This window comes from Streptomyces sp. NPDC020362, from assembly GCF_040642095.1.
In the GTDB taxonomy this organism is placed as follows: domain Bacteria; phylum Actinomycetota; class Actinomycetes; order Streptomycetales; family Streptomycetaceae; genus Streptomyces.
The window spans coordinates 1-57,671 of record NZ_JBFAET010000040.1; the positions used below are offsets into that span (position 1 = coordinate 1).

Below are 57,671 nucleotides of genomic sequence, written 5' to 3' on the forward strand. Positions count from 1 at the left end.
GTTCCACGGGGCGGGCAGCGCCACACGCTTGTCAGGCCCGCTGACGTTCCCCCTCCCGGTCCGCGTTCCGGCGGGGCCGGGACCGCTGTCCGGTCATTCCACGGTCGGGTGGCCCTGCAGCCGTACCGTGCCGAGGATCTTCTGGATGGTCGCGTCGGACAGTTCGTCCTTGACGCCCTTGGCGCCGTAGAGAGTCCACGAGACGAAGTTGTCGACGGAGTTCTTGAAGGCGAACGTGATGGCCTTGCCGTCGGTGGCGCACTTGTTCTTCTTGGGTGCACCGACGACGTACGACGTCGCGACGCTGCCCTTGAGGCCCGACGCCGTCGTGAAGGGCTGCGCCTTGCCGATCCGGAGATACTTCTTGGCGGCGTCCGACTGGTCGGTGTACCCGCCGAACGCGAAGGTGGCCGCGTCGCCGCGGGCGATGCTGGCCGTGTCCTTGCCGCCGTTCTCGCCCTTCGTGCCACTGCCCGCGAGAGCGTAGGACTCCTTCGAGCCGTTGTCCTCGGCGCTGCAGTAGTCCTGCCTCAGGAACGAGGACCCGGAGAAGCCGATGTATGCCGACCCGTCGCCCTTCTTTTTGTCCTCGAAGAAGCTGAAGACGCCGGGCCGCTCCACCTCCCAGTCGGCCGGTACGTCGAAAGCCGTGCCGAACTTGGGGTTCACCACGACCTTCCAGCCCGCGACGGTCGGTTTCTCCGACTCGTTGCCGCGCGGGTCGCCGTCGTCCGAGGACGAGCTGGCCGTGGGCTCCGACGTCGGCGACTGGCTCTTGTGCCCGCCGCCCTTGCCGCTGTCGGCCTTGTCGTCCTTCGAGCCGCCGAGCACCAGGAAGCCGGTCACACCCGCGGTGACCACGACCGCTGCGGCCGCGATGATCGCGATCAGCTTCGCACGCCCGCCGCCGCCCTGCGGGGGCTGCTGCATGGGTGTGGTGGGCGGCTGCTGCTGCCCCCACTGCGGTTGCTGCCCGTACCCGCCGGCCTGGGGGTACTGCTGGTACCCGGGCTGCTGGTACGGATTCGGCTGCTGGTAACCCGGCTGCTGGTACGGGTTCTGCTGCGGGTTCTGCGCGCCCCCTGGCGGCTGCTGATCTGGCCACATGGCCGACAACCCTAGTGCGGCGGAGACACGGTTCGGTCACCGGCTCTTGTCAGGGGCGTACCAATGCGGAGCGGTGTGACGCGATCGTGCTGGCCAGCCGCTTCTACTCGTGAGTAACATTACGGCCATGAGCGCAGACCAGATGTCGATCGGCGAGATGCTCGCCGCCACCGTGCCGATGGCCCGGACGCTGAACCTGGAGTTCCTGGAGACCTCTCCGGAGAAGGCCGTGGTGTCCCTGCCGGACCAGGGCGAGTTCCACAACCACGTGGGCGGCCCGCACGCCGGTGCGATGTTCACGCTCGGGGAGTCGGCCAGCGGCGCCATCGTCCTGGCCGCGTTCGGGGACCAGCTCTCGCGTGCCGTGCCGCTCGCCGTGCGGGCCGAGATCGGTTACAAGAAGCTGGCGATGGGCGCCGTCACCGCGACCGCGACCCTGGGCCGCCCGGCCGCCGACATCGTGGCCGAACTGGACGCGGGGCAGCGTCCCGAGTTCCCGGTGTCGATCGAGATCCGGCGCGCGGACGGAGCGGTCACGGGCGAGATGCGGGTCCTCTGGACGCTGCGGCCCAACAACAAGGACTGACGCAGCACTTGGGGGAGGGGCCCGGTCGGGCCCCTCCTTGTTTTTGTGCCGGTTCAGGCGACCCGGCGCCCGCCCCGGGCGTCCGCCCCGCCGTCCGCGGCGTCCTCCAGCCCCGCCACGAACTCCTTGAGCCAGCCGGTGAACGCGGGGCCGAGATCCGGCCGGGCGCAGGCCAGGCGGACCACCGTACGCAGGTAGTCGGCCTTGTCGCCGGTGTCGTAGCGCAGGCCGTCGAAGACGACTCCGTGCACCGTGCCGGCCGCGGCCAGGTCCTGGAGGGCGTCGGTCAGCTGGATCTCGCCGCCGCGCCCGGGCGGCGTGCGCTCCAGGACGCCGAAGACGGCGGGGTCGAGGACGTAGCGGCCGATCACCGCGTAGCGGCTCGGCGCCTTCTGCGGCGACGGCTTCTCGACCAGACCGGTGACCCGGACGACCCCCTCCTCGCCGGCGGGTTCCACCGCCGCACAGCCGTAGAGGTGGATCTGCGCCGGATCGACCTCCATCAGCGCGACCACGCTGCCCGCGTACCGGTCGCGGACCTCCAGCATGCGGCTGAGCAGGGTCTCGCGCGGGTCGATCAGATCGTCGCCGAGCAGGACGGCGAAGGGTTCGTTCCCCACGTGGTGGCGGGCGCAGAGCACGGCGTGGCCGAGGCCCAGCGGGTCGCCCTGGCGGATGTGGTGGATGTCGGCCAGTCGTGCCGGATCGCGTACGGCGTCCAGGCGCACGGTGTCACCCTTGGCCGCCAGCGCCTGCTCCAGCTCGACGGCGTGGTCGAAGTGGTCCTCGATGGCCCGCTTGTGGCGGCCGGTCACCATCAGGATGTCGTCGAGGCCGGCCGCGGCGGCCTCCTCCACGACGTACTGGATGGCCGGCTTGTCGACGACCGGGAGCATCTCCTTCGGCGTCGCCTTCGTCGCGGGCAGGAACCGGGTGCCGAGCCCGGCGGCCGGGACGACCGCCTTGCGCACCGGGCGGGTGCGCCGGGCGGCCGCTGGGGAGTGGGCGGTTGCCGGGCGGTGGGCTGTTGCCGGGGGGTGGGGGACGATCATGCGGCCATGCTGCGGCACGCGGATGAGAGCGCGCCGAGAGACGCATGGGAACCGGCTGTGGGCGGCGGTCATTCGGAGAACGCCCGTCGTCCGGCGGCCGCCGGGAAGCCCGAGATCCCGTGTGCCGTCCGGCTTTTGCCGCACCCGCAGTGGCCGTCACGCGGCCCCCGATTCGCAAGCGCGTGTGGATACCGTCGGTAACTCCCGGGAATTTCCCCGATTCTGAAGTCGAGTCAATCGAACTTCTTGTTTCCTGTGAGGCGCGTGTGCGAAGGTGAGCCTCCCCATGGGAGGGCAAAGGCCATGACCGAACGCTAAGGCCGGCCCATTAGGTATGCACCAATCAGGCACTGCTTTCCGACAGGACGCCTTTCGCATGCCGTCCTGCGGCTGGAAAGGAAATGGTTTCGTGCAGTCCCCCCACCCCCCACGTCCACCGTTCCCGCCTCGCCCCGGTTCGCTGCCGGGCGAGTCCGACCGCGATCTCGTCGCTCGGTTGGGCGGCCCGGACGACGGCAGTCACCATGCCGTCGCCCTGCTGCTGGCCCGGCACTGGCGGGCCGCGCGCGACTATGCGGTCGTCTGCCTGGCCGCCTCCGGGCCTTCGGCCCAGATGGTGGCCACCGCCGCCGTGCAGCGTGTGCTCGGCCGACTGGCCGGCGGGGTGGCGGGCGGCGCCCTGCGCCCGCAGCTCCTCGTGGCCGTCCGGGAGACTGTCCGCGCCTGGGCCGCCGACGACGCGGCATGCGTGGTCGTGCCGGAATTGCGTAAACCCACCGGCGGTCGCGGCCTTCGCGCGACAATGCCCGGCACGCCCGAAAGGCGGCACCTCGCAGAACGCGCATTCCAGGCCCTGTCCGGCGCCTCCCAATGCCTTCTGTGGCATACCGAGGTCGAGGCGGAACCCATAAACATACCCGCTGGTCTGCTGGGCGTCGACGAGGTCACCGCCGCGGCCGCCCTGGAGCGGGCCCGCGAGCAATTCCGGGTGGCCTGCGTACGAGCCCACCGGGAACTCGCGCCCTCCAGCGAATGCCGCTTCCACAACCGCCTCCTGGACGTTCCCATTCGCCGCGGCGGCTCTCTGCTCCCCGATGTGCAAGACCATCTGACGGCCTGCCGCCACTGCCGGTATGCCGCCGAACAGCTCGGGTATTTCGAGGGCGGTCTGGGCGTCCTGCTCGCCGAGACCGTGCTCGGCTGGGGCGCCCGCCGCTACCTCGACTCCCGCCCCGGCCGCGGCGCCGCCGAAGAGTGGCCGTCCGAGCCCCGGGCGGCACACCCGGTGGCGGGCGGCCGGCACCGTACGGCGCCCGGGGGGAGATGCCGTACGGCCCTGGCGGTCGGTGTCGGCCTCACCGCGCTCGCTCTGCTCGCCACCGTGCTCGTGACCAAGGGCTGGTCCGATGACAACGGTGTCCCCGGACCCGGTGCCACCTGGGGCGCCCCGGTCGGCCGCACCACCGGCCCCGGCGCCGCGGGCGCCACGGGCGAGCGGTCCGCGGCCGGCTCCCCGTCCGCCGCGTCGGCCGGTGAACCCGTGGAGGTCGCACACGGCCGGTTGCGCAGTCTCGCCTCCGGACGCTGTCTGGACGTATACGGGGGCAGGATCGAGCCGGGCGCAGGTGTCGTGCTGGCCGGGTGTTCGTCCGCCGCCTCGCAGCAGTGGTCGTACCAGGACGACGGGCTGCTGCGCAGCGCCGACGACCCCGCCCTCTGCCTGGCCGCCGACCCTGGCACGCGCGGTGTCGTGGTGTCCGGCTGCGTCGTGCACGCCGGAGAGGTGGTGTACGACCTCACGGTCCGCGGCGAACTCCTGCTCCGCAGGCCCGGGGGCCTCGCCCTCGCCCCGGAATCCGGCAGGTCCTCCGCTCCCGTGGTGGTGGCCGCCCACGACGGGTCCGGCGGGCAGCGCTGGGCCCTGGAGTCGGCCGCCGCGCCCCACGGTTCCGCCGCGCCGGACGTGCCGGATGCGCCGGACGCTGCCCGGCCCGAGCCCTCGCGGCGGTCCGGAGAGCGACCCGGCGGGGACACCCCGCGCGACAAGCCGGGGCCCGAGGTCCGGCGGCCCGGGCGGGAGCGGGTGTACGAGCCCCGGATCGCCCAGGTCGGCACCGGTGGCGCCCCGGCTCCGGTCGAGCCCGCGGCCCCTCTCGGCCTCGTGGGCACGCTCGTCTCCCCGGTCACCCGTACCCTCGCCTCCGCGCCGGCGGCCGTGGGCCCGCTGCTGGGCTGATGGACGCCCGAGGGTCGCCTGGAGGCGGCCCTCGGGCCCTGTCCCCGGACGTCGCCGATTTTCCCGCCTGCCCGGGCCTGGTCCGCCGTTCCCGGCCCTCGTCGGCGACCGGCCGGCGGGTGTGCCGCGATCGAGCCACCGGGGGGACGTCATGGGGAATTTACAGAAGTCGCCTCCGTGTCCCGGTGCGTTGCCGCCCGGTGTGTGCTCGGTGAATCCGCCGGGCGCTTTGTCTCACTTGTGCGGGTGTGGGAAGGGGCGAGGGAACTCCGTGCGGCCGGGGCGCCGACAGGGATTGCTCGGATTTTCAATTGCTTGCGGGGAATTCGCCGGGCTGGCCGGATCAATGCCACCGGCGGCGAAAGCGCCGCATCGTTATTGACCCATGAGTAACAGCTCGCTAGGTTCCGTTGGCCTCGCCGCACAAAACCCCCACCGTGCTGTCCTCCCGTTTCTTCGGAGCAACATGACCTCCCCTGTGCGCGCCTACGACCTGATCCTGTGCCTCACCCCGTTCGGAGAGCCCGACGCCGGACTGGCCGCGGCTGCCTGCGCTGCCGGCGCCCTCGGCATCCTCGACCTGGGCGCGGGCGACCGCGGATCCCGCGAGCAACTGACCCGCCTGCGACGCGCGGCCCCGGGGCCCTTCGGAGTCCGGGTGAACGGACGCTGTGCCCTGCACCCCGCCGATCTGGACGGGGCGCCCGGCACCGTGGTCCTGGCCGCCGACGCCCCCTGGAGCGTGGGCGAAGTCGCCCCGCCGCACCGGGTGCTGGCCGAAGTCACCGATCTGGCCGAGGCGCGGGCGGCGGTACGCGCCGGGGCCCACGGGCTGATCGCCAGGGGCGCCGAGAGCGGTGGCCGCACCGGCGGCCTGAGCACCTTCGTTCTGCTCCAACTGCTACTGAAAGAGCCCGAGTTGGAGGTGCCGGTCTGGGCCTGCGGAGGCATCGGCCCGCGTACGGCGGCGGCTGCCGTGGCGGGTGGGGCGGCCGGTGTGGTGCTGGACAGCCAGCTGGCCCTGCTCACCGAGTCGGGACTTCCCGAGGCGACCCGGGCCGCGCTGTGGTCCCTGGACGGCTCCGAGACCGTGGTCCTGGCCGGGCACCGGGTGCTGCGCAGGCGCGGTCCCGGCACCCCGAACGCGCCCGCCGACGACCCCGCGGCGGTCGCTTCCCTGCTCGGTGCCCGGGACCTGCGCCGCCAGCTCCTCCCGGTGGGCCAGGACGGCTTCCTCGCCGCACGGTTCGCCGAGCGGTGGGGGGACGTACGGCGGACGGTGCGGGAGGTGAGGGCGGCGATCACTGCGGCCGTCGGGCCGGAGGATCCGCGGGGTGCCGTCCCGCAGGACCCGCGCGGCGGCCCGCAGGATCCCCCCGGTGGCGGACCACAGGAGTGGGTCGACGGGCCGGTGATGTCGGTCGTGGACGGGCTGGTGGAGTCGCGGGACCGCGAGCCGGTGCCGTCGGTCGGGGACGGGCTCCCGGAGTCGGTCGGCGGGCCGGTGGCATCCGCGGGCGAGGGGCCTGCGGAGTCGGCGGGTGAGAGGCCTGCGGAGTCGCCGGGGGAGGGGCCGGTGGCGTCGGCGGGCGAGGGGCCCGGCCGGGCGCTGCGGCCGGGATCGGCCATGAGCCGGGCGCTCGGAACCCGGCTCCCGGTCGCCCAGGGGCCCATGACGCGGGTGAGTGACCAGGCCGCCTTCGCCGCCGCCGTCGCCGAGGACGGAGCGCTGCCCTTCCTGGCGCTGGCCCTCGCCGACGGCGCACGGACCCGGTCGATGCTCACCGAGGCGCGCGCCGTGCTGGACGGCCGGCCCTGGGGCGTGGGCGTCCTCGGCTTCGCGCCCGAGGACATCAGGAACGCCCAGCTGGAGGCCGTACGGGAACTGCGGCCCACGCACGCGATCATCGCCGGCGGACGCCCCGCCCAGGCCGAGGCGCTGGAGCGGGCCGGGATCCGCACCTTCCTGCACGTGCCCTCGCCGGGGCTGCTGCGACAGTTCCTGCAGGCCGGTGCGCGCAGGTTCGTGTTCGAGGGCTCCGAGTGCGGCGGGCACGTCGGACCGCGCGCGTCCTTCCCGCTCTGGGAGGCCCAACTCGCCGTCCTGGAGGACTTCCTGGCCGAGACCGACGCCGACGGCGAGACCGCGCGCCGGCTGGAGGTGTTCCTCGCGGGCGGCATCCACGACGAGAGGTCCGCCGCGATGGCCGCCGCCCTCGCAGCCTCCCTCACCGACCGGGGCGCCGCGGTCGGTGTCCTGATGGGCACCGCCTACCTGTTCACCGAGGAAGCCGTGGCCCATGGCGCGATCCGGCCGCTCTTCCAGCGGCAGGTGCTGACCGCGACCACCACCGCCCTGCTGGAGACCGCACCCGGTCACGCCACCCGCTGCGTCCCCAGTCCCTTCACCGCCGACTACCGCGACCGCGAGGCCCGGTTACGCGCGTCCGGCCTGCCCGACCGCGAGGTGTGGGAGGCGCTGGAGCGGCTCAACGTCGGGCGGTTGCGCATCGCCAGCAAGGGCGTCGAGCGCTCCGCCCGGGGCGAGCTGTCCGGCGTGGGCGAGGAACGGCAGCTCAGCGACGGGATGTTCATGGCCGGCGAGGTGGCCGTACTGCGCTCGGCGACCACCACCGTCGCCGCCCTGCACCGCTCCGTCACCGACGGCGCCGCCGACCTCCTCGCCGCCCGGGCCGCGAGCCCCGCCGCCCGGCCGGACGCCGAAGCGGCGCCCCCCGCACCGCTCGACGTCGCCGTCGTCGGCATGGCCTGCATGTTCCCGCAGGCCCCCGACCTCGCCACCTTCTGGGCCAACACGGTCGCCGGACACGACGCCGTCACCGAGGTCCCGCCCGACCGCTGGGACCCCGCGGTGCACCACACCGCCGGCAGCACGGCCTCCAAGTGGGGCGGCTTCCTGCCCCCCATCCCCTTCGACCCGCTGGGCTACGGCATCCCGCCCGCCTCCCTCGGCAGCATCGAGCCGGTCCAGCTGCTGTCCCTGGAGGCGGCCCGGCGCGCCCTGGAGGACGCCGGGTACGGCGCCCGGGGGCGGGAGTTCGACCGCTCCCGCACCTCCGTCGTCTTCGGCGCGGAGGCGGGCAGCGACCTGTCCAACGCAGCCACCCTGCGTGCCGTCCTCCCGTCGTACTACGGCAAGGTCCCCGACGGCCTGGACGAGCAGCTGCCCCGGCTGACCGAGGACTCCTTCCCCGGCATGCTCGCCAACGTCATCTCCGGCCGGATCGCCAACCGGCTGGACCTCGGCGGCGCCAACTACACCGTCGACGCGGCCTGTGCCTCCTCCCTCGCCGCGCTCGACGTGGCCTGCAAGGAACTCGTCTCCGGCAGCAGCGACGTCGTCCTGTGCGGCGGAGCCGACCTGCACAACGGCATCAACGACTTCGTCCTGTTCTCCTCCGTGCACGCCCTCTCGCCGACCGGCCGGTCCCGGGCCTTCGACGACTCCGCCGACGGCATCGCGCTCGGCGAGGGCGTGGCCTGCGTGGTCCTCAAGCGGCTCGCGGACGCCGAACGCGACGGCGACCGCATCTACGGCGTGATCAAGGGCATCGGCTCCGCCAGCGACGGCCGCTCCCTCGGCCTGACCGCACCCCGGCCCGAAGGACAGCGGTCCGCGCTCCTGCGCGCCTACCGCAATGCCGGAGTCTCGCCCGCCGAGGTCGGTCTCGTCGAGGCGCACGGCACCGGTACGGTCGTCGGCGACCGTACCGAACTCGCCGTGCTCGGCGAGGTGTTCACCGACGCGGGCGCCGAGGCCGGGTCGTGCGTGCTCGGCTCGGTCAAGTCGCAGATCGGGCACACCAAGTGCGCCGCGGGACTCGCGGGCCTCATCAAGACCACCCTCGCCCTGTACCACGGGGTCAAGCCGCCCACCCTGCACCTGGAGCGGCCCAACGCGGCCTGGTCGCAGGAGGACAGTCCGTTCGCCTTCCACACCCGCGCCCTGCCCTGGGCGGCACCGGCCGCCGAACGCCTCGCCGCCGTCAGCGCGTTCGGCTTCGGCGGGACCAACTTCCATGCGGTCGTCGGCGCGTACGGCGACGCGGTGCCGCCACGGCACACCCTGGATGCCTGGCCCGCCGAACTGTTCCTGTTCCGGGGCAAGGACACGGCGGCCGCCCGTCGTGACGTCCAGCGGATCCTCGAAGCCGCCGAGTCCGACGGCCGCCCGTGGCGCCTGCGCGACCTCGCGCTCGCAGCGGCTCGCCGCGCGGACACCTCCCACGAGCCGGTGCGGGCCGCGGTCCTGGCGCGTGACGTGGCGGAGCTGGCCGGACGGCTGCGCCGGGTCCTGGCCGGGGACCACGATCCGGCGGCCGGGATCCGTCTGAGCGACCCGGCGGCGCCGGACGACGGCGGGGCCAAGGTCGCCTTCCTCTTCCCCGGCCAGGGCAGCCAGCGGCCCGGCATGCTCGCCGACCTGATGGTCGCGCTGCCCGAGCTGCGGTACTACCTGCAGCTCGGCCGCGCCCACGCCGACCGGCTCTACCCACCGGCCGCATTCGACGACGCCGCCGGGGAACGCCGCCTGGCCGCCCTCACCGACACCCGGGCCGCACAGCCCGCGCTCGGTATCACGGGCCTCGCGGCGCACGCCTTCCTCAATGCCGCCGGTGTGCACCCGGACCTCGCCGCGGGACACAGCTACGGGGAGCTGGTCGCCCTGAGCGCGGCCGGTGCCCTCGACCCGGAGATCCTCCTGGAGCTGAGCGGCGAGCGCGCGGGCGCGATCCTGGCGGCCGCGGGCGAGTCCCCCGGCACCATGGCCGCCGTCGGAGCCCGGGCCGAGGACGTAGAACGCGTGCTGCGCGCCGCGCAGACACCCGCGTCGGTCGTCGTGGCCAATCGCAACTCGCCCGAACAGTCGGTGATCTCGGGTCCCACCGCGGACGTCGAGGCCGCCGTACGGCTGCTGATGGAGGCCGGTCTGGGAGCGCGGCGCATCCCTGTCGCCTGTGCGTTCCACAGCCCGGTGGTGGCCGCGGCGGGGGAACGGTTCGCCAAGATCCTCGCGGACACGGCCGTACGAGCCCCCGAATTCCCCGTCTGGGCCAACCGCACCGCCGCGCCGTACCCCCCGGACGCCGACGCCGTCCGCGCGGAACTGGCCGCCCAGATCGGCGCGCCGGTCGCCTTCGCCGACCAGATCGAGTCGATGTACACGGCGGGAGCGCGGACCTTCGTCGAGGCCGGTCCCGGCCGGGTCCTCACCCGGCTCGTCGGCCAGATCCTCGGCGACCGCCCGCACCGCACCGTCGCCTGCGAGCCCCGCGCCGACAGCGGCCTGACGGGCTGGCTCGACGCACTGGCCCAACTCGCCGTCGCCGGGCTGCCGGTGCGCACTGCCTGGCTCTTCCGGGGCCGCGACGCCGTCGACGCGCTGCGGACACCGGCGCCGCGGCGGCCCGGCTGGACGGTCGACGGACACCTCGTCCGTACCGCCGACGGAGCACTCCTGCCCGGTGCCCTCGCACCGGCCCGACGAGTCGTGGAGACGACTGTGACGACGAACCCGCCGCACGGCGACCCGGTCGGCCGGGACGCGCTGATCTCCGAGTTCCTGCGCACCAGCCGGGAGATGATCGCCGCCCAGCGCGATGTGCTGCTCACCTACTTCGGCGCGGCGCCCGGAGCCACCCCGCCGGCACCTGCCGCCCCCGCCCCGCTGCCACAGGCCGTGTTCCCCGAGCCGGACCGGCTCGCCGTCCCCGCGGCGGCCCCGCCCGAGCAGCCGGTGCCCGAGCAGCCCGCCGACGAGCCGGCCGAACCCGGACACGACGTCGACCGCGTCGTCCTGGAGATCATCAGCGAGCGCACCGGTTACCCCGTCGACATGATCGAGCCCGACCTCGACCTGGAGGCCGATCTGAGCATCGACTCGATCAAGCGGGCCGAGATAGCGGGCGAACTCGCCAGACGGCTGGGGATCGCGGGCGGCGCGGAACTCCTGGACGACGCGGAACTGGAGGAACTGACCAAGGCGCGTACGGCCGCCGCGGTGACGGCCTGGCTGACGGCACGGGCCGGCGGAACCGGGGCGGCGGAGGCCGACCACCGGGAGACGGACGAGACAGCCCCCGGCCCGGAGGCCGGGGCACGAATACCGGCGCCCGCAGCGCTCACCTCCACGGAGTCACCGGCGGCGCCCCTCGGTGAGGCTCCCCGGCGCTGTGCACTGCGGCCGGTCGTCCTCCCGCAGGCCGACCCCGCCACGGACCCCGCGTCCGTCCTGGCCGGACGGCGCTTCGTCCTCCTCGGCGACGGCCAAGGTGCTGCGGCCGAGGTCACCGCCCGGCTCACCGCCCACGGCGCCGACGTGGTGACCGCCGGCCACGACCACCTGCTCGGCGCGGCGGACGGCACGGTCGACGGCGTCCTCCACCTGGGCGCGCTGGACGGCCCGGAGCTGCCGCTGCTGCCCGAGATCTTCCCGGTAGTGCAGGCGGCCCTGGCGCGCGCCCCGCACAGCCTGCTGGCCGTCCGGCCGGCCGACGGCGCGCAGGCGACGCGGGCGGCCGGTCTCCACGGCCTCTTCCGCAGCATCGCCCGGGAGTACCCCGACACCCTCGCCCGGATCGTCACCGTCCCCGACACCGCTCCCACGGCCGTCGCCGACGCCCTGCTCGCCGAACTGCTCACCCCGGAACCGGTTCCCGTCGTCCTGCGCACGGCCACCGGTGTACGGCACGGGTTCGAGCTGGTGCCCGCGCCCCTGGGACCGCTCGGCAGCACCGGCGCGGGCCCCGCCGGGGACGGCACCGCCGAGGCCGCGGCGCTCGGTCTCGACCGGGACTCCGTGGTGCTGCTGGTCGGCGGCGCCCGGGGCATCACGGCGAAGTTCGCGACCGCGCTCGCCGCCGCGAGTCGCTGCCGCATCGAGCTGCTCGGCCGCACCCCCGCGCCCACCGCGCCCGAACCCCCGGCGACCGCGGCCGCCCGCACCCCGGTCGAACTGCGCGCCGCCCTCGCCGCGGACGGCACGCTGAGACCGGCGGAGATCAACCGGGCCGCCGAACTCATCCTCGCCCAGCGGGAGATCAGCGACACCCTCGCCGAACTCACCGCCCTCGGCAGCCGGGCCCGCTACCGCTCGGTGGACGTCCGTGAACGGGACGCCGCGCTCCAGGCGGTCAAGGAGATCCACGCCGAACAGGGACGGCTCGACGGAGTCGTCTTCGCCGCCGGGGTGATCGAGGACCGGCTGATCGCCGAGAAGAGCCCCGAGTCCTTCCGGCGCGTGTACGGGACGAAGACGGCCGGGGCCGCCGCGCTGCTCGCCGCACTGGAGGACCTGCCGGGCGCACCCGCGTTCACCGTGCTGTTCGGCAGCATCGCCGCCGTCCTAGGCAACCGCGGCCAGGCCGACTACGCCGCCGCGAACGACGCCCTGGAACGCCTCGGCGCCGACTGGGCCGACCGCACGGGCCACCGCACGCTCACCGTCCACTGGGGCCCCTGGGCTCCGTCCGGCGGCCACAACGGCATGGTCGGCGAGGAACTCGGCCGCGAGTACGCCCGCCGCGGGGTGAAGCTCATCGACCCGGACGAGGGCACCGCGGCTCTGCTCCGGGAGCTGGCCTGGGGCGACCGCTCGGCCCGTGCCGTCGTCTACACCGCCTCGGGCTGGTGAGATGACCGGACGTCAGACAGCCGTCGCCGTCGTCGGGATGGCGGTGCTGCTGCCCGGTGCCGCCGGCCTGGACGCCTACTGGCGCAACCTGCGTGACGGGGTGGACGCCATCGGCGACGTCCCCGAGGGCCGCTGGGACGCCGACTACTACCGCCCCGGCTCGGCCGACGGACCCGCTGCGGCCGACCGGATCTACTGCCGCCGGGGCGGTTTCGTGGACGGCCTGGCCGAGGTGGAGGTGACCCGGTACGGCATCATGCCCGCCTCCGTGCCCGGCACCGAGCCCGACCAGCTGATCGCCCTCGACGTGGCCGCCGCCGCCCTCGCCGACGCAGGCGGCGAGGACCGGCTGCCCAAACGGCACCGGATCGGCGTGGCCCTGGGCCGTGGTGGCTACCTCACCCCCGGACTGGTCCGGCTCGACCAGCGGGTCCGAACGGCCGGTCAACTCGTGCGCACCCTCGGCGAGTTGCTGCCCGAGCTGTCCTCCGACCAGCTGGAGCGGGTGCGGGCGGCGTTCACCGAGCGCCTGGGACCGGACAGCCCCGAGTCCGCGATCGGCCTGGTCCCCAACCTCGCCGCCTCCCGCATCGCCAACCGGCTGGACCTGCGCGGCCCCGCCTACACCGTGGACGCGGCCTGCGCCTCCTCACTGGTCGCCGTCGACCAGGCGGTCACCGAACTCACCACCGGACGCTGCGACATGATGCTGGCCGGGGGAGTGCACCACTGCCACGACATCACCCTGTGGAGCGTCTTCTCCCAGCTCCGCGCCCTGTCCCCGACCCAGCGCAGCCGCCCCTTCCACCGCCATGCCGACGGCATCCTCATCGGGGAGGGCACCGGCGTCGTCGTCCTCAAAAGGCTCGCGGACGCCGAACGCGACGGCGACCGCGTGTACGCGGTCATCCGCGGGACGGGCGTGGCCAGCGACGGCCGTACCGCCGGACTGGTCACCCCCGACCCCGGCGGCCAGAGCCGCGCCGTGCGCCAGGCCTGGCGGGCCGCCGGACTCGATCCCGCCGCGCCGCACTCGATCGGCCTGCTGGAGGCGCACGGCACCGCCACCCCGGCCGGTGACACGGCCGAACTCGCCACCCTGACCGAGGTGTTCGGGCCCGGCACGGCCCACGGCGAGGAGCGGCCCGTGCTCGGTTCGGTGAAGTCGATGATCGGGCACACCATGCCGGCCGCCGGGGTCGCGGGCCTGGTCAAGGCCGTCCTCGCCCTGCACCACGGCACGCTTTTGCCCACACTCCACTGCGACGATCCCCACCCCGCCCTCGCGGCCACGCGCTTCCGCACCCTGGAACGGGCCCGCCCCTGGAACACCGGCCCGCAGCAGCCGGTCCGGCGGGCCGCCGTGAACGCCTTCGGGTTCGGCGGGATCAACGCCCACGTGGTGCTGGAGGAGGCGCCGGGCGCGCGCGTGCGGACGGCTGCCCCACCCAGGCCTCCCGTGGCGGTCGCCGAGCCCGAACGCGTCCTCCTGCTCGCGGCCGACGGCGCCGACCGGCTCTCCGTCCTCCTCGGTACCGACGACTCGGCCGTCCTCGCCTCCGGCCTCGACCCCGCCCGGCCGCACCCCGACGCCGGCCCCGCACGCCTCGGCATCGTCGAGCCCACCGCCAAGCGGCTCGCGCTGGCCCGGCGGGTCGTCGGCAAGGGCCGGGCCTGGCAGGGCCGCAACGACGTCTGGTTCCGGCCCACCCCCCTGCTCGGGCCGGCAGGCGGCAAGCTGGCCTTCGTCTTCCCCGGTCTGGAGAGCGACTTCGCACCCCGCGCCGAAGACATCGCCGCGCACTTCGGCCTGGCCGCCCCGTCCGTCGCAACCGGCAGTGAGGTACAGGTCGGCGACGTCGGACGGCACGGTCACTCCGTCGTCGGACTGGGCCGGCTGCTGGACAGCGCGCTGCGCCGCATGGGGGTCGTACCGGACGCGGTCGCCGGGCACAGCGTCGGCGAGTGGACGGCCATGGTGGCGGCCGGCCTGTACTCGGGCACCCAAGTGGACACGTTCATGGCCGAGTTCGACCCGGACGCGCTGACCGTGCCGGGCCTCGCCTTCGCCGCGGTGGGCGCGTCGGCCGACCGGGTCCGCGCCGCACTCGCCGAGGCGTGGGACGGCTCCGGGATCGTCCTGTCCCACGACAACGCGCCCCGCCAGTCGATGGTGTGCGGGCCCGACGCGGCGGTCCAGGAGTTCGTACGGGCGTTTCGCGCCGAGGGTGTCCTGTGCCAGGTGCTGCCGTTCCGCTCCGGCTTCCACACGCCGATGCTCGAGCCGTACCTCGCGCCCATCAAGGAGGCCGCCGACCGCTTCCGGCTCCATTCGCCGGACGTGCCGGTGTGGTCCGGGACGACCGCCGCGCCCTTCCCCGGGGACGAGGCGGCGGTCCGCGACCTGTTCGTACGGCATCTGCTGGAGCCCGTGCGTTTCCGCGAGCTGGTCGAGGCCCTGTACGCGGCGGGCCACCGCGCCTTCGTCCAGACCGGCCCCGGCCAGCTGGCCTCCCTCGTCGCCGACACCCTCGCCGAGCGCGACCACCTCGCCGTGGCCGCCAACTCCCCCCACCGCTCCGGGCTGTCCCAGCTGCGCCGTGTGGCAACGGCACTGTGGGCGGCGGGAGCACCGGTGGCACCGGCGCTGCCACCGGCCGGGCCGGTCGGTCCGTCGGCCCGGCCGGCTGCGTCCGAGAAGCCTGTGGCGCCGGAGGGGCCTGTGGCACCCGAGGTGCGTAAGGGGGAGGCGTGGGCCGACGCACCCGTCCGTACCGTGACGTCCGACCCGGCACCGCGTGCCCCCCTGGCAGCAGGGGCAGACGCCCGCCCCGCCGTCCGCCTCGACCTGGACGGCGCCCTGGTGTCCCTGGCCGGGCCGGCCCTGGACGCGCTGCGGTCGCAGTTGCGGCCGGACCGGCCGGCGTCGTACCCCGCGCGGCTGCCCGGCTCCGCCGCGTCCCCCCTGGACGGCCTCGCCGCCCGGTTCCCGGCCGCCGCCGAGCTGACCGCCCTGCTGCGGGACACCGCGGACACCGCGGCGGAGCTGATCGCGGCGAGCGACCGCCGAGCCGTCGCCCCGGCGGCCGAACTCCGGGCAGCCACCCCTGTCGCCGCCGAAGCCCGGCCCGCCCGCACGGCCACCCCGTGTCCCTCCGCGGCCGCCGCACCCCCCGCCACCACCACGACGACCGTGCGCGTGTCCCCCGACACCATGCCCCACCTCCTGGACCACTGCTTCTTCCCGCAGCGTTCCGGCTGGCCCGACACCGAGGACCGCTGGCCGGTCGTACCGGCCACCACGCTGGTGCGCCACATGATGGAAGCGGCGGAGCAGGCTGCCCCCGGACTGAGGGCGGTCGCCGTGCACGGAGCGCGGTTCGACCGGTGGCTCACCGCCACACCCCCGGTCGACGCGCCCGTCACCGTCGCCCCCGATCCCGGCCACCCGGACCGCGTGGCCGTCACGTTCGGCTCCACCGCCCGCGCCGTCGTCGAACTCGCCCCGCACCACCCCGCACCGCCCCCGCCGAGCCCCCTGCCCGACGTCCCCGAACGCGCCCCCGAGCACACCGCCGCCCAGATCTACCGTGAGCGCTGGATGTTCCACGGTCCGGCGTTCCAGGGCCTCACCGAGCTGACCGCGATCGGCGGCCGGCACATCCGCGGAGTGATCACCGCACCCGCGGCGCCGGGCGCGCTGCTCGACAACGTCGGCCAGCTCCTCGGCTACTGGATCATGGCGACCCGCACCGAACGGACCGTCGTCTTCCCGGTGCAGATGCGACACCTGCGGTTCCACGGCCCCCACCCGGCCCCCGGGACACGGGTCGTCTGCCTGCTGCGGATCACCTCGCTCACCGACACGGTCCTGGAGGCCGACGCGGAGCTGTCCGTCGGTGGCCGGGTGTGGGCCGTGCTCGGCGGCTGGCAGGACCGCCGCTTCGACAACGACCCCCGGACCCGGCCCGTCGAACGCTTCCCCGAGCGGCACACCCTCTCCGAGGCCCGGCCCGGCGGCTGGACGCTGGTGCACGAGCGGTGGCCGGACCTCGCCTCGCGCGAGCTGATCATGCGCAACGCGCTCGGCGGCGCGGAGCGCACCCAGTACGCCGACCGCCCGCCGCGCGGCCGCCGGCAGTGGCTGCTCGGCCGCATCGCCGTCAAGGACGCCGTACGGCAGTGGCTCTGGCAGCAGGGCGAAGGCCCCGTCTTCCCGGCGGAGATCCGGGTGCACAACGACGAACTCGGCCGCCCGTACGTCACCGGCGTCCACGGTCGCGCCCTGCCCCCGCTGGACGTGTCGCTCGCCCACCGGGCCGAGGCCGGCGTGGCGATCGTACGGCCGCACCGTCCCGGTCCGGGGCCGGGCATCGACATCGAAGAGGTCACGGCACGCGACCCCGCGACCCTCACCACCGCCCTGGGCGCGGACGAGCTGCGCCTCCTGCGCACGCTCTGCGCGGACGGCCCCGACGGCGAGGCCCTGTGGTTCACCCGCTTCTGGGCCGCCAAGGAGGCCGTGGCCAAGGCCGAGGGCGCCGGATTCGACGGCCGGCCCAGGGACTTCGCCGTGCGCACGGCAGCCCCGGACGGCAGCCGGCTGGTGGTCTCCGGCCGGCTGGAGCGCGCGTACACCGTGCACTGCGCGTCCGCGGGCAACCCGCCCACCCTGCAGCAACGCGCCTACGTGGTGGCCTGGACGACGGGACCCGCGCCCGCCGACGGGCAGGGCACCGCACCGGGCGACGGTCATGGCGCCGGACAAGTCGACGAAGCAGCCGAGGAGTACACCCGATGAACCCCACCCCGCCGGTCCCGGCGCAGCCCACCACCGACACGGTGCTCACCGAGATCACCGGCATGCTCCGCACCCTCCTGGCGGAGTACGGCGAGGAGGATGTGGTGATCGGCATGTCCACCACCTTCAACCGCGACCTGGAGCTGGAGAGCATCGACCTCGTCACCCTGGCGGGGCTGCTGGAGGAGCGGTACGGACGCAGGGTCAACCTGGCCGAGTTCCTCGCCGGCATGGAGTTCGACGAGATCATCGAGCTGACCGTGGGCCGGCTCGTCGAATACGTGGTGTGGAGCCTGAAGGCCACGGAGGCGGGCTGAGCCATGGCGATGATCGACGCCGCCGGAATCCGGCTGCACGTCCAGCGCATGGGCCCGGCGGACGGCCGCAGTCCGCACGCCACGGTCGTCCTCGTGCACGGGCTGCTCACCGACAGCCTCGCCAGCTACTACTTCACCGTCGCCCCGGCCTTCGCCGCGGCCGGCCTCGACGTCGTCATGTACGACCTGCGCGGGCACGGCCGCAGCGAGCGCCCGCGGGACGGCTACACCCTCGACCACAACATCGACGACCTGGAGGCGCTCCTCGACAGGCTGGGGATCACCGGACCCCTGCACCTGGTCGGCAACTCCTACGGCGGCACGATCGCCTTCGGCTACGCCGCCCGCCACCCGGACCGCACGGCCTGCCTCACGCTGATCGAGTCCGAACCCGCGACCACCGCCTGGGCGTCCAAGCTGGGCGGCATCCTGCGCCGGGTGGTGGCCGAGCTCGCGCACAACGAGCCCGACGCCATCGCCTGGATCACCGCGAACCGCAGCCACAACACCGCCCGGCTGGCCAAGGGCGCCGCCCGGCTCGCCCGCGAGACCACCCTCGGCCGGGACATCCCCGCCAGCCGGGTGCTGACCGAGGAGCAGATCAGGGCCGTACGCTGCCCGGTCCTCGGCGTGTACGGCGGCGACTCGGACCTGGTGGACCTGGTGCCCCTGAAGCGGGCGCTGCTCGCGGACTTCCGGCCCGTCGTCCTGCCGGGCCACGAGCACTCGGTGCTGGTCGAGGCGGCCGGGGCCGTCGGCGGGCACATCCTGGACCTGATCGGCTCCGTGAGCGGCGCGCGGGCGGGGGTCCGGTGAGCGGCTTCCTGTTCGTCGTTCCCCCGCTGGTCGGGCACATCAATCCGGCCGTGGGCGTCGCCGCCCGGCTCGCCGAGCGCGGACACCGGGTGGCCTGGGCCTGTGCCGACCCCGCACTGCTGCACCGGCTCGCCGGTGAGGAGGCGCAGGTGTACGCCTGCGACGGCCCGGTGCCGGGTGCGGAGGGGGCCGCCCGGCCGCCCGACCTGCGGGGCGCGGAAGCGCTGAAGTTCCTGTGGGAGTGGTACCTGGTGCCGCTCGCCGACGCGATGGCACCGGGCGTGCGCAGGGCCGCCGAGGAGTTTTGCCCCGATGTGGTCGTCGCCGACCAGCAGGCCTTCGCCGGTGCGCTGGTGGCCGAGCGGCTAGGCCTGCCGTGGGCGACCTCCGCCACCACCTCGGCCGAGTTCACCGGCGCCTACGACGGCCTGCCCAAGGTCGCCGAGTGGCTGCACCGGCGCCTGGCAGGACTGCGGACCCGGATCGGCGACCCGGCCGGCACCGCCGACCCGCGCTACTCCCCGCACCTGCTGCTCGTCTTCAGCACCCCCGAACTCATCGGCCCCCTGGCCCCGTTGGGGCAGCGGATCCACTACGTCGGACCGTCCCTCGCCGACCGGCCGGCAGGCCCCGGCTTCCCATGGGAGTGGCTGGACCCCGGCCGGGCGAAGGTCCTGGTGACCCTGGGCACCGCCAACGCCGACGCCGGCGGCCGCTTCCTCGCCGAGTGCCTCGCCGCGCTGCGTGAACGCGCAGAGCGGGTGCAGACGGTGCTCGTGGATCCGGGCGGCACCCTGCCGGCCGGTCCCGCCGGTCCCGCCGACCTCATCGACAAGGACGTGCTGATCCTGCCGTCCGTGCCCCAGCTCCCGCTCCTGGAACGGATGGACGCGGTCGTCTGCCACGCCGGGCACAACACCGTGTGCGAGGCGCTGTGGCACGGTGTCCCGCTCGTCGTGGCCCCCATCCGGGACGACCAGCCCGTGGTCGCCACGCAGGTCGTGGACGCGGGCGCCGGCGTCCGCGTCCGCTTCGGCCGGGTCACCGCGCCCCGGCTGGGCGCGGCCCTCGACACCGTCCTGAACGACCGCGCCCACCGGGCCGCAGCGGCCCGTGTCCGCACCGCGTTCCGTGCGGCCGGCGGCGCCCGCGCAGCCTCCGCTCACCTCGAACGCCTGGCCGCGCACAGCAGCCGATGAGCCATGCCCGCCCGGAGGGGCAACGTAGAGCCGATGAGCGGTCAAGGCACAACGTAGAGCCGATGAGCGGTCAAGGCACAACGTAGAGCCGATGAGCGGTCAAGGCACAACGGAGAGCCGATGAGCGGCCAAGGGACAACGGAGAGCCGATGAGCGGCCAAGGGACAACGGAGAGCCGATGAGCGATCAAGGGACAACGGAGAGCCGATGAGCGATCAGAGGAAGAACACCGAGCGCATCGCCGCCCTGCGCCCTGCCTACCAGGCCGATCTGGCCGACGGCACGGACCGTTTCTTCGCACCCCGGCGCACCACGTGCCCCTGGTGCGCGTCCAGCAGCCTCACGACCTGCCTGCGCACCACCGACCTGCTCCAGCACAAGCCGGGCCGCTTCTTCCTGGACCGTTGCGCCGACTGCGGGCACACCTTCCAGAACCCCCGACTGACCGACGAGGGGCTGGAGTTCTACTACCGCGACTTCTACGACGGCCTCGGTGAGAAGCGCATGGGCGGCACCTTCGGCGGCCGCACCGCGATGTACCGGGACCGCGCGCAGGCCATGGCGCCCCACGACCCCACCGCGAAGAACTGGCTCGACGTCGGCACCGGCCACGGCCACTTCTGCGAGGCCGCCCGCACCGTGTTGCCCGGTACCTGCTTCGACGGGCTGGACTTCACCGACGGAGTCGACCTCGCCGCCCGCGAGGGCCGCGTGGAGCACGCCTACCGCGGCGCCTTCCCCGACCTCGCTCCCGACCTCGCCGCCCGCTACGACGTGGTGAGCATGTTCCACTACCTGGAGCACAGCACCGACCCCGACCGCGAACTGCGCGCCGCCCACGAGGTGGTACGCCCCGGCGGTCATCTGCTCATCGAGGTACCGGACCCGCAGAGCCGCTACGTCCGTCTGCTCGGACGCTGGTGGCTGCCCTGGCTCCAGCCGCAGCACCTGCACTTCATACCGGTCGACAACCTGCGCCGAAGGCTGACCGACCTAGGCTTCACGGTGGTCGCCGAGCAGCACGCGGAGCCGCACGACCCGGTCGACCTGCTCGCCGCCGTCTGGCTGTCCCTCGACCACACCGCCCCGCGCGAGGACGCCCCCTGGCTGGCCGAGCCGCCCGGCGCCCTCCGTCGCACCCTGCGCACCGCACTTCTCCTCGCGGGAGTGCCAGCCCTGATCACGGCCACCCTCCTCGACCGCCTCGCGATACGTCCCCTCTCGCACCGCCTCGGCCTGTCCAACGCCTACCGTCTGGTCGCCCGCCGCGAGTGACCCGTGCTCACAGGACCTTCGCGCGGATCAGCGCCGAGAGCACCGCGGCGCCCGGCAGCAGCGGCAGCCAGTCGGTCAGCACCCGGTAGCCGATCACCGTCGCGGTGGCCACCGCCGGCGTGGCACCGAAGGCGACCAGCGTCCACACCAGCGCCGCATCCACCGCCAGCCCGCCGGGCGCCGGTACGGCTCCCACGGCGGTGCCGGCCGCCAGATAGGCGAGGACCACGTGCTCCCAGGGCAGCCCAAGGCCGAGGGAGGACCCCACGCACACCAGCGCACCCCCCTGCACCAGCGGCATCGCGGCCGCCCCGCCCCACAGGGCCAGCACCCGTGAGGGCCGGCCGTGCACCTCTCGCGCATCGGCGAGGGCGGTGCGCACCAGCCCCGTCACCGGACGCCGCAACGGCGGTACGACCGTCATGAGCACACCCACCAGCGCGAGCGCCCCGCCCGCGACGGCGGCGACGGGGACCATGATCCGCCCGTCCGGGACCAGGTCCCCGAGCCGCCGCCAGGCGGGCGTGACGGCCAGGAACACCAGCAGCACCACCGTCTTCGCGCTCGACTTGGCCAGCGAGTACAGGGCGATCGAGGCGGTCGCCCGGGCGAGCGGCACGCCCTGGGTGCGCAGGAAGCGGACGGTGACGGCGTGCGCGCCGAGGCCACCGGGCAGTGCGTGGTTCGCGGCACCGGCGGCGAACTGCGAGGCCAGCAGCAGCCCCGGCGGGACCCGGTCAGGCAGCGCGCCCTGCCGGACGCAGGAGGCCGTGACCCAGGTCAGACAGGTGAACCCGCCTCCGGCCAGCAGCCACCAGGGGTCGGCCGCGACCAGCCGGGCGGCACCCTCGTACGCCAGGGGCCGGTGGGTCAGGACCCAGCCCGCGGCGAACAGCAGCGGAGACAGACACAGGGCGAGCCGGACGGGCCGGGCCGCCATGAGGGAGACGCGGCGCACCGGGGCCGGGGACGGGGGACAGGGAGGCGAGCCGGACGTGGCGGGCGAAGGAGGCAGGGCGAGCGGGGAGGGCGAGGCGGGTGAGGAGAGCGGGGACAGTGAGGACACGGGGACGTCGTCCTTCCGCATCGGGCTCCACGGTGATGGGGCCTGGGGGAGGCGGGGCGGCGAAACCGCGGGGAGCTTTCCCGTCCCGTATGACACCGGGATGTCCGAAACCCGAAGGCACGGGGGCGGGACGGTGCCGCCGGGTGTGCGGGAGCCGCCGTTCACCGCCGACCAGGTAGCCTTCCCATGGGGCGCGCTGCGCAAGCCACGCTCCGGCACACAAAGACGACGACAGGGGAGGAACCGGCGTGCACGTCCAGGAATGGCTCGACACGGTGCCACCGGCCGCCGTCTACGCCGTCGTGGCGCTGGTGATCGGCCTGGAGAGCCTGGGCGTCCCGCTGCCGGGCGAGATCGTCCTGGTCTCGGCGGCGCTCATGTCCTCCCAGCACTCCGGCATCAACCCGATCGTCCTCGGCGCGTGCGCGACCGCCGGTGCCGTCATCGGCGACTCCATCGGCTACGCGATCGGCCGCAAGGGCGGACGGCCGCTGCTGGCCTGGCTGGGCAAGAAGTTCCCGAAGCACTTCAGCGAGGGCCATGTCGCCACCGCGGAGCGGTCCTTCGAGAAGTGGGGCATGTGGGCCGTCTTCTTCGGCCGCTTCGTCGCCCTCCTGCGCATCTTCGCCGGCCCGCTCGCGGGCGTCCTCCAGATGCCGTACTGGAAGTTCCTGACGGCCAACGTCCTCGGAGGCATCTGCTGGGCGGGCGGCACCACGGCCGTCATCTACTACGTCGGCGTGGTCGCCGAGGACTGGCTGAAGCGCTTCTCCTACCTGGGCCTGGTGGCAGCGGTCCTGATCGGCCTGTCCTCGATGCTGATCATCAAGCGCAAGGCGAAGAAGGCGCAGACGGAGAAGCGCGAGGCAGAACCTGTGGGCGCCGGGGAGTGAAGCGCCCCGCAAGGGGCGCGGGCGGTGTCGATGTGCGGCTCCGCCGCGCGGGCGCGACCAGCTCCCACCCACCCGCGGACGCCGCACACCCTACGGATGCACCTCTCGGTGCGCCTTCGCCAACTCCGCATACGAGGTGCCGTTGAGGATGACCCCCTCCCGTTCCTCGGCGGACAGCTCCCTCTTCACCTTCGCCGGCACCCCCGCCACCAGCGACCCGGGCGGCACCACCATCCCCTGCGGCACCAACGCCTGAGCGGCGACCAGCGACCCCGCCCCGATCACCGCCCCGTTGAGCACGGTCGCCCCCATCCCGATGAGGCAGTCGTCCTCCACGGTCGCCCCGTGCACAACGGCGTTGTGCCCGATGGACACCCGCTCACCCACGCTGACGGGAAACCCGGGATCCGCATGCAACGTGACGTTGTCCTGCACATTCGCGTCCGCCCCGACGGTGATCGTCTCGACATCGCCCCGCACGACCGCCCCGTACCAGACACTGGCTCCGGCGCGCAGCGTGACATCCCCGATCACGGAGGCCGTCGGCGCCACGAACGCCTCCGGATCGACCCGGGGCTCCTTGCCTCCGATGCCCACGATCAGCGCCTTCTGCGTCATCACCGTCTCCTCGTCTCCGTCGTGTCCCCGAACGGTACGACACGGGGTGGGGCAAAGATCACAGCAGCCCGCCCTCTCGCCCAAGACCCCTGCTGAGTAACGTGAGCGGGTGCCGAAGAGCAAGAACACGTTCTCATCCTGGCGACACCGACTGGTGCAGCGCGCCGTTCACGCGGGCTGGGCGTGGGCACAGCGGACAGGATCGGTGACGGCCGAGAGTCCCGGCCGCTTCCGCTTCGGCTCGATCGGCGAAGCCACGCGGCTCGCCTTCCCGCTCGGCACGGTCTTCGGCGAGCCCTGGATCCACCTCGGATCCCACTGCATCATCGGCGAGCAGGTCACCCTCACCGCCGGCCTGATGCCGGACCTGGATCTCGGCCCGGACCCGATCCTGTGCATCGGCGACGGAGTCGTCCTCGGCCGCGGCAGCCATGTCATCGCCGACACCACGGTCACCATCGGCAGCGACTGCTACTTCGGCCCGTACGTCTACGTCACCTCCACCAACCACTCCTACGACGACCCGCACCAGCCCATCGGCCGGCAGTGGCCGCGCATGGAGCCGGTCGAGATCGGCCCGGGCTGCTGGATCGGCACCGGTGCGGTGATCCTTCCGGGAGCCCGGATCGGCCGGAACGTGGTCGTGGCGGCCGGTGCGGTGGTGCGCGGGACCGTGCCCGACCACGCCGTGGTGGCGGGAGCCCCCGCCCGGGTCGTACGGCGCTGGACCCCCGACGAGGGCTGGCAGCCGCCTCTGCGGACCCCGGCACCGGTGCCGCTCCCGGAAGGGATCACGCCCGAGCAGTTGTGCGCCCTGGCCGACCTGGACGAGGAGGCGGCCGCCCGGCTGGCCCGTCTGGAGGCCGACGGCTGACTCAGCCGGTCGCCAGCAGCACCGTGCCCAGCAGGGCGAGCCCGGCGCCCGCGGCCTGGATCCCGCGCAGCCGTTCGCTGAGGAAGCCGCGCGCGGCCAGCGCGGTGACCACCGGGTAGAGCGAAGCGAGCACCGCGGCCACGGTGACCGGGCCGTGCTGGGCGGCGACCGCATAGGTGCCGTTGGCCGCCACGTCCGCGAGGCCGACGAAGGCCAGCGCCGGCAGCGCGGTGCCGAGGAGGCCGCCCTCGGGCAGGGCGGGGGTGCCCCGGCGGACCGCCGCGTACAGCGCCGCACTGCCCGCGGCGACGCTCGTCACGCGCTGCACGAACAGCGACAGGAACAGGCCGGTGACATTGGTCGAGGCCTCCGTGATCAGTGCGAACACCGTGCCGAAGCCCAGCGCCGCGACCAGGGTGAGCAGGATCGTCAGCCGCTGCACGGGCGCACCGCGCAGCTGCGGCCCGCCCGCGAGGACGACTCCGGCGACGGCGACGGCGATGCCCGCGACCTGCAGGGCGCCCGGGCGCTCGCCGAGGACCAGGCCCACCCCGACCGGGACGGCCACACTGAGCGTGGCCAGCGGGGAGACCACGCCCATCGGGCCCAGCGCCAGGGCCTTGTAGAAGGAGAACACGGCCAGCGGGCCGACCAGGCCCGCCGCGAGGGCGAACCACAGCCGCGGGCCGGCCTCGCTCCAGCCGCCGGTCGCCACCACGATCGCGCCGAGGACAGCCGCCGCGATCGCCTGCGAGAGGACGACCACCGTCAGCGCGGGCGTGCGGCGCGTCAGCAGCCCGCCGCCGAAGTCGGCCAGGCCCCATAGGAGACTGGTGGTCAGTGCGAAGAATGCTGTCACGGGCCACCTCGCAGTACAGTGCAGTGAACACGTAGGTGCACCACAGCATAGTGCAGTAAGTTGAATCTCGTAATTCAATATAGTGAACCCTCATGGATGTGATGTGTCGGACCTCGAGCTGCTGACCCAGTCGCTGGCACGCAACGTCAAACGCTGGCGTGCCGAGCGCGGCTTCACCCTGGACGCGCTGGCGGCCCGGGCCGGAGTCAGCCGCGGCATGCTCATCCAGATCGAGCAGGCCCGCACCAACCCCAGCATCGGCACCGTGGTCAAGATCGGCGACGCGCTCGGCATCAGCGTCACCACGCTGCTCGACTACGAACAGGGCCCCAAGGTCCGGATCGTCCCCGCCGAACAGGCCGTTCGGCTGTGGCACACGGAGGCGGGAAGTTACAACCGGCTCCTGGCGGGCACCGAGGCCCCCGGGCCGCTGGAGATGTGGGACTGGCTGCTGATGCCCGGCGACCGCAGCCCGTCCGACCCGCATCCGGTCGGCACCGTGGAACTGGTCCATGTCACCGCGGGCGAACTGACCCTCACCGTGGACGGTGTGCAGCACCTGGTTCCGGCGGGGGCGAGTGCATCCTTCGAGGCCAACACCCCGCACACGTACGGCAACGAAGGGGACGTCCCCATGGAGATGGTGATGGCCGTCTCGGTCCCTCCCGTGCGCTGAACGCCCGCCGCCCGCACGGTTCGCACGCTGCTAGCGTGCGGCCATGCGTGCACCCATCGGAGACTTCGACACCGCCACCCCCGCCCCGGACTGCCTGGACGGGCTGACCGCTCCGGTCGCCGACGCGGTACGCCACTGGCGCGGGAGCGTCGCCGCCGACCGGATCGTCTACGTCGACACCGACCCGCGCTGGGCCGACACGGCCGTGTTCGTCGAGCACTACGGCCGCGACCTGCTGGAGCGGTCGGCGAACTGCGTGGTGGTCGCGGGCAAGCGGGGCGGCGGGACCACGCTCGCCGCCTGCGTGGTGCTCTCCACCACCCGGGTCGACGTCAACGGCACGGTGCGCCGCCAACTCGGGGCCCGCAAGGCCTCGTTCGCCGCGATGGACACCGCGACCGGCGAGACCGGCATGGAGTACGGCGGCATCACCCCGATCGGGCTGCCCGCCGACTGGCCGGTGCTGGTGGACTCGGCCGTGGCCGACCTGCCCTACGTCCTGGTCGGCAGCGGCCGGCGGCGCGGCAAGCTGCTGGTGCCGGGCAAGGCCCTCGCGGAGCTGCCGGGCGCGGTGGTGCTGGAGGGACTCGGGGTCGCCTAGGCTCCGTCCGGCGAGATCCGGCGAGATCCGGCGAGATCCGGCGAGATCCGGCGAGATCCGGCGAGATCCGGTGGGGACTCGGCGGGATCCGGCGGACCGGTCCCGGCTCAGACCGTCAGATGATGGGCCAGCGCCAGATGCGGATCCCTCTCGCCGGGCACCGGTGCCGGATCGGCGTGCACCAGGGCGGCCGTGAGCCTCGGTACGGCATGCAGCAGGGCGTGTTCGGCCTCGACGGCGATCGCGTGCGCCTCGCGGACCGTCGCCTCGCCGTCCACCACGACCGCCAGCTCGGCCCGCAGCCGGTGACCGATCCACCGCAGCCGCAGCTCGCTCACCTCGCGCACACCGGGCACCGCACGCACCGCCTGCTCGGCCCGGTCGACCAGCTCCGGGTCGACGGCGTCCAGCACCCGCCGGAACACCTCCCGCGCCGCGTCCCGCAGGACCAGCACGATCGCGGCGGTGATCGCCAACCCCACGAGCGGGTCGGCCAGTTGCCATCCCAGGGCCGAGCCCGCGGCCCCCAGCAGCACGGCCAGTGAGGTGAACCCGTCCGTCCGGGCGTGCAGTCCGTCGGCGACGAGCGCGGCCGAGCCGATCTCCCGGCCCACCCGGATCCGGTACCGGGCCACCCACTCGTTGCCGACGAAGCCCAGCAGCGCGGCCACCGCGACCGCCGGCAGCTGCTCGACCGGGCGCGGATCGAGCAGCCGCCCGACGGCCGCCCAGGCGGCGAACGCGGCGGAGGCGGCGATGGTCAGCACGATCGCGAGCCCCGCCAGGTCCTCGGCGCGCCCGTAGCCGTAGGTGAACCGCCGGGTCGCCGCACGTCGGCCGAGCACGAAGGCGATGCCCAGCGGGACCGCCGTCAGCGCGTCCGCCGCGTTGTGCACGGTGTCCCCGAGCAGCGCCACCGACCCGGACACCGCGACCACCACCGCCTGCGCGAGAGCGGTCCCCCCTAGCACGGCCAGCGACACCCACAGCGCGCGCATGCCCCGCGCCGAGGACTCCAGGGCGGGGTCGAGCTTGTCGGCGGTCTCGTGCGAGTGCGGGGTCAGGAGGTGGGCGAGACGGTGGCGCAGGCCGGGGGAGGGGTGGGGACGGGCATCGTCATGGGGGTGGCCGTGGCGACGGTCGTGGCTGTGGCTGTGGCTGTGGCTGTCGCCGTGGCGGTGGTCGTGGCCACGGGGCTGGCGGTCGCCGGATTCAGGGCCAGGTCCGTGGGTGTGGCGGTCGCTCACGTGGATCCCCTTCCGGGTGCGGGTGTGGACGCACCGCGCCCACGGAGCCATTATGTGCGTATGAGCGCACGCATGCACCTATCACCTGCGGACCATGCGCAGCAGCGCACCCCCGGCGACGAGCAGTTCGCGGTCGCCGCCGGACTCCTCGCCCTGCTCGGCGACCGGACCCGCCTCACCCTGCTGCACGCCCTGACGGCGGGAGAGGCCGACGTCACCACACTCACCGAGGCATGCGGTGCCGCTCGTCCCGCCGTCAGCCAGCACCTGGCCCGGTTGCGTCTGGCGGGCCTGGTGAACACGCGCAAGGAGGGCCGCCGGGTGGTCTACTCGCTGCGCGACGGCCATCTGCGGCGCCTGGTCGACGAGGCCCTGAAGGTGGCCGATCACCGTCTCGCCGAGCGGGCCGCCGCCGCAGAGCGCTGAGCCGCTCCGGCAGGGCCGGCACCTCGTCCGGATCGCTGGTCGCGGCCGCCGCTGCCGGGCCCAGGGGTGTCTCGCACACGGCCTTCGTGTGCTCCGAGGGCTCGGCGGCGGCGCTCAGCGTGCGGCGCCCGTCGCGCGGCTCGGGTTCGGGTTCGGGTTCGGCGGGCACCGCCTTCGTGCCGCGCAACCGGGCGGCGCAGCTGGACTCCTGACGCTGCGCCAGGCCGGTGCGCGCTCAGAACGCGGTGGCCGAGCCCAGGTACTGCTCGGCGAAGGCCGCCGCCGCGGCGGGCGAGGTGAACAGCCGGCGCAGCCGGGCGCGTGTGGTGCCCGCCCGGAACGGGTCGCCCGCGGCAAGGCCGTGGTAGATGTCCGACAGCCACTGCGAGAACTCCTGGTAGTCCCACACCCGCCGCAAGGACGCCTCCGAGTAGCCCTCCAGACCGCTCCCGTCGCCCCGGGTGACGTACGCGACGAGCGCGTCGGCGAGCAGGAAGGCGTCGTGCAGGGCGAGGTTCATGCCCTTCGCCGCGATCGGCGCCGTGAGATGACCGGCGTCCCCGGCCAGCAAGAGCCGCCCGTGGACCAGGGGTTCGACGACGTAGTGGTGCATGTCCAGCACCCGCTTCTCGATCAGCCGGCCCTCCGTCAGTGCTGGTGCACCGGCTGCACCGAGGCGGGTCCGCAGCTGAGTCCAGACCCTGTCGTGCGGCCAGTTCTCCGGGTCGTCGCCGGGCGGACACTGCAGGTAGTAGCGGGTGACCTCGGGGCTGCGGGCCATGTGCCCGGCGAAGCCGTGCGGATGGATGCCGAACAGCACGCAGTCCGAGGAGGGCGGAGCCTCGGCGAGCAGGGCCAGCCAGCCGATGCCGTCGTCCTTCCGGGCGATCCGCAGCCGCTTTGCCGGTATCGCCGCCCGCGTCACCCCGCGCGCCCCGTCGCAGCCGGCGACGAAGTCGCAGCGCAGCACCCGCCGCTCACCCGTCGCCGGGCAGCGGTACGACACCGCCGGCCGGTCCGCGTCCAGGTCGTGCAGCCGCACGTCCTCCACGCCGAAACGGATGTCGCCGCCGCGTACGTCGGCGTACTCCCGTACCAGGTCCGTCACCAGCAGCGGCTGCGGGTAGACGAAATGGTGCCGGCCCGTCAGGTCGCCGTAGTTGAACCGGTACCGCTCGCCGCCGAAGCGGAACTCGCACGTGTCGTGCGCCTGGGCCCGCGCCGGCAGGTCTGCCGTCAGGCCGCGCCGGTCGAGTTCGCGCACGGCCCATTCCTCGATGACGCCCGCTCTCGGGCGGGTCTCGATGAACTGCCTGCTCTCGGTCTCCAGGACCACGCAGTCGACGGAGGCTGCCCGCAGGAGGGCGCCCACGGTGAGCCCGGCGGGCCCGGCGCCCACGACGACGACCGTTCGGCGTTCCTCGGGTGTGGAGTCGGGGCGGGGGGAAGGGGAGATCACCCCCGCATTATGGGAGATCGCCGTCCCCTCATGACGGTGTCCCGTCAGTCGCGGCGCCATTGCCGCGGCTGACGGGACACTGGGGGTGAGGCAGGGTCAGTGCGCCGGGGCGTCCGTGACCACGACCTCCTCGATGCTGAGCTCGATCGCCTCCGTCTTCGAGGCGGTGGCCTTGGCCCAGTAGTAGATGGCCAGGGAGAACACCGCGACCACCGCGATGTCCCAGTACAGCGGGATGGTGCCGTTGCCGCCGAAGGTGCTCAGGTAGGAGATCACACCGAGGCCGGCCAGGTAAGGGGGCAGCCACTGCGCGGCCTTGAAGTCCAGCCGGGGAGCGTCGGGCAGGTTCTTGCGGATCGCGTACCAGGCGTAGGAACCGAGCAGCACGTAGCCGATCAGGATCGCGGCGCCGAGCCGCCACAGAGTGTCCCAGCCGGACCAGAAGATGATCAGGTTGGCGACCACGAAGGACAGCGGCGAGACGAACTTGCCGAAGGGCAGGCGGTACGGACGCTCGTGGTGCGGCAGACGGTCGGCGAAGACGCCGTACGCCAGCGGCGCGCCCGCGTACATCAGGACGCTCGCCGAGGTGATGAAGCTGACCAGCTCCTGCCAGCTGGGGAACGGCAGGAAGCAGATGACGCCGGTCACGAACGAGACCACGAGGCCGAACCACGGCACACCGCGCGCGTCCGTCTTGGCGAACACCTTCGGCGCGTAGCCGTTCTTGGCCAGGCCGTAGGAGATGCGGGAGGTGGCGGTGGTGTAGATCAGGCCGGTGCCGCCGGGGGAGATGATCGCGTCGGCGTACAGGACGAAGCTCAGCCAGCCGAGGCCCACCAGCGTGGCCAGACCCGCCCAGGGGCCGCTGATGCCGGGGAAGTCGAGCTTCGCCCAGCCGTGCGCGAAGGAGCTGTGCGGCAGCGCGACGATGAACACGACCTGGAGCAGGATGTAGATCACGGAGCCGATCGCGACCGAACCGAGGGTCGCGCGGGGCAGGTCACGCTTCGGGTTGCGGCTCTCGCCGGCCAGCTGGATCGCCTGCTCGAAGCCGAGCAGCGCGAAGATGATGCCGCTGGAGCTGATCGCCCCGAGGACGCCCTTGGCGCCGAAGGGCGCGAAGCCCTCGGAGGTGAAGTTGCCGGGGTGGAAGTTGCCGATGGCGATGACGAAGATCGCCGCGAGCGGGACCGCGATCTTCCACCAGGTGGCGGCGCTGTTGGTGTGAGCCAGGACACGGACACCGAGGAAGTTGACCGCGACGAAGATCGCCATCAGAACGACCGCGGTGATGATGCCGCTGGCCGTGAGCGTGCCGTTGGCACGCTGCAGCCCGTCGGCAAAGTGCCAGTGCTTGGCGTAGCCGATCATGGCCTCGACCTCGATCGGTGCCACGGTGGCCGCCTGCAGCCAGGCGAACCAGCCGAACGACATGCCGGCCAGGCCGCCGAAGGCGTAGTGCGGGTAGCGGGCCGTGCCACCGGCCACCGGGAACATGCCGCCGAGCTCGGCGTGCACCAGTGCCAGCAGCCCGATGGCCACCGCACCGATCACCCACGAGATGATCGCCGCGGGGCCGGCCACCACGACCGCCTTCTCGGCACCGAACAGCCAGCCGGATCCGATGATGGAGCCCACAGAGGCCCACATCAGACCGATCAGGCCTACGTCGCGGCGCAGGCCTCCGGCCTGCACCGACGTGTCTACAGGCGCGGCATGGTCGACTTTCGCCATGTCAAGTGGCCTCTCAGATCGTAAACGCGGAATTAACGGGGAAGGAGGCCACAGGCTAGGAACGCTTTCCGCGTCGGCAAAAGACTACTTACCAAATCTTGACCCAGGATCTTGCCGGTCTTGGGGACAGCCTTCGCACAGGTCAGACACCGAACCCGAATGTCAATATTCAGCGGCTGATTGTGATGAAGAAGGAGTGACACTAGGTCAAGAGGGGAATTTCGATCGCCGGGCACCGGTCCATGACCATGTCGAGACCCGCCGCCCGGGCCCGTCCGTAGGCGGCTTCGTCGACGACGTCCAGCTGGAACCACACCGCCTTCGCGCCCTTCGCGACGGCCTCGTCGGCCACCGCTCCGGCCAGCGAACTGTTCACGAAGACGTCGACCACGTCCACCTCGAACGGGATGTCCGCGAGAGAGGCGTAACCGCGCTCGCCGTGCACCGTCTGCGCCGTCGGATGCACGGGCACGATCCGCTTGCCGTACCGCTGCAGCACCTGCGCCACGCCGTACGCGGCACGCCGCCGGTTGGTGGACAGGCCCACCACCGCCCAGGTGTCACCCAGCTCGGTCAGGATCCTGCGGACACTCGCTTCGTCGCCGTACACGGCCGCCTCCTCGGGCTGCGCGGGGGAGCTGTCGCCCGCACAACAGCGCCCGCCAGCTGCGGATTCCCCGCAGGGAGCCCCGCCACGGTGTCCGGAATCGGCACAAGGTGCCTGCGTACGGCCGCTCGCGCGCCTACGCTCGGGCCGTGCTGCGCATCCTCGACGCCCGAACCGGTGAGCCCGTCGCCGCCGCGCCCGCCCGCCGGGGCCTGACCCGTATCGAGGCCTATGCCTCGGACCTCGACCCGACCGCCCTGCGCGTGCTGCTCACCGCCGACCTCCTCGTCCGCGCCCTGGAACTCGGCGGCACCCCCGTCTGGACCATCCTCACCGCGCCCCGTCGGCCCGCGGAGCTGCGTGCGGCCGCGACGACCCTGGCCATCCGCCCCTTCGAGGACGGCCGCGACCTCGCGTCCGGGCTGGGCGAGGCACAGGTGATCCACGTGGTGGCGGAGAGCACCGAGGATCCCCCTGCCGAGGGGCCCCTCCTCGCCGTCGCCCCGGCGACGATCCACGGGGACGCCGATGCCCCCGCACCGGGAGAGGCCCTTGCCCCCGCGCCAGGGGACACTCATGCCGCCACCTCCGGGGAGACTCCCGCCCCTGCGCCCCGGCCGCCCGGCGACCGCCCACCTCTCGGTCTTTCCGCCCTCCTGGGGGACCCCACCGTCCTGCGTCTCGCCCTCCTCTCCGTGCCGCGGAACGCGCCGGTGCGCCTGGACGCCGGCCGGCTCGCCGAGGCCGCGTCGGTCCTGGCCCACTGGCGGCGCGCCGTCGCCGGGTGGGCGCGACAGCCCTCGCGTCCGGTGCCCGACGAGGTACGGGCGCGTCTGCGGGCCGCCTGGGAGGACGACCTGGATCTGCCCGCGGTGCTGGACGTGCTGCGGGACGTGGAGCGCGCGCCGGGGCTGCCGGACGGCGCCCGGTTCGAGACCTACGTCTACGCGGACCGTCTGCTCGCCCTCGACCTCGCCCGTGACCTCGGGAGCCTCGCATGATCGAACGTGCGGGCGCGGGCCCGCTGCGCCGGCTGGTCGTGCTGCGGCACGCCAAGTCCGCCTGGCCCGGGGGCGTCGAGGACCGCCGCCGGCCGCTGGCGCCGCGCGGCCTCAGGGACGCCCCGGCCGCCGGCCGTGCCCTCGCGGAGGCCGACTGCCTGCCCGACCTCGCCCTGTGCTCCACCGCCGTGCGAGCCCGCCGCACCTGGGAACTGGCCTCCGGCCAGTGGGGCACACCGCCGCCGGTGCGCTACGACCGAAGGCTGTACGCGGCCGACGTGCCCGACCTGCTGGAGGTCGTGCGCGAGGCACCGCGCGAGGTGGAGACGCTGCTGCTCGTCGGACACAACCCGGGGCTGGAGGACCTGGTCGTGGAGCTGGCCGGGGACGGGCTCGACGACGCGCTCGACCGGGTGCGTGTGAAGTTCCCCACCTCCGCGATCGCCGTGCTGGCCTGGCGCGGCACCGGCTGGCCGGCTCTCGCTCCGGGCACGGCCCTGCTGACGTCGTTCACCGTCCCGCGCGGAGCGAAGGACAAGGGCAAGGGCTAGGGCAAGGCGGGGGGGAGCAGGAGCCAGGGGAGGGGGAGCAGGAGTCGGCGTCGGAGGAGAGCGGTGTGGGCGGCCGCGGCGGCCCGCATAGGCTGGCGGGATGCAGGACGAGTACCGCACAGTCGCCCGCGCGGGCGTGCACGAGACCGAGATCAACCGCTCCCGCTTCCTGTGCGCCCTCGCCCCGGCGGCCACCGAGCAGGAGGCCCAGGAGTTCGTCGCGGCCGTCCGCAAGGAGCACGCCGACGCCACGCACAACTGCTGGGCGTACGTCATCGGCGCCGACGCGGCCGTGCAGAAGGCCAGTGACGACGGCGAACCGGGCGGCACGGCCGGCGTCCCGATGCTCCAGATGCTGCTGCGCCGCGACATGCGGTACGTCGTGGCCGTCGTCACCCGCCACTACGGCGGGGTCAAGCTCGGCGCCGGCGGCCTCATCCGGGCCTACGGCGGAGCGGTCGGCGAGGCCCTCGACGCCCTCGGCACGCTCACCCGGCGCCGGTTCCGGCTGGCCACGGTGACCGTCGACCACCAGCGCGCCGGCAAGGTCCAGAACGATCTGCGGTCCACCGGGCGCGAGGTCCGGGACGTCCGCTACGGCGAGGCCGTCACCATCGAGATCGGCCTGCCGGACGCCGACGTCGACGCCTTCCGGGCGTGGCTGGCCGATGCGACGGCGGGCGCTGCCGGGTTCGAACTGGGCGGAGAAGCCTACGGAGATGCGTGACGTTCCGGCCTAATCGGATATAAGGGGCGCACTGTGGGCGGGCCATGACGGGCTGATACGGGAGTAACCGCCCGTGATGTCAGACCCGGCCGTTAGTCTCGGGGATCATGAGACTCCTGCACACGTCCGACTGGCATCTCGGCCGGGCCTTCCACCGGGTGAACATGCTCGGGGCCCAGGCCGAGTTCATCGGTCACCTCGTCGCCACCGTGCGTGAGCACGCGGTGGACGCGGTGGTCGTGTCGGGGGACGTGTACGACCGTGCGGTGCCCCCGCTCGCCGCGGTCGAGCTGTTCGACGATGCCCTGCACCGCCTCGCGGACCTCGGCGTGCCCACGGTGATGATCTCCGGCAACCACGACTCGGCCCGCCGTCTCGGCGTCGGCGCAGGCCTCATCGACCGCGCGGGCATCCATCTGCGCACCGAGCCGTCCGCCGCCGGCACCCCGGTCCTGCTGGCGGACGCGCACGGCGACGTCGCCTTCTACGGCCTGCCGTACCTCGAGCCCGCGCTGGTCAGGGACGAGTTCGCGGTGGAGAAGGCGGGGCACGAGACCGTGCTCGCGGCCGCCATGGACCGCGTCCGTGCCGACCTCGCCGGCCGCGCCCGCGGCACCCGTTCCGTCGTCCTCGCCCACGCCTTCGTCACCGGCGGCCGGGCCAGCGACAGCGAGCGGGACATCACCGTCGGCGGAGTGGCCGCCGTACCGGCCGCGGTCTTCGACGGCGTCGACTACGTGGCGCTGGGACATCTGCACGGCTGCCAGACCATCACCGAGCGGGTGCGCTATGCGGGCTCCCCGCTCGCGTACTCCTTCTCCGAGGCCGACCACCACAAGAGCATGTGGCTCGTCGACCTGGACGCCGACGGCTCCGTCACCGCCGAGCGCGTCGACTGCCCGGTGCCACGCCCGCTGGCCCGCATCCGCGGCACCCTCGACGACCTCCTCGCCGACCCCGGGCTGGCACGCCACGAGGACGCCTGGGTCGAGGCCACCCTCACCGACCCGGTCCGCCCGGCCGACCCCATGGCCCGGCTCACCGAGCGCTTCCCGCACACCCTCAGCCTCGTCTTCGCCCCCGAGCGCGCCGGCGAGGACCCCCAGGTGTCGTACGCCCGGCGGCTCGCGGGCCGCAGCGACCACCAGATCGCCCAGGACTTCGTGGCCCATGTGCGCGGTGCCGGGCCGGACCCGCGCGAGGCGGCCGTGCTCGGCGAGGCCTTCGACGCGGTGCGCGCAGACGCCACCGTCCGGGAGGTGGCCCGGTGAGGCTCCACCGGCTCGACATCACCGCCTTCGGGCCCTTCGGCCGTGCCCAGACGGTGGACTTCGACGCGCTATCCGCCGCCGGACTGTTCCTGCTGCACGGCCCCACCGGCGCGGGCAAGACCTCCGTCCTCGACGCCGTCTGCTACGCCCTCTACGGCTCCGTCCCCGGAGCCCGCCAGAGCAGCCAGGGCATGAACCTGCGCAGCGACCACGCCGAGCCGCGCACCCGCACCGAGGTCCGCCTCGAACTCACCGTCGCGGGGCGCCGGCTGGAGATCACCCGGCAGCCGCCGTGGGAGCGGCCCAAGCTGCGGGGCAAGGGCACCACGGTCGACAAGGCACAGACCTGGCTGCGCGAGTACGACGCCCCGGCCGCCACCTGGAAGGACCTCAGCCGCTCCCACCAGGAGATCGGCGAGGAGATCACCCAGCTGCTCGGGATGAGCCGCGAGCAGTTCTGCCAGGTCGTCCTGCTGCCCCAGGGCGACTTCGCCCGCTTCCTGCGCGCGGACGCCGAGGCCCGCGGCCGCCTGCTGGGCCGTCTCTTCGACACCCGGCGTTTCGCCGACGTCGAGAAGCGGCTCGCCGAGCGCCGACGCGCGACCGAGGCCCGGGTGCGGGAAGGCGACGCCACGCTCCTCGCGGACGCCCACCGCATGGAGCAGGAGGCGGGCGACGCCATGGAGCTGCCCGAGCTGAGCCCCGGCGAGCCGGGCCTCGCGGAGGCCGTCCTGGAGACCGCCGCAGTGGCCCGCAGCACCGCCCGCGAGCACCTCACGCTCGCCCACTGCCGCCTGTCCGCCGCCGAGTCCGCCCACGCCGCGGCCCAGCGCGCCCTGGGTGACGTACGCGAACTCGCGCGGCTGCAGAGCCGGTTCGCCGAGGCGCGGCGCCGGGCCGCACTCCTCGAGGAGCAGGCGGGCGCGCACCGCGAGGCGCAGGAGCGCATGGAGCGCGCCCGCAAGGCGGAGACCGTCGCACCCGCCCTGGAGTTGCGGGACGCCGTCGAGACCGAGCACCACAGGGCCGCCGAGAGCGAGGCACGCGCGCGCAGCCTGCTCCCCGACTCCTTCGCCGACGCCGGTCACACGGGTCTCGCGGCCGCCGCGCGCGGCGCCGCCGAGCAGCTGGGCGGTCTGGAATCGGCCCGTCGCGCGGAACAGCGGCTCGCCGAGCTGGTCGACGAGCGCTCCGGGCTGGACCGGCAGGAGCGCGCCGACGAGGACGTCCTGCGTGAGGCCGAAGCCTGGCTCGCCGACTGGGACACCGCGCGCGCGGCACTCCAGACCCGTATCGAGTCCGCCCAGGAGGCCGCCACCCGCGCCGAGCAGCTCGCCGTCCGGCGCGAACCCGCGCGCCGGCGCCTCGACGCCGCCCGCACGCGCGACGCGTTGGCCGCCGACCTGGACGAGGCACAGCGCCGGGCGCTCGCCTCCGAACAGCGGGCACTGGACGCGCGCGCCCACTGGCTCGACCTGAAGGAACAGCGCCTCACCGGCATCGCCGCCGAACTCGCGGCCCACCTCACCGACGGCGAGCCCTGCGCCGTCTGCGGAGCCACCGAACACCCCACGCCCGCCCGCAAGGACGCCGGGCACGTCGACCGCGAGGCCGAGGAGCGCGCACTCGCCGCCCACCAGCGGGCCGACGAACAGCACGCCGAGGACGAGCGGCACCTGGGCACCGTCCGCCAGGCGCTGGCCGCCGCCACCGCCGAGGCCGGCGACACGCCCGCCGACCGACTCGCCGCCGAGGCGGACGCACTGGAGCAGGAGTACGCGCGCGCCCGCCGCGACGCCTCCGTCCTGCACACCGCCCACGAGGAGCTGCGACGGGCCGAGCACGAGCGCGAGCGGCGCCTGGCCGACCGTCAGCAGGCCGCTGTACGGACCGCCTCCCGCCTGACCCGTCGTGAGAGCCTGGAGCGCGAACAGGCAGCCCTGGAAGAGGAGTTGACGCTAGCGCGCGGGGCTGCCGACAGCGTGGCCGCCCGCGCCGCCCAGCTGGAGCGGCAGGCGGCGCTGCTCACCGACGCCGCCGACGCCGCGCGCGCCGCCGAGGACACGGCCCGGCGGCTCAAGGACGCCGACGCCCGCCTCGCCGACGCCGCCTACCGCGCGGGCTTCGACACCCCGCAGGCCGCGGCCGCCGCCCTCCTGGACCGAGCCGCCCACCGCGAACTGCAACACCTCCTGGACGAGCGGCAGTCGGAGGAAGCGGCCGTGCGGACCGTCCTGGCCGAAGCCGACACCGCGGCCGCCGCCCAGCAGCCGCCCGCCGACCTCGCCGCGGCGGAACGGATCGCGGCCGAGGCGGACCGACGCCTTCGCGCGGCGGCCTCCGCGCGCGACGCGGCCGCCCGCTGCTGCACCGAGCTGGACCGGCTCTCCGCCCGCGCCGCCGAGGGCGTACGCCGGCTCGCCCCGCTGCGCGAGGAGTACGACCGGGTGGCCCGCATGGCCGCCCTCACCGCGGGCACCTCGGCCGACAACGAACGCAAGATGCGCCTGGAGTCGTATGTGCTGGCGGCCCGTCTGGAACAGGTCGCGGCCGCCGCGACGGTACGGCTGCAGCGCATGTCCTCCGGCCGCTACACCCTCGTCCACTCCGACGACCGCACCGGACGCGGCCGCAGCGGCCTCGGGCTGCATGTCGTGGACGCCTGGACCGGCCGGGAGCGGGACACGGCCACCCTGTCCGGAGGCGAGACCTTCTTCGCCTCCCTCGCCCTCGCCCTCGGCCTCGCCGACGTCGTCACCGACGAGGCCGGAGGCGTCCGGCTGGACACCCTCTTCATCGACGAGGGCTTCGGCAGCCTCGACGACCAGACCCTGGACGAGGTCCTGGACGTCCTCGACTCACTGCGGGAGCGTGATCGCAGCGTGGGCATCGTCAGCCATGTCGCCGACCTGCGGCGGCGGATCCACACGCAGCTGGAGGTCGTGAAGGCAAGAACGGGATCGGCGCTGCGGCACCGGGGCACGGACGGCTCGTGAACCGTCGCTTGCCGGCCAGTACATTGCGTCCAGCCGGGATGGGTTCGTCACCATGTCTTTCCGTCTTCTTCCTTGATCTTCTTTGCCCTTCCGTTCTCTGCCTGTCCCGGACAGTCCTGGGAACAGCCGTCGCGTGAGTCGGACCCGCCGGCGTGTCCGCTGTCCCAAGTGGCGAGCAGCGAGGGATTCGACTGACCACCGCCGATCTGAGTTCGCGAGCTCTTCGCATACGGTCTGGCCGACCAGACACTGCCCATGCACCGGGCCTGGCGCCGGTGGTGTACGCGGTCATCGGAGCCGGCGGTGCCCTGCTGTTGCTGGTGAGTCTGCTGGTGCAGAGGTGGCCCACGCGCTGACGGCCCGCAGGGCCGGGACACCTGTACGGGAAGCGCGGCCGCTCAGGCCGCCGCCCTGATCAGGAACTCCTGGTCTGTTGCCCTGCTGCAGGGTTCCACCGTCACGTCGGCTCCGATCTCGGTGGAATCGTCGCGGAGGCCCACGCAGCGTTGGGTGTCCTCCAGGCGGAGGCGGTAGCGGGCGTCGGCCGCGGCGACGGGCTCGATGCGGAAGTGCTGGTAGGTGCGAGTGGAGTCGCAGCTCTTCCATGGCCATGGTTCCAGCAGGTCCTTGCCGGGCCCCTCGCGACGCAGGGTCAGACAGCCCCTCCCGTGCTGCGGGTGCTGCCACTCGATGAAGTACGACGTCCTCGCTGCGGCGGGGTCGACGGGCCTGAGGTACGTGTGCGGCGGTCTGGCCTCTTCACAGGGGAGTTGTGCCGCGACGGCGTTCTGGTATTCGCCCCGGGTGTCCCGGCCCTCGGTGAGACACAGCTGGGGGGTGCGGGCCGGGCGGATCTCCGCGAAGCCCCGCAGGGACTTCCGGGCCGCCGCGTTCGTGTCGGGAGGGACGGTCGGTGAGGACGGGGGAGGGGACCCCACGGCCGCCGAGAGCGTCCATACGGTGACGGTGACCAGGACCGTCGTCACGGCCCCGGCCAGGACCCACAGCCGGGTCCGCCGCCGCAGCCCGCCGAGCCGCAGGACCGCCGACCACAACCGGATCCGCCGCCGCGCCCCGGCAACGTCGGCGGAATGCGGGTCGGGGGCGGTCTCGGAGGGCCGTGCGCTCGCCCCTTCCTCGGCCCGTTGCCTGGCCTCCAGCCAGGTGTGGACGTCCGTTTCGGGCGCACCGCAGGCGCGGACGAACGCCGCCATGGTCTCGGGGGCCGGCAGACGTGTGCCACGGAGCATGTCACTGACCGTGCTGCGGGCCAGGAGCTCACCCCGCGCACGGGCCCGTTCCTCCAACTCGCGCAGGGTCAGACCGGACCGCTGCTTCAGCTCGCGCAGCAGACCCGCGAGGGCTGCGCTGTCACTGACGCCCCGCAGATCGAACTTCCCCGCCCTGTCCGCGCCCACGCCCACATGCTCATTGGTCCGGCTCGGTCCAACAAACGCGGATCCGGTCAAACAGCGGAATGAACGGGACATTCCCAGTCCCACGAGGTGCTTCCCTCACGCACCCTCGCCCTCTCGCCGGCTGCTCCCGGCGGTCCGGACACCGCGGGACAGGAGATTCGGACAGGCCCCTGACCACGCCGGACAGCGGCGGGGTGTCCGGGACGGGCAGAGGTGGTTGTGCCGGACGAGTGCGGCCCCGCAGTCTCGTTGCCGTCCAACGGGGCCGGGCGCCCCGGGCATTCCCAGGGGGCGCGTCCCCCCGTGTCACCCACCCCTCAGAAGGAGGAACGGATCATGCGTGTCGTCATTCAGGCGGTCTCGGACCGTCTGCTGGAGAAGGTGGCTCCCAGGGCAGCAGCCTCGGCTGTGTCGTGCTGGCAGTACGAGTGCATTCCCTACAACAGGTGCCCCCAGAAGAAGGCGTACTGGGCGTACGACCCGTGCAACGACCGGGACTACAAGAAGTGGTGCGGCTGCTGAGGCCCTGACCTCGAAGGTACGGGTCCGGCCGCCCAGGGGGAGCAGCCGGGCCCGTGCCTCCCCGACCTACGTGTTCCGGTCAATCGAAGGACTCAGCCCGGTGAACCATGTGATCGACACCGGCCGGATCTTCCTCGGCCTGGTCTTCTTCTGCTCAGTCGTCGGCAAGGTCCGCGGCACCGCCGCCTTCACCGGCTTCAGGGTCGCGATGGCGCGGCTGGCCCCCGCCCTGCGCGGCCGGACGAGACCCGTCGCCGTGCTCGTCGTCGGCGCCGAGGCGGCGGTGGTCGGCGCCCTCGCGGTGCCCTCGACCGTGACCGCCGGGTTCGCCCTGGCCGCCGTACTGCTGGCGGCGTTCACCGCAGTGCTGGTCGGGGCGCTGCGCAGGGACGAGACGGTGGCGTGCCATTGCTTCGGAGGAGGCGGACAACCCGTCGCTCCCCGGCATGTGCTGCGCAACGTGGGTCTCCTGTGCGCCGCCTCGGCCGGTCTGGTGGCTCAGCTCATGACGGCGGGCACCACCACCGCCACCTCTCGGCCCGCCGTATACCTGTTCACGGCCGGCGCGGGGGCGTTCCTCGCGCTCGTCACCGTCGCCCTGGACGAACTGGCGTATCTCGTCGGCCGGTCGGACGCGAAGAGCACGGGGAGGGTCCGCGGATGAACCTCCCCGTGGTGGGCACCGGGCTGGTCACACTGGCGGTCGGCGGCGGTCTGGTGCTGGCGCGACAGCGGTACGTCGTCGTCACCGTCGCCGGCGTCAGCATGCTCCCCACCCTCGCTGCCGGGGACCGGGTCCTGGTCCGCCGTTCCGCGCTCGCCCGGGTCCGCGCGGGTGACCTGGTGGTGTCCCGCCCTCCGGCCGGCGGGCGCTGGGACGCCATGACGCTGCCGACCTGGCTGATCAAGCGTGCTGTGGCCCTGCCCGGTGACCCGGTGCCGGGGCACGTCGTCCCCGCCGTACGGCAGAAGCCCGGCGCCCGGGTGCCGCCCGGCCGGGTCGTCCTGCTGGGCGACAACCCCGACGAAAGCCTGGACTCGCGGTTCTGCGGCTACTTCCGCGAGAACCAGATCGTCGGCGTCGTCGTCCGGCGCCTGGCGCGCGCCGACTGAGACCCCTCCCCGAACACCTCTCGCTGGAAGGACACTTCGCCATGCCCTGTCTGACTGCCGCCGTGCTCCTGCTCGCGCTCCTGTGCATCTTCAACCTGACCCTGACGTTCGGAGTCGTCCGCAGGCTCCGGGAGCGTCCCGCCTCATCGGCGGGCCAGGAATGGGACCGGGCCTCGGGACTCGCCGTCGGTGCACCGGTGGGTGCCTTCTCCGCCGTGGACGTCGACGGGCGGCCCTTCACCCACGAGAGCCTGCCCGATGGGCTCGTGGTCGTCTTCGTGTCACCGGACTGTCCCGCCTGTGAGGAGACCCTGCCCTACGTGGTGGAGCGGGCCCGCGAATACGGCCGGGACCAGGTGCTGGCCGTCGTCGTCCGAGACGGGGACGAGCCGGGCGACCCCGAGCCGTACCTGGAACGCCTGATCCCCGTGGCCCGCGTGGCGGTCACCGACATGGGCGGCGACCTCACCACGGCGTTCGCCCTCCAGGGCCTGCCCGCATACGCCGAGATGGGGGCGGACGGCCGGGTTGCGGGCACCGGGCGCACCCTGCCGCGCCGGTCGGCCCGCGACCGGGCGGGCGTCGGCGTATGAGCCGTATGAGCGAGGCGCAGGACAGGCTCACTGCCGGGGCCGCGGCCGACACCGCGCGCAGCACCGCTGTCCTGGCCTGGCGGGCGGCACCCTGGGACCTGGCGGCGCTCGTCGCCCTCACGGTGGCGCTGGCGGCGGTTCCGGTGGTGACGGCCTGGCTGACCAGGCTCGTCCTCGACCGCCTCACGGGTGTCGGAGGGACGGAGCTGTTCGCCTTGGCCGCGGGGCTGGCCGCCACGGGGCTGGTGGCGGCGCTGCTGCCGCTGCTGAGCCAGTTCGTGGGCGCTCGGTTCAATCGTGCGGCGAGCCTGCGCGCGGTGGACCGGCTGTACAGCGCGGTGAACTCGTTCCACGGTCTGGCGCGGTTCGAGAACCCCGCCTTCCAGGACCGGCTGCGCATGGCGCGCGGCGCGGCCGGGCAGTCGATCGGGCGCCTGGTGGACGACAGCCTGCGGGTCGGCGGCGGCGCGCTGACCACAGTCGGCTTCCTGACCGCGTTGTACGCGGTGGACGCGACCATGACCGTGCTGGTCACGGCCGGCGCCCTACCGGCTCTGGTCGCCGAGCTGAAGCTCTCCCGCCGCCGTGCGCGCACCGAATGGCGCGTCAGCGCGGCCCAACGGCGGGAGTTCTTCTACCAGATGCTGCTCTCCGGCTTGGACGCGGCCAAAGAGATCCGCCTGTTCGGAGCGGGCGGGTTCCTCAAGGAGCGGATGCTCGCGGAACGCCGGAGGGCCGACGCCGTGACCCACCGCGCGCACCGCCACGAGTTCCTGACGCAGGGTCTGCTCGCCCTGATCAGCGCACTCGTCGCCGGTACGGGTCTGATCTGGGCTGCACTCGCGGCCCGTCGCGGTCAGCTGACGGTCGGTGAGGTATCCATGTTCGTGGCCGCCGTCGTCGGCGTGCAGGCCGCGTTGTCCGGCCTCATTCGGTCACTCGCCGACGGTCACCAGCAGTTGCTGATGATGGGCCACTACCTCGCGGTCGTACGGGCGGGCCCGGACCTCGAAGGCCCGACCGACCCGCTGAATGCGCAGGCACGCCTGCCCGCCCTGCGCAGGGGAGTCGAATTCCGTGACGTCTGGTTCCGCTACGCCGAGGACCACCCCTGGATCCTGCGCGGAGTGAACCTGTTCATCCCGTACGGCGAGGCCGTCGCCCTCGTCGGCCAGAACGGTGCGGGCAAGAGCACCCTCGTCAAACTCCTCTGCCGCTTCTACGACCCGACGCGCGGCGCGGTGCTTTGGGACGGCGTCGACATCCGCCAGGTCCCGGTGCCACAGCTGCGCCGGCGTCTCGGTGCCGTGTTCCAGGACTACGTGCCCTACGACCTCACCGCCGCCGAGAACATCGCCATCGGAGACGTCGAGGCGCTCACGGAGCCACGCAAGATCCGGGAAGCGGCTCAAAGGGCGGGAGTTCACGAGATGCTGTCCCAACTCCCCTACGGCTACGACACCATGCTGAGCCGCATGTTCGCCCAGGAGGCCCAGCACGACGACGAAACGGGCACTGCACTCTCCGGAGGCCAGTGGCAACGCCTGGCCGTGGCAAGGGCGTTCGTTCGCGACGAACCCGACCTGCTCATCCTCGACGAGCCGAGCTCCGGCCTGGACGCCGAGGCCGAACACGACGTCCATCTGCGCCTGCGCCACCACCGAGCCCACCGCACCAGCCTGTTGATCTCCCATCGCCTCGGCGCGGTCCGCGACGCCGACCGGATCGTCGTCCTGGCCGACGGCCGGATCACCGAGGAGGGCACCCACGACGCACTGCTCCTGGACGGAGGTACGTACGCCCAGCTGTTCACCCTGCAGGCAAGCGGCTACCAGGAGGTGTAGCCCGCCTCACCGCCCAGGTCCTTCAGCCCGGCGAACCGCTCGTCGCCACGTTCAATGTGCGCACGCAGACGGCCGACCTCTGCCCCAATGTCCTGCTGCAGAGTTTCCAGTCCCTCACGGGCCTTGGGCTTGAGGAACTCGGTGAGAACGTACGCAGCCCCCACCCCAGTCCGCGAGGGAGGAGAGGCACAGCAAGATCCGACACCCGCCTCGGCCGCGGAAGTAGCAGGTGGATCGGCATCTGCGCGTCGTACGCCCCGCCCCTCGGAACGAGGCGCGGGGCGCCGCCTGATCGCGCTGTCCCCGGTTGTCCCCCAGCCACCGAAAGAGCCCCTCGGAGATTGCTCCGAGGGGCTTTCCATACCCTGTTTTGCCTGGTCGGAACTGGTCCGTCCAGAAGGTGTGGGGCTGGGCCGGCTTGGCCGGGGCGACCCTCGTTTTGTACCCCTGTCAACCCACGGGTCGGGACTCTGCGACCGACTCTTCGACCGGCCCCCTCCCATCGGCCTGGTACCGAGGGTGGAGGCGGCTTCCCCAGCACTGCATCCAAGGGACCAGTCCGTATTCAACCCGGATTCAACCCGGCGGTTGACGAAGTCGCGGCGGATGGGCGGGAGAGTAATGACCGTGCAATCGGCCGTCGTCCGCAACGCGGGCTGACGGCCGCAGGACGCGAGGGGGGCCCGCCCGTATGACCACTCCACATCGTCGGCAGCGCCAGCTGCTGCCGGCCACAAAACCCGCCTTGACCTGCGGAGCAGTGACCTTGGCCGTCATAGCGTCAGTGGCCTGCGAACTGCCGGCCGCCGGGGTGAGCACTGCCTTACCGCCCGGCCCGCGGCTCACGGCTGCGCAAGGCACCGTCGTCCTGCCGAATCTCGACGACGACTCTCGGCGCTGCACCCTGCGGCCGGGCGACCTGGACCGCCTCGACGTGGCCGTCGACAAGCGGCTGGCCGGCTGCAATGACGCCGCGGACGACATCGTCAACGGGCCACGGGACATTGCGGATCTGACGCCGGTGCGGCTCGCCCCCATGACGACCACGACGCATGCCCGCGGCCGGGTCTTCGTACCGGCCGAGCAGGGACAATACGTACGGATCTTCGTGCGGCGCGGCGGCAACTACGTGTCGGTGGGCAGCGATGGGCAGCTGACCGCGTCGGAGCTACGGCACGGGGCGCAGCTGGCCGTCGAGGGCCGGGACATCGTGCGCGACCCGAAGCGGTGGGACGGCCGGATCTCGCTGAAGCTCACCGTCACCGAGGGCTCGGGCGCGCGAACGGCCCGCCTCGCACTGCATATCGCCCCCGTCCTTCTCCAGCACGATCTGCAGCGTGCGCAGCAGGTGTTCGCGGCTGCTCCGGGCCCCGGCAAGGGCCAGCCGGTCGAGGTACCGGCCGCGACCCGGCCGCCCGGCCAGTGGCGGCAATTCGCTGATTCACTGCGCAAGGCGACCCGCGCGGCGGGAATGACGGACCATCAATTGACCTTCCAGAAGGGTACTTCACAGTGGTGGCGGGACATCTGGCGCCAGGACATCGCCGAACCCGCCTATGTCACCCGCCCCACACCCGACGGCCCGCACACCCTCCGTATCCTGCTTCGCTCACCCAACTACTGGGCATCGCACGACGGGCGCAGCGCAAGCCTCCGACGGGCCGGGCGGCTGCTGTTCCGGGATCTACGCGGGCCGGACATCGGCATCGTCCAGCAGTACACGACACACCGCGATCCGAACGTTGACGAGTTGCTGAACTTCACCGGCAACATCGAGTCGCTGCCGCCCTACGACGGCTTTCCACACGGCCGCATCCTCTACGGAAGCAGTGTGCAACGCCGCCCCGATCCCTCGTTCATACGGATGCTGCGAGCCCAGAGGCAGCAGCCGCCGGTGGTGCTGGACACCTCATGGCTGGTGGTCGGGCACGCAGACGAGACCGTGCATGTCGTACGGGCGGACAACGCCCGCGGCTGGACGCTCGCGGTCTGTGACCCCCGGCTCGCCGTCGACCTGTTGCGGCGGGCACAGCGCGCGGGAGAGGGCGGACAGCGGTTGTTCGCGGGTACCGAGGCCGACATGAAGCCCACCATCGACGAGTACCTGCGGATGGACGCGACGCGTGGCGACAACGCGGATGCCGCCCGCCATCTCGACACGCAGCTGAAGGTTCTGCTCCGGGCGACCGGGCTACGGCCACAGGACATCGTCCGTCTGCCGGTGCTCTACATCCGGGCCGAACCGGGCGACGGCCTGCCCCGCCGGTACCTTGCCGCCTCGCCCGCACTCGCCAACGGCCTTTCACTGTCCGCCCGCGATTACGCCGCCCCCGACCCGCACGGTCCCCGGGTCGCCGGGCACGACCTCTTCCGGGAGGAAGCCGGCCGACGCCTGGCCGCACAGGGTGTCCGGGTGCGCTGGGTGGAGGACTTCTCTTGGGCGCACATGGTCGGCGGAGAGGTGCACTGCGCGACCAATGCGCTGCGGGAGGTGTCCGGTGTCTCCATGGGTTTTGTCAATCGGTGAGGGCGGATTGGGGGTCGTAGAAGGTGCCGTCGCGGAGCATCGCGAAGAGCATGTCGGCTCGTCGTCTCGCGAGGCAGAGGAAGGCTTGGGTGTGATGCTTTCCCTGTGCGACCTTCTTGCGTACTGGGCTCGCGGGACCGGGTCGGCCAGGCAGTGAACGTGGACAGGAAGAAGGCCCGCTTGGCTCCTGACGCCCCGCTCGGGCCGGCGATCCCGGAGATCACCGTGGGTGGGCACGATGACGGTGGATGAAAGATCTCGGCCTGCCTACCCCGGCGGGCTCAGGGGGGCCAGACGGCGTCCCGTTGTGTCCGGCGCAGCACCGTTCCGTAGCCGCCAGCCTGGGCGAGCTCGGTGGGTGAGCCCCTGAACACCGCTCGACCCGTCACCAGCACGGTCACGTCATCACAGAAGCCCTCAACGTCCTCCATCAGATGCGTGGAAACGACGATGCATGCCTCCTGGCCCAGCCTATGCATCAGTTCGTGGAAGTCGGTCCGCTGCTGCGGGTCGAGTCCAGTCGTGGGCTCGTCGAGTAACAGCAGAGAAGGGACGTTGACGATGGCCTGCGCGATTCCGAGTCGCTGCTTCATCCCACCGGAGAGCCTGCGCAGCCGCATTCCAGCGTGCTCGCTGAGTCCGACGGCATCGAGTGCATGCGTAACCGCACTCGCGATGCGACCCGTCGGCATCTCCCTCAACCATGCGGCGTACGATACGAATTCGCGCACGGTGAACGATCGGAAGACGCCGAATTCCTGCGGAAGGTAGCCCAATCGGCGCCGGATCTCCAATCGCTGGGCGGGGATTCTGGGATCGCGTCCAAGTAATGTGAGTGAGCCCTCATTCGGGGCAGTCGCTGTTGCGAGTATTTGCAACAGGGTTGACTTGCCAGCCCCATTGGGCCCGAGAAGCGCGTGCACACCCGGTCCGTGTTCGAGATCGATGCCGTCGAGAACAAGGGCGCGACGACGGCGCACGCCTAGCCCTGTGGCACGGATCATCGAGCCCCCGGACGGTCGAAGGCGTGGCGGCGCAGCACGAGCAGCTCGGCACAGACGGTGGCGACGACGCCATACAGGATCTGGGAGCCCGAGCCGATGAGCCCATTGGCGACATCGGGCAACGCCTCGACGAGCAATGCTTCTGGGGTCCCTGCGTGGCGCTTCTTGGCGACCTGTTCGGCGATGGGCGGTGCCACGGCGGCGATGGCCAGCAGCCAACCTCCGCTCGTGATCAGGGCAGCAGGCCAGCTCCCGAGGTAGGAGCTGAGGACCAGCGCGGCCAGTGTGAGCGCCAGGCACGGCAGCAGCCAGGCAGCGGGGGCAGGGGTTCCGCGATTGGACGGAAGCACAAATGCAGCGCCGGTCAGCAGGGGGACGCAAAGGCCCAGAATCTGTCCTGTGCGGATGAGCAGAATACGTAGGCCCCCGGTTGGGGTGGTACGGGTCACCTCTGCGAACGGATCGGCATTGCCGCCGTAGCTCGCACCCACACACAAGAGAGGGAACAGGGGTGCGGTGAGCAACAGCAGCGGGAGTACTGAATTGACGTGTGCAGCTGTGGCGAGTGCGACACTGGCAATGCACACTGCGAGCATGGCGACGAGCCATGGGAGCCGAATCCCGTGTGCCGCCCGGAGCCAGGGCGGCAACTCGGGACGACGAGCGAGTAGCACACTGCCGGCGCCGAGCCGGAGTCTGTGCGCCCTCAGGCATGCGGCAGCGGCGGCGTCGGTGCAGGCACCACACATGTTCAGGTGCGCCTCAGCTTGCGCAAGGGAGTTCTGCGGCAGCGAGCCGCGCGCGTACAGGTCTACCCAGCGGGCGGAAAGATGACCGCAATTGGCAGAAGGCGAGGTCGTTGGCGCGGTGGGCGAAGACGAGTCGGTCATGGGATTGATGCCTTTGACGGTGCGGGGATTGCAGGAGGCGCCTTGCCGCCCTTGACGGCGTCGAGGTAGCAAGTAAGCCAAGCGGCGCGCTCGGTTCGAGGAAGTGCGTCTAGCAGTGCGACCAACCGCCGGACGCCAGGGAGCTGATCGAGGTCTCGACGAGAAGCCGGCAGGAGCCACTCCCGTACGGCCGTTCTGGCTGTCATGTCGCAATCGCCACCGCCCACGCAGGCGATCCGCTCTGTGGCGTCTTCGATCTGATACGACGGGTCGTCGTCGGACAACGTGATCGTCCAGGACACTGAATCCGTAGTGAGGCTGTCGGCAGAGGAGGTGTAGCTGATGGGGTGAAAGAGGTAGTGAGTGGGGGCTCCGCGCACGCCGGTCAATTTGGTCTCGATCTGCTGCGCCGCTTCGCGAAATCGATCAGCGTCTGCTTCCCGGCCCCGAACCGTGCACAGGTGCGGCATGCCAATGGTGCACGTGAGGCGTGTGTGATGGGATTGCCAGGGGCGATGCACTGGCTCGGCTGTCGTGGCGCAGACGACCGCGACGGCAGTCCCGGCACAGAGGACTAAAGACATCCTCCATGCCCGCGCGAGGGCGGCCACGACAGCTGCCGCGAGACCCAGAAACAAGGCAGTCAGTACAAGAGAACGCACCGTCGGATCCGTGAAGTGCGCATACTCGTACTGGGGGATAAGGGGGCCGCTGTAGAGCGCAGGTCCTGGCTCCAGCCGCAGCCCTAAGTTCTCGGACACACCCAGGTCATAACCCACTGCCCCTACGGTCGTCCCCACGATGGCCAGTCGGTGAGGAAGGAGAAGGCCAATCATGTAAGCGAGGCAGGAACAGGCCACGAGCAGGGCCATGTCGTAACAGAAAGAGTCGCATGGGACAGTGCTCGGTCCGATTTCCCATGCCGTGCGCGCGGCGAGCAAGCCGGCCGCCAGCGCATACCCGATCAGTGGCCACACCACTGCAGGCGCGAGCCCCAGCAGTGTGCATGGCAACGCCCTACGGGCGGCGGTGGTCCGTAGCCAGCCCGTATTGCTGCGTCGGTGCTGGATGCCTGTGTAACAGCCGAGGAACGCGGTGACCGCGAGCCCGAAAAGGGACACGGCGCAAGAGATCCGGGCAGCGGTCGTGTACCAGTCGTCGAACCGCGGCTCGGCCCATCCTGGGTTCGGCAGGAGGCCAACCGCTGAGGCGGCCACCGTGCCCGCAAGCGCAAGGGCCCCTGTTGGTCCAGGCCCATGCCTCAACTGGCCCCAAAGTACGCGAATATGGCCCTCACCGGCCGAGCCGGCATAGGCAGGAGCGGGGAACGACGCCATTCGAGGCACTGTCACCATCGCCTCCCGATGCGGCATGATCCGGACCGCCCGCCCCCGCGAGCGAGCACGCCGTCCCTTACATATTGTGTCTGCTGGGTGCACGGTATGTGACTGCTCTCGGGGCGTTCACCCGGACGTGGCGAGGGGTGCAGAGAAGCATCGGGGCGCGCACTTGAGCAGCCCTCACCACGAGGTGGCCGAGCCGGTGCCACCGCGCGCTTGCATGATGTGCCGAGGAGTCTCCACGGAGCTTGGGGGCGTCACCAGTGGGTCTGGGTCCCATGAGGCGGTCCCCCCAGCGCAGCTATCGACCCTCGATCAAGGTCTCAGCAAGAAAGGACGAGAACGTGCCGGCGGGAATCTCCGGACCCGTGCCGCACCTACCGTCCGAGTCTCCGGGGGGCTTGACCCACAGCCAGCAGTCTGCGTCGCCAACTCGGAGGGAGGACGGGATGCCGAGGCGACGCCCTGCCGGGTTACACCGGTCGACATGCCGACTGTCGGTGTCCAGAGAACCGCTGCCGTTGCGGGAGGTGTCGATGACGAACCGTGCTCCGGGCACGCCGAGCGATGAATGCGCCCCGGCGACCTGGTGACCGTTGGTGCACGAGACGTCCGTTGCATGGAAGTTCGCAACGCCGACCGTGAATCCCCTCACCTTTGCGACCTTGGCGGCCGTCAGCCGCTCGGCCATCGTGTCCGGCTTGATCCAGGTGGCATTGCCGCCATCGAGGCAGGCACTCACGACTGGGCACGCGGCCGGCGACTCGGCGGCGTGGAAAACCAGGCTCGTACGGTCGGCGCGGGCCGCTTCGGTGGGCAGTATGCCCAGCTGAGCCAGAGAGTCCGGCTCGACAATCACGGTCGCCGCCCGATCCCCGGTGCCGGCGGCCAATGCGTCGATCCACACGCGGTATGCGTTCGGCGATGTGGTGCCACCGCTGGATTCGCCGATGCTGTCCCGGTTGAACATGTTGCAGGCAATCAGGATCGGAAGTCTTCCTGCGGCTGCTGCGGCGGTCACGCAGGCGTCGACTTCGCTGCGGATGTCCTTGTTCCAGTCACCGAACCATCGGGCCGTAGGCCGCTTGGCGAGGTATTGGCTGATCTTCGGGGTACGGGGGATCGTCGGGGTGCGCGGCGACCCATTCAGGACGAGGAAGGCGGTGTCGAATTCGTCGCCTTCGGCCGACTGGGCAACAACACCCGCCTCATGGGCGTCATGCCCGGCGACATCTCTCAACCGGCCGGCGACGCCATGCCCTCCACCATCGCGAGCGTGTTCAACGGCACCTCAGGCACCTCGGCCTCCGTCGTCCCGGCTGCCGGAACCTACTCCTTCCTGCCCGGTACGAGGGGACGGAACGCGGTGAGGGCAGCTGCCCAGTCGGATGCGATCGGGTCTTCCGGAGGGAGGGCGGGACCCAGGTCCTCCGCCGCGCACAGTACGGCGGAGGCGAGCTCCGGCGCCGTCGTCCGAGTGACGACGCCCTTCTCGCAAGCGACCGACAGGCCGTCCTTGGTCCGTCGTACGACAAGACCGAAGGAGGTGCCGGCACCGGTGAAGCTCAGTACGCGGGCGTTCCCCCGGAGAAAGTCGGCCAGGCTGTCCAACAACTGCACGACCGAAAGGTAGATCATCATGCCCTGATCGGGGACGTGGCCGGCCGAGTCGGCCGTGCCGAGGTCCCCGGCGACGGCCATGTCACCCAGATCGAAGCCGCAGGCGGCGCCCTGGCCGGGCCGCACGGTGAACTGCACAGTGATCACGGTGTGTAGCTCTTTCCTGCCGGGAGGAAGGTGATGACGCGGTTTCCGTCCTCGGAGTCGACGATGAGCCGATACCGGGCCGACATGCCGTTCACGGTCATCCTCTTCTCGAAGGTCTGGATCCGGCGCGCGAGATCCGACGGGTTTGTCGATGTGGCACATCCCATGCCGAGGTGGCTCTCGGTGATCGCGTCCACAGCCCTCCCCTACGGTGGCGATCGGCGGATTGGGGGCCCGGCCATCTCGCTACGGCGATCCAAGCCCTGCTCGGCCACAGCAGCTACCAACTCACCGTCGACACCTGCACCAGCCTGCTGCCGCAGTTCGAACAAGCAGCCGCCAACGCACCCGTTGACCTGGTGCCGCGCCGCAACGGCGTCGAGAAACCCATCGATCAGCACGCCCCTGCAACCGAGCCGTATTCCAGGTAGCCCCCACCCAAGTGCAGGAGGGACAGGAGAGCCTCTCGGAGATCACTCCGAGGGGCTTTTCATGCCCTGTTTTGCCTGGTCAGGGCTGCTGCATCCGCAGGACTCGAACTTGCCGTCGACGAGGGCTTCGGCAGCCTCGACGACCAGACCCTGGACGAGGTCCTGGACCTCCTCGACCCGCTGCGCGAACGCGACCGCGGCGTCGGCATCGTCAGCCATGTCGCCGACCTGCGGCGGTGGATCCACGCGCAGTTGGAGGTCGTGGAGGGGAGAGCGGGATCGGCGCTGCGGCACCGGGGCGTCGGCTGAGGTCAGTGGCCCAGCGGGCGCCGGGGCAGCGGTGAGGAGTACACCACGCTGGTGGTCACCGAGCCCAGCGTGCCGATCCTCCCCGAGATCTCTTCCAGATGGGACATGGAGCGGGCGCTGACCTTGATGACGAAGCAGTCGTCGCCGGTCACGTGGTGGGCCTCCAGGATCTCGGGGGTCGTGGCCACCAGGTCGTGGAAGGGCTTGTAGTTGCCGTTGGGGTACCTCAGGCGTACGAACGCGAGGATCGGCAGACCGAGGCGCTCGGGGTCGACGACCGCCGCGTACCCCTGGATGACGCCCGCCTCCTCCAGGCGGCGCACCCGCTCGGTCACCGCGCTCGGCGACATGGAGACGGCGCGCGCCAGCTCGGTGTAGCTGGCTCGTCCGTCCCGTTGGAGGACGTCGAGGATGCGCCAGTCGGTGGCGTCCGGGGAATACGCGGTCATCCTGGATGGATAGCAGGGGAATCCACGGCCGGACAAGGGGAAGCCCGGGGATCGTCCCTTCAGGGCGCGGTCCGAAGCCCATAGATTTCCAGCCATGATCACTGACTCCGTGAACCCCGTTCTGCGCGTCGCCCCCGCAGCCCCCGCCCAGGCCGCCGCCCACTTCCGGGCGAGCCTCGCCTTCCACGCCGACGTCTCCGACGTGGCCGCCGCGCTGGCGGCCGGAGGCGACCCCGGCTTCGTCGTGGTCGACTCCCGCTCCACCGAGTCCTGGGACCAGGGGCACGTCCCCGGCGCGATCCACCTGCCGACCGCGCTCGTCCCCGAGCAGGCCGAGCACCTCCTCGACAAGGCCGTGCCGGTGGTGACGTACTGCTGGGGCCCCGGCTGCAACGGCGCCACCCGCGCCGCCCTCGCCCTGGCCGAACTCGGCTACCAGGTCAAGGAGATGCTCGGCGGTTTCGAGTACTGGGCCCGGGAGGGCTTCACGTACGAGACCTGGCAGGGACCCGCGCGCCGGGACGCCGATCCGCTGACGGCACCCGTGGCAGGCGCGTGCGGCTGCTGAACCCCGCCCGTGTAGGTTCTGCCCATGGCTCGATACGCGGATCCAGGCGCGCTGGAGTGGGTGGAATCGGGCGGCGGCCCGCTGATAGCGGTGCCGCAGACGGTGCTGCCGTTCTGGGCGGGCGCCGACAGCGAGGAACTCGCCACGGACTACGACCGTGCGTGCGAGGTCGACGGCTACGTCGGACTGCTCCCGGTCGGCGACAGCGCGGCCCTCGTCCTCGGTGACGAACCCGCCTCCACCTCCTACCTGCCCGCCCACGGCACCTTCGTGCGCTGGTCCGCCGCCCATTCCGAGGGCGAGCTGCTGGCCCAGGTCCCTGCCGCGCTCGACGCGGCCGTGTGGGACCCCGAGATCCGCTGGGAGGTGCCCGGCCCGGTGGTGCTGTTCGACTCGGCCCGGCCGGGCGCCGCGGCCGAGCACGAGGAACACCTGCGGGTCCCGCTGGCGCCGGGCCCGTACGCCGTGCGAGCCGCATACACCCGGCCGGGGCCGGAGACCTGGATCGGCCTGGTCCAGCTCAGACGACTCGCCTACTGATCCGCCGCCGACGAGGGTGCCCCGGGCGGGCCCGTTCGAGCGTGGCGGACGTCAACGCAGCCCTGCGAAGGCGATGTTCAGATGACGCGGGCCGCGCAGCACCGCGTTCTGCCGGTAGGGCGGCGGGTCCTCCAGCAGACGGGGGCTCTCCAGCCGCCGGGCCAGCTCGGCCAGCGCGATCTGGGCCTCCAGCCGGGCCAGCGGAGCGCCGAAGCAGCTGTGGATGCCGCTGCCGAAGCCGAGATGCTCGATGTCACCGCGGTCCGGGTCGAACCGGTCGGGGTCCTTGAACCGCTCCGGGTCCCGGTTGCCCGCGCCGAGCACGAGCCAGATCCGCGCCCCCTTGGGGATGGTGACGCCGCGCACTTCGATGTCGCCGATGCAGGTGCGCTGCGGCAGGAGCTGCACCGGCGGCTCGTAGCGCAGCAGCTCCTCGACGATCTTCACCGACAGACCTGGGTCCTCGCGCAGCCGGTGCAGGTACTCCGGGTGGCGCAGCAGCGTGAGCATGCCGTTGGTGATCAGGTTGACCGTCGTCTCGTGGCCCGCGATGAGCAGCAGCACCGCGGTGCTGAGCACTTCCATCGTGGTCATGGCACCGTCCGGTCTTTGGCTGCTCACCAGATCGGACAGCATGTCGTCGCCCGGTTCCTTGGCGCGTTGTTCCACGAGCCCGTTCAGGTACATGCCGAGCTGCAGTCGTGCCTCCTGAGCGGTCCGCTCGGAGTCGGCGCTCGTGCGGGTGTCCGGGTCCAGGCCGGCGACGATCGGGTCGACCCAGGCACGGAAGCGAGGCTCGTCCTCGCGCGGCACCCCGAGCAGTCGGCAGATCACGGTCACCGGGAAGGGGTAGGCGAACTCATCGACCAGGTCGATCTCCCGCGCGTCCCCGAACCCGTCGATCAAGTCGGTCACGATCTGCGCGAGTTCGCCGCGCATCGAGTCGATCCGGGTGGGCCGGTGAGGCGGGCCGAAGGAGCTGTTGGCGATCCGCCGCAGCCGGTCGTGCTCCGGCGGGTCGAGCCGGATGAAGCTCGGCGGCAGCCCCGTCGACTCCGGTCCGGACAGCTCGTCGTCGCTCGGGGCGGTGAGGTTGGAGGCGTCGGAGCTGATGCGCGGGTCGTGCAGCAGGCTCTCGATGTCCCAGTACGAGCTGACGATGTAGGGACCGCCCTCCTCCTCGTGCAGCACCGGGGTTTTGCGGAGCTCCTCGTAGAGGGGATAGGGGTTGGCGCGGTTCGCGTAATCGGTGATCTGGCGCAGGAGCGAGGCTTGCGTCATGCGGGGTCCTTGGGGCGTGAAGGTCCGTGGGGGGAGGGGGAGGGCGGGCGCCGGTCAGTGGGCCGGCTTGAAGACCAGCTGCCGCTCGGTCGGCGAGTAGCCGCTGAGGGTGATGCTCGGGCCGTGGGTCGGCAGCGACGGATCGGGGAAGTCGGCCGGGACCGGCCGGCGGCCCTCGGGGCGGCGGTCCACCGTCGGGTACTCCACCGGGAACGGCGCACCCCGCTCGATCTCCCGTTGGTAGAACTCCAGCCACCGGGTGTTGTCGAAGCTCACGGCGGCGATGACGCGGCCCTGGTAGCCGTAGACGCCGACGAAGCGGCGTTCGGCCAGGGAGCCTTGCGTGATCATGATCTGCTCGCCCATGGGCGGGACCCCGACGGACTTGATGTTCACGCGGAACTGCGACGACCAGAACGCGGGCACCCACAGGTGCGGACGGCGGTCGCTGCTGGGGCTGATCATGTTGTGCGCGGCGATCTCGGCCTGTGCGACGGCGTTGCCCCAGTGCTCGAGGGAGAGGAACTGGTATCCGAACAGCGCGTGCGGGGACCGGGCGACGTCGCCCGCGACGAAGACGTCGTCGGTGACGATGCCCCGGAAGTCGAAGGCGCGGCAGCCCGCGTCGCAGGCGATGCCCCGGGGACCCGCGCCGAGCCCCGACCCGGTCAGCCACTCCGTGTTGCGCATCGAGCCGAGCGCGACCACCACGAGGTCCGTCTCGACGACGCTCTCGTCGGACAGATGGGCAGCCTTCACCCGGCCCACCGAGTCGCCCTCCAGGCCGGTGACCATGACACCGGTACGCAGGTCGACACCGTTCTCGTGGTACATCTCCGCGGACACCGCGCCGATCACCCCGCCGAGGGCTCCCACCAGGGGTGCCCCCGCGCGCTCGGCCACCGTGACCGCGAGGCCCATCTCCCGGCAGGCCGAGGCGATCTCCGACCCCGTGAACCCGGCCCCGATGACCAGGACGCGGCGCGGCCCGGCCTTCAGCCGCCGGTACAGGGCGGCTGCGTCACTGCGGGTCCGCAGCACGAAGACGCCGTCCAGCTGCGCCTCGGACTCCTTCGGCCAGGGCCGGGCACGCACACCGGTGGCGATCAGAAGGCGGTCGTACTCGACCTCGTCCCCGTCGGCCAGCCGCACGCGTTTCGAGGCCATGTCGAGACCGGCCGCCGCGACGCCGAGGCGCCACTTCGCGTCGATCTCCCAGCGGTGGGGCAGATCGGTGTGCTGCGGGTCCGCCTTGCCCAGCAGGACTCCTTTGGACAGCGGCGGGCGGTCGTAGGGCTCGTACGGCTCGTCGCCGATCAGGGTGAGTTCACCGGCGAAGCCTTCGGCGCGCAGGGTCTCGGCGGCCCGCAGGCCGGCCAGCGAGGCTCCCACGATCACGATCCGGCCCTCACGCCGGAGCCAGTCGAGGGAGTCAGCGATCACCGGAGGCCTCCCGGCCGGACGCGGCACCGTCGCCCACGCCGTCCAGCCCGTCCGCCGTGATCGCCTGCACCGGGCAGGCGGCGACGGCACGCGCCAGCCGCTCCCGCTGTTCCTCCTGCGCCCGCGGGTTGTAGATCAGCGACTCCTCGCCGTGCATCGCGAAGACGTCGGGCGCGAGGAAGGCGCACTGCGCGTACCCCTGACACTTGTTGAGATCGACGACGAGCCTCATCGACGCTCCGCCCTTCCGGTGGCCAGGTCCGGTGCGCACCACCGCGTCTCGCGCGGGCATCCCCGGACGGCGGTCATGTCCCGTCCGCCAGCATGGGAGCGGTGACGGGGCGCCGCCCGCGGGGCACGCCGTTCGGGTGAGCGGCCGCGCCGCCACGCCCCGGCCGCGTCAAGCGGGCGCCGCGCCGCGTGCCCCGGCGTGTCGGCCGACCACGAGGATGTGGACGCTGAGCACCAGGGACCAGGCGGGGAAGACCAGTTCCGCCCAGGGGACGTTCGTCGAGACGAAGAGCAGCGCCAGGGCGGTGAGGAACCCCAGGACCGTCAGCCAGCGCGGCAGCACGCCGAGCCGGTGTCCGATCACCGACATGGAGCACACGAAGACCGCCGCCATCCGCATCGCGTACCCCGTCATCAGCGTGTACGCGAAATGGCGGCCGAAGTCCCAGGCGGCCGGCGCGGGAGCGGCCCCGGAGGGATGCCCGAGCGCGAGGACGGCGGCGGCCGCCGCGGCGGCCCCGAACATCGTGGCGGTGAAGACGATGCCGCTGCCGAGGAAGACGGTGGCGAGGAACTTGTCCTCGACCGCTCCGACGTGGGCCCGTACGGCACCGACGAACCACAGGAAGAAGATGCCGGCGAACGGCACGAGCGCGACCGCGGTCTGCACCGCGTTGCGCCGCCCGGGGCTCGCGAACACCGGGGCGTCGACCGCTTCGGCCCCTTCGGGCATCCCCAGCCGGATCAGC

Annotated in this window: 48 protein-coding genes and 1 pseudogene (1 of these 49 running past the window's edge); 26 read left to right on the top strand and 23 right to left on the bottom strand. The window is 72.5% G+C overall.

The annotated features are described in order from the left end of the window. Positions 1-93 precede the first annotated feature (93 nt). A complete protein-coding gene (locus tag AB0H32_RS17415) occupies positions 94-1,107 on the bottom strand; it encodes a hypothetical protein (RefSeq protein WP_361120585.1) in 1,014 nt (337 codons plus the stop codon). A gap of 127 nt (positions 1,108-1,234) precedes the next feature. On the opposite strand from AB0H32_RS17415, the gene AB0H32_RS17420 reads away from it, so the two are divergent. Then, on the top strand, positions 1,235-1,693 hold the full coding sequence (locus AB0H32_RS17420; RefSeq protein ID WP_361120588.1) for a DUF4442 domain-containing protein: 459 nt from the start codon (positions 1,235-1,237) through the stop codon (positions 1,691-1,693). A gap of 53 nt (positions 1,694-1,746) precedes the next feature. Here AB0H32_RS17420 and galU read toward each other — a convergent pair whose 3' ends face one another. Then, positions 1,747-2,745: a UTP--glucose-1-phosphate uridylyltransferase GalU gene (galU, locus tag AB0H32_RS17425; protein WP_361120591.1), complete on the bottom strand. Its 999-nt coding sequence runs from the start codon at positions 2,743-2,745 to the stop codon at positions 1,747-1,749. A gap of 409 nt (positions 2,746-3,154) precedes the next feature. Here galU and AB0H32_RS17430 point away from each other — a divergent pair, with 409 nt between their 5' ends. The 7 genes from AB0H32_RS17430 (at position 3,155) to AB0H32_RS17460 (ending at position 21,043) form a co-directional block, all read left to right on the top strand. After that, positions 3,155-4,981: an RICIN domain-containing protein gene (locus tag AB0H32_RS17430; protein WP_361120594.1), complete on the top strand. Its 1,827-nt coding sequence runs from the start codon at positions 3,155-3,157 to the stop codon at positions 4,979-4,981. A 466-nt stretch (positions 4,982-5,447) separates the two neighbouring features. Continuing rightward, positions 5,448-12,635 carry an SDR family NAD(P)-dependent oxidoreductase gene (locus tag AB0H32_RS17435; protein ID WP_361120597.1) on the top strand — a complete coding sequence of 2,396 codons (7,188 nt, stop codon included), beginning with the start codon at positions 5,448-5,450 and terminating at the stop codon, positions 12,633-12,635. A gap of 1 nt (position 12,636) precedes the next feature. Next, positions 12,637-17,436 carry a beta-ketoacyl synthase N-terminal-like domain-containing protein gene (locus AB0H32_RS17440; RefSeq protein ID WP_361120600.1) on the top strand — a complete coding sequence of 1,600 codons (4,800 nt, stop codon included), beginning with the start codon at positions 12,637-12,639 and terminating at the stop codon, positions 17,434-17,436. Further along, the gene (locus tag AB0H32_RS17445; RefSeq protein ID WP_361120603.1) at positions 17,433-17,753 is read left to right on the top strand and encodes an acyl carrier protein; all 321 of its coding nucleotides are present in this window, start codon (positions 17,433-17,435) and stop codon (positions 17,751-17,753) included. The genes AB0H32_RS17440 and AB0H32_RS17445 overlap by 4 nt, the downstream gene beginning before the upstream one ends. A gap of 3 nt (positions 17,754-17,756) precedes the next feature. After that, positions 17,757-18,569 (top strand): alpha/beta hydrolase, encoded by an 813-nt coding sequence (locus tag AB0H32_RS17450; protein ID WP_361120606.1) that lies wholly within the window; start codon positions 17,757-17,759, stop codon positions 18,567-18,569. Continuing rightward, positions 18,566-19,768, top strand: a complete 1,203-nt coding sequence (locus AB0H32_RS17455) for a glycosyltransferase (RefSeq protein WP_361120609.1) — start codon at positions 18,566-18,568, stop codon at positions 19,766-19,768. Before AB0H32_RS17450 ends, AB0H32_RS17455 begins: the two co-directional genes overlap by 4 nt. A gap of 207 nt (positions 19,769-19,975) precedes the next feature. Then, positions 19,976-21,043: a class I SAM-dependent methyltransferase gene (locus AB0H32_RS17460; RefSeq protein WP_361120612.1), complete on the top strand. Its 1,068-nt coding sequence runs from the start codon at positions 19,976-19,978 to the stop codon at positions 21,041-21,043. 7 nt (positions 21,044-21,050) lie between these two features. Here the strand turns inward: AB0H32_RS17460 and AB0H32_RS17465 are convergent, their stop codons facing one another. After that, positions 21,051-22,130 carry a lysylphosphatidylglycerol synthase transmembrane domain-containing protein gene (locus AB0H32_RS17465; protein ID WP_361120615.1) on the bottom strand — a complete coding sequence of 360 codons (1,080 nt, stop codon included), beginning with the start codon at positions 22,128-22,130 and terminating at the stop codon, positions 21,051-21,053. Between the two features lie 227 nt (positions 22,131-22,357). Here AB0H32_RS17465 and AB0H32_RS17470 point away from each other — a divergent pair, with 227 nt between their 5' ends. Further along, entirely contained in the window at positions 22,358-23,002 is a 645-nt protein-coding gene (locus AB0H32_RS17470) for a DedA family protein (RefSeq protein WP_361120618.1), read from the top strand. 90 nt (positions 23,003-23,092) lie between these two features. Here AB0H32_RS17470 and AB0H32_RS17475 read toward each other — a convergent pair whose 3' ends face one another. Further along, positions 23,093-23,620, bottom strand: coding sequence for a gamma carbonic anhydrase family protein (locus tag AB0H32_RS17475; protein WP_361120621.1), 528 nt, complete (start codon positions 23,618-23,620; stop codon positions 23,093-23,095). Positions 23,621-23,729: 109 nt separating this feature from the next. Between AB0H32_RS17475 and AB0H32_RS17480 the strand changes: the two genes are divergently transcribed. Further along, the gene (locus AB0H32_RS17480) at positions 23,730-24,494 is read left to right on the top strand and encodes an acyltransferase (protein ID WP_361120623.1); all 765 of its coding nucleotides are present in this window, start codon (positions 23,730-23,732) and stop codon (positions 24,492-24,494) included. A gap of 1 nt (position 24,495) precedes the next feature. Here the strand turns inward: AB0H32_RS17480 and AB0H32_RS17485 are convergent, their stop codons facing one another. Further along, positions 24,496-25,353: a DMT family transporter gene (locus tag AB0H32_RS17485; RefSeq protein WP_361120626.1), complete on the bottom strand. Its 858-nt coding sequence runs from the start codon at positions 25,351-25,353 to the stop codon at positions 24,496-24,498. Positions 25,354-25,456: 103 nt separating this feature from the next. Here AB0H32_RS17485 and AB0H32_RS17490 point away from each other — a divergent pair, with 103 nt between their 5' ends. Both AB0H32_RS17490 and AB0H32_RS17495 read left to right on the top strand, forming a co-directional pair. Then, the gene (locus AB0H32_RS17490; protein WP_361120629.1) at positions 25,457-26,029 is read left to right on the top strand and encodes an XRE family transcriptional regulator; all 573 of its coding nucleotides are present in this window, start codon (positions 25,457-25,459) and stop codon (positions 26,027-26,029) included. Between the two features lie 43 nt (positions 26,030-26,072). After that, positions 26,073-26,630: a YbaK/EbsC family protein gene (locus AB0H32_RS17495; RefSeq protein WP_361120631.1), complete on the top strand. Its 558-nt coding sequence runs from the start codon at positions 26,073-26,075 to the stop codon at positions 26,628-26,630. A 107-nt stretch (positions 26,631-26,737) separates the two neighbouring features. Here the strand turns inward: AB0H32_RS17495 and AB0H32_RS17500 are convergent, their stop codons facing one another. Continuing rightward, positions 26,738-27,877 (bottom strand): cation diffusion facilitator family transporter, encoded by a 1,140-nt coding sequence (locus AB0H32_RS17500; protein ID WP_361120634.1) that lies wholly within the window; start codon positions 27,875-27,877, stop codon positions 26,738-26,740. A 60-nt stretch (positions 27,878-27,937) separates the two neighbouring features. Here AB0H32_RS17500 and AB0H32_RS17505 point away from each other — a divergent pair, with 60 nt between their 5' ends. Then, positions 27,938-28,303: a metalloregulator ArsR/SmtB family transcription factor gene (locus AB0H32_RS17505; RefSeq protein ID WP_361120637.1), complete on the top strand. Its 366-nt coding sequence runs from the start codon at positions 27,938-27,940 to the stop codon at positions 28,301-28,303. A gap of 235 nt (positions 28,304-28,538) precedes the next feature. Here AB0H32_RS17505 and AB0H32_RS17510 read toward each other — a convergent pair whose 3' ends face one another. The 3 genes from AB0H32_RS17510 to AB0H32_RS17520 form a co-directional block, all read right to left on the bottom strand. Beyond that, entirely contained in the window at positions 28,539-29,762 is a 1,224-nt protein-coding gene (locus AB0H32_RS17510) for a 4-hydroxybenzoate 3-monooxygenase (protein WP_361120640.1), read from the bottom strand. Positions 29,763-29,858: 96 nt separating this feature from the next. After that, complete coding sequence (locus AB0H32_RS17515; protein WP_361120643.1) at positions 29,859-31,499, bottom strand: APC family permease; 1,641 nt, start codon at positions 31,497-31,499, stop codon at positions 29,859-29,861. Positions 31,500-31,701: 202 nt separating this feature from the next. Beyond that, positions 31,702-32,109: a CoA-binding protein gene (locus AB0H32_RS17520; protein ID WP_361120646.1), complete on the bottom strand. Its 408-nt coding sequence runs from the start codon at positions 32,107-32,109 to the stop codon at positions 31,702-31,704. A gap of 146 nt (positions 32,110-32,255) precedes the next feature. On the opposite strand from AB0H32_RS17520, the gene AB0H32_RS17525 reads away from it, so the two are divergent. The 5 genes from AB0H32_RS17525 (at position 32,256) to AB0H32_RS17545 (ending at position 38,652) form a co-directional block, all read left to right on the top strand. Then, a complete protein-coding gene (locus AB0H32_RS17525; RefSeq protein ID WP_361120649.1) occupies positions 32,256-33,107 on the top strand; it encodes a hypothetical protein in 852 nt (283 codons plus the stop codon). Further along, the gene (locus tag AB0H32_RS17530) at positions 33,104-33,658 is read left to right on the top strand and encodes a histidine phosphatase family protein (protein WP_361120652.1); all 555 of its coding nucleotides are present in this window, start codon (positions 33,104-33,106) and stop codon (positions 33,656-33,658) included. Before AB0H32_RS17525 ends, AB0H32_RS17530 begins: the two co-directional genes overlap by 4 nt. Positions 33,659-33,758: 100 nt before the next feature. Further along, positions 33,759-34,385 carry a YigZ family protein gene (locus AB0H32_RS17535; RefSeq protein ID WP_361120654.1) on the top strand — a complete coding sequence of 209 codons (627 nt, stop codon included), beginning with the start codon at positions 33,759-33,761 and terminating at the stop codon, positions 34,383-34,385. 107 nt (positions 34,386-34,492) lie between these two features. Further along, positions 34,493-35,656 carry an exonuclease SbcCD subunit D gene (locus AB0H32_RS17540; protein WP_361120657.1) on the top strand — a complete coding sequence of 388 codons (1,164 nt, stop codon included), beginning with the start codon at positions 34,493-34,495 and terminating at the stop codon, positions 35,654-35,656. Next, entirely contained in the window at positions 35,653-38,652 is a 3,000-nt protein-coding gene (locus AB0H32_RS17545) for an SMC family ATPase (protein WP_361120660.1), read from the top strand. Before AB0H32_RS17540 ends, AB0H32_RS17545 begins: the two co-directional genes overlap by 4 nt. Before the next feature lie 398 nt (positions 38,653-39,050). On the opposite strand, the gene AB0H32_RS17550 is transcribed toward AB0H32_RS17545, so the two are convergent. Continuing rightward, entirely contained in the window at positions 39,051-40,070 is a 1,020-nt protein-coding gene (locus AB0H32_RS17550; protein ID WP_361120663.1) for a helix-turn-helix transcriptional regulator, read from the bottom strand. Positions 40,071-40,406: 336 nt separating this feature from the next. Between AB0H32_RS17550 and AB0H32_RS17555 the strand changes: the two genes are divergently transcribed. The 5 genes from AB0H32_RS17555 to AB0H32_RS17575 all read left to right on the top strand — a co-directional run bounded on the left by AB0H32_RS17555 (position 40,407) and on the right by AB0H32_RS17575 (position 44,142). Further along, positions 40,407-40,592, top strand: a complete 186-nt coding sequence (locus AB0H32_RS17555; protein ID WP_361120666.1) for a hypothetical protein — start codon at positions 40,407-40,409, stop codon at positions 40,590-40,592. Positions 40,593-40,692: 100 nt separating this feature from the next. Continuing rightward, on the top strand, positions 40,693-41,256 hold the full coding sequence (locus AB0H32_RS17560; protein WP_361120668.1) for a MauE/DoxX family redox-associated membrane protein: 564 nt from the start codon (positions 40,693-40,695) through the stop codon (positions 41,254-41,256). Next, on the top strand, positions 41,253-41,705 hold the full coding sequence (locus tag AB0H32_RS17565) for a S26 family signal peptidase (protein WP_361120671.1): 453 nt from the start codon (positions 41,253-41,255) through the stop codon (positions 41,703-41,705). The genes AB0H32_RS17560 and AB0H32_RS17565 overlap by 4 nt, the downstream gene beginning before the upstream one ends. A 41-nt stretch (positions 41,706-41,746) precedes the next feature. Further along, positions 41,747-42,298, top strand: coding sequence for a TlpA disulfide reductase family protein (locus tag AB0H32_RS17570; protein WP_361120674.1), 552 nt, complete (start codon positions 41,747-41,749; stop codon positions 42,296-42,298). 5 nt (positions 42,299-42,303) lie between these two features. Then, entirely contained in the window at positions 42,304-44,142 is a 1,839-nt protein-coding gene (locus AB0H32_RS17575; protein WP_361120677.1) for an ABC transporter ATP-binding protein, read from the top strand. Here AB0H32_RS17575 and AB0H32_RS17580 read toward each other — a convergent pair. Beyond that, positions 44,127-44,306: a hypothetical protein gene (locus AB0H32_RS17580; protein ID WP_361120680.1), complete on the bottom strand. Its 180-nt coding sequence runs from the start codon at positions 44,304-44,306 to the stop codon at positions 44,127-44,129. The two genes, AB0H32_RS17575 and AB0H32_RS17580, sit on opposite strands and share 16 nt — an antisense overlap. 602 nt (positions 44,307-44,908) lie before the next feature. Here AB0H32_RS17580 and AB0H32_RS17585 point away from each other — a divergent pair. Then, positions 44,909-46,669 carry a protein-arginine deiminase family protein gene (locus AB0H32_RS17585; RefSeq protein WP_361120683.1) on the top strand — a complete coding sequence of 587 codons (1,761 nt, stop codon included), beginning with the start codon at positions 44,909-44,911 and terminating at the stop codon, positions 46,667-46,669. Here AB0H32_RS17585 and AB0H32_RS17590 read toward each other — a convergent pair. The 8 genes and pseudogenes from AB0H32_RS17590 to AB0H32_RS17625 all read right to left on the bottom strand — a co-directional run. Next, positions 46,659-46,851, bottom strand: a pseudogene (locus AB0H32_RS17590) (IS110 family transposase); the annotation flags it as partial. The gene AB0H32_RS17585 and the pseudogene AB0H32_RS17590 sit on opposite strands and share 11 nt — an antisense overlap. Before the next feature lie 99 nt (positions 46,852-46,950). Continuing rightward, the gene (locus AB0H32_RS17595) at positions 46,951-47,649 is read right to left on the bottom strand and encodes an ATP-binding cassette domain-containing protein (protein ID WP_361120686.1); all 699 of its coding nucleotides are present in this window, start codon (positions 47,647-47,649) and stop codon (positions 46,951-46,953) included. A gap of 20 nt (positions 47,650-47,669) precedes the next feature. Continuing rightward, entirely contained in the window at positions 47,670-48,164 is a 495-nt protein-coding gene (locus AB0H32_RS17600) for a hypothetical protein (RefSeq protein WP_361120689.1), read from the bottom strand. Positions 48,165-50,204: 2,040 nt separating this feature from the next. Beyond that, a complete protein-coding gene (locus tag AB0H32_RS17605; RefSeq protein WP_361120692.1) occupies positions 50,205-51,143 on the bottom strand; it encodes a glycoside hydrolase family 6 protein in 939 nt (312 codons plus the stop codon). Between the two features lie 89 nt (positions 51,144-51,232). Next, a complete protein-coding gene (locus AB0H32_RS17610) occupies positions 51,233-51,670 on the bottom strand; it encodes a hypothetical protein (RefSeq protein ID WP_361120695.1) in 438 nt (145 codons plus the stop codon). After that, a complete protein-coding gene (locus AB0H32_RS17615; RefSeq protein WP_361120697.1) occupies positions 51,667-51,867 on the bottom strand; it encodes a hypothetical protein in 201 nt (66 codons plus the stop codon). Before AB0H32_RS17615 ends, AB0H32_RS17610 begins: the two co-directional genes overlap by 4 nt. Positions 51,868-52,143: 276 nt before the next feature. Then, on the bottom strand, positions 52,144-52,320 hold the full coding sequence (locus AB0H32_RS17620; protein WP_361120700.1) for a hypothetical protein: 177 nt from the start codon (positions 52,318-52,320) through the stop codon (positions 52,144-52,146). Positions 52,321-52,412: 92 nt separating this feature from the next. After that, positions 52,413-52,859: an Lrp/AsnC family transcriptional regulator gene (locus AB0H32_RS17625; protein ID WP_361120703.1), complete on the bottom strand. Its 447-nt coding sequence runs from the start codon at positions 52,857-52,859 to the stop codon at positions 52,413-52,415. Between the two features lie 94 nt (positions 52,860-52,953). On the opposite strand from AB0H32_RS17625, the gene AB0H32_RS17630 reads away from it, so the two are divergent. Both AB0H32_RS17630 and AB0H32_RS17635 read left to right on the top strand, forming a co-directional pair. Next, positions 52,954-53,427 carry a rhodanese-like domain-containing protein gene (locus AB0H32_RS17630; RefSeq protein WP_361120706.1) on the top strand — a complete coding sequence of 158 codons (474 nt, stop codon included), beginning with the start codon at positions 52,954-52,956 and terminating at the stop codon, positions 53,425-53,427. Between the two features lie 24 nt (positions 53,428-53,451). Beyond that, positions 53,452-53,967 (top strand): immunity 21 family protein, encoded by a 516-nt coding sequence (locus AB0H32_RS17635; protein WP_361120709.1) that lies wholly within the window; start codon positions 53,452-53,454, stop codon positions 53,965-53,967. Positions 53,968-54,018: 51 nt separating this feature from the next. Here AB0H32_RS17635 and AB0H32_RS17640 read toward each other — a convergent pair whose 3' ends face one another. The 4 genes from AB0H32_RS17640 to AB0H32_RS17655 all read right to left on the bottom strand — a co-directional run. Further along, positions 54,019-55,248, bottom strand: coding sequence for a cytochrome P450 (locus AB0H32_RS17640; RefSeq protein ID WP_361120711.1), 1,230 nt, complete (start codon positions 55,246-55,248; stop codon positions 54,019-54,021). A 54-nt stretch (positions 55,249-55,302) separates the two neighbouring features. Then, positions 55,303-56,691, bottom strand: a complete 1,389-nt coding sequence (locus tag AB0H32_RS17645) for an FAD/NAD(P)-binding oxidoreductase (protein WP_361120714.1) — start codon at positions 56,689-56,691, stop codon at positions 55,303-55,305. Beyond that, on the bottom strand, positions 56,681-56,923 hold the full coding sequence (locus AB0H32_RS17650) for a ferredoxin (protein WP_361120717.1): 243 nt from the start codon (positions 56,921-56,923) through the stop codon (positions 56,681-56,683). The genes AB0H32_RS17645 and AB0H32_RS17650 overlap by 11 nt, the downstream gene beginning before the upstream one ends. A 168-nt stretch (positions 56,924-57,091) precedes the next feature. Beyond that, on the bottom strand, positions 57,092-57,671 hold the 3' portion of the coding sequence (locus tag AB0H32_RS17655; RefSeq protein WP_361120720.1) for a hypothetical protein. Its footprint extends 104 nt past the window's final position; the window shows 580 of its 684 coding nt (coding positions 105-684); its start codon lies beyond the right edge, outside the window; its stop codon occupies positions 57,092-57,094.

Bases quoted from the DNA above. Each gene is read 5' to 3' on its own strand.
- AB0H32_RS17465 (WP_361120615.1), bottom strand. From the start codon at position 22,130: ATGCGGAAGGACGACGTCCCCGTGTCCTCACTGTCCCCGCTCTCCTCA.
- AB0H32_RS17540 (WP_361120657.1), top strand. From the start codon at position 34,493: ATGAGACTCCTGCACACGTCCGACTGGCATCTCGGCCGGGCCTTCCAC.
- AB0H32_RS17420 (WP_361120588.1), top strand. From the start codon at position 1,235: ATGAGCGCAGACCAGATGTCGATCGGCGAGATGCTCGCCGCCACCGTG.
- AB0H32_RS17570 (WP_361120674.1), top strand. From the start codon at position 41,747: ATGCCCTGTCTGACTGCCGCCGTGCTCCTGCTCGCGCTCCTGTGCATC.
- AB0H32_RS17450 (WP_361120606.1), top strand. From the start codon at position 17,757: ATGGCGATGATCGACGCCGCCGGAATCCGGCTGCACGTCCAGCGCATG.
- AB0H32_RS17535 (WP_361120654.1), top strand. From the start codon at position 33,759: ATGCAGGACGAGTACCGCACAGTCGCCCGCGCGGGCGTGCACGAGACC.
- AB0H32_RS17460 (WP_361120612.1), top strand. From the start codon at position 19,976: ATGAGCGATCAGAGGAAGAACACCGAGCGCATCGCCGCCCTGCGCCCT.
- AB0H32_RS17620 (WP_361120700.1), bottom strand. From the start codon at position 52,320: ATGGCTGACGATGCCGACGCCGCGGTCGCGTTCGCGCAGCGGGTCGAG.
- AB0H32_RS17530 (WP_361120652.1), top strand. From the start codon at position 33,104: ATGATCGAACGTGCGGGCGCGGGCCCGCTGCGCCGGCTGGTCGTGCTG.
- AB0H32_RS17650 (WP_361120717.1), bottom strand. From the start codon at position 56,923: ATGAGGCTCGTCGTCGATCTCAACAAGTGTCAGGGGTACGCGCAGTGC.
- AB0H32_RS17625 (WP_361120703.1), bottom strand. From the start codon at position 52,859: ATGACCGCGTATTCCCCGGACGCCACCGACTGGCGCATCCTCGACGTC.
- AB0H32_RS17445 (WP_361120603.1), top strand. From the start codon at position 17,433: ATGAACCCCACCCCGCCGGTCCCGGCGCAGCCCACCACCGACACGGTG.
- galU (WP_361120591.1), bottom strand. From the start codon at position 2,745: ATGATCGTCCCCCACCCCCCGGCAACAGCCCACCGCCCGGCAACCGCC.
- AB0H32_RS17505 (WP_361120637.1), top strand. From the start codon at position 27,938: ATGAGCGCACGCATGCACCTATCACCTGCGGACCATGCGCAGCAGCGC.
- AB0H32_RS17440 (WP_361120600.1), top strand. From the start codon at position 12,637: ATGACCGGACGTCAGACAGCCGTCGCCGTCGTCGGGATGGCGGTGCTG.
- AB0H32_RS17515 (WP_361120643.1), bottom strand. From the start codon at position 31,499: ATGGCGAAAGTCGACCATGCCGCGCCTGTAGACACGTCGGTGCAGGCC.
- AB0H32_RS17555 (WP_361120666.1), top strand. From the start codon at position 40,407: ATGCGTGTCGTCATTCAGGCGGTCTCGGACCGTCTGCTGGAGAAGGTG.
- AB0H32_RS17435 (WP_361120597.1), top strand. From the start codon at position 5,448: ATGACCTCCCCTGTGCGCGCCTACGACCTGATCCTGTGCCTCACCCCG.
- AB0H32_RS17635 (WP_361120709.1), top strand. From the start codon at position 53,452: ATGGCTCGATACGCGGATCCAGGCGCGCTGGAGTGGGTGGAATCGGGC.
- AB0H32_RS17475 (WP_361120621.1), bottom strand. From the start codon at position 23,620: ATGACGCAGAAGGCGCTGATCGTGGGCATCGGAGGCAAGGAGCCCCGG.
- AB0H32_RS17575 (WP_361120677.1), top strand. From the start codon at position 42,304: ATGAGCGAGGCGCAGGACAGGCTCACTGCCGGGGCCGCGGCCGACACC.
- AB0H32_RS17495 (WP_361120631.1), top strand. From the start codon at position 26,073: ATGCGTGCACCCATCGGAGACTTCGACACCGCCACCCCCGCCCCGGAC.
- AB0H32_RS17630 (WP_361120706.1), top strand. From the start codon at position 52,954: ATGATCACTGACTCCGTGAACCCCGTTCTGCGCGTCGCCCCCGCAGCC.
- AB0H32_RS17565 (WP_361120671.1), top strand. From the start codon at position 41,253: ATGAACCTCCCCGTGGTGGGCACCGGGCTGGTCACACTGGCGGTCGGC.
- AB0H32_RS17415 (WP_361120585.1), bottom strand. From the start codon at position 1,107: ATGTGGCCAGATCAGCAGCCGCCAGGGGGCGCGCAGAACCCGCAGCAG.
- AB0H32_RS17640 (WP_361120711.1), bottom strand. From the start codon at position 55,248: ATGACGCAAGCCTCGCTCCTGCGCCAGATCACCGATTACGCGAACCGC.